The organism is Rhodobium orientis (assembly GCF_003258835.1).
Lineage (GTDB): Bacteria > Pseudomonadota > Alphaproteobacteria > Rhizobiales > Rhodobiaceae > Rhodobium > Rhodobium orientis.
Window position 1 is genome coordinate 1 of the sequence record NZ_NPEV01000024.1, and the last position, 56959, is coordinate 56959.

General features: G+C 61.6%; 51 protein-coding genes and 2 pseudogenes (1 of these 53 cut by a window edge). 13 read left to right on the top strand and 40 right to left on the bottom strand.

From position 1 onward, the window contains the following. From CH339_RS24695 to CH339_RS12030, 5 genes are all read left to right on the top strand, one after another. Positions 1 to 236 (top strand): hypothetical protein (locus CH339_RS24695; protein ID WP_170138505.1); only part of this gene is annotated, 236 nt, incomplete at its 5' end. Positions 237 to 238: 2 nt separating this feature from the next. Then, complete coding sequence (locus CH339_RS12015; RefSeq protein WP_111434602.1) at positions 239 to 2131, top strand: glycosyltransferase; 1893 nt, start codon at positions 239 to 241, stop codon at positions 2129 to 2131. After that, positions 2128 to 3600, top strand: coding sequence for a hypothetical protein (locus CH339_RS12020; RefSeq protein WP_111434603.1), 1473 nt, complete (start codon positions 2128 to 2130; stop codon positions 3598 to 3600). The genes CH339_RS12015 and CH339_RS12020 overlap by 4 nt, the downstream gene beginning before the upstream one ends. Continuing rightward, the gene (locus CH339_RS12025; protein ID WP_111434604.1) at positions 3597 to 4568 is read left to right on the top strand and encodes a response regulator; all 972 of its coding nucleotides are present in this window, start codon (positions 3597 to 3599) and stop codon (positions 4566 to 4568) included. Before CH339_RS12020 ends, CH339_RS12025 begins: the two co-directional genes overlap by 4 nt. Further along, complete coding sequence (locus CH339_RS12030; protein WP_146610163.1) at positions 4540 to 5364, top strand: DUF1499 domain-containing protein; 825 nt, start codon at positions 4540 to 4542, stop codon at positions 5362 to 5364. The genes CH339_RS12025 and CH339_RS12030 overlap by 29 nt, the downstream gene beginning before the upstream one ends. 82 nt (positions 5365 to 5446) lie before the next feature. Here the strand turns inward: CH339_RS12030 and CH339_RS12035 are convergent, their stop codons facing one another. The 4 genes from CH339_RS12035 to CH339_RS12050 form a co-directional block, all read right to left on the bottom strand. After that, positions 5447 to 7198 (bottom strand): ATP-binding protein, encoded by a 1752-nt coding sequence (locus tag CH339_RS12035; RefSeq protein WP_146610164.1) that lies wholly within the window; start codon positions 7196 to 7198, stop codon positions 5447 to 5449. Positions 7199 to 7348: 150 nt separating this feature from the next. Then, positions 7349 to 8635, bottom strand: coding sequence for an O-antigen ligase family protein (locus tag CH339_RS12040; RefSeq protein ID WP_111434607.1), 1287 nt, complete (start codon positions 8633 to 8635; stop codon positions 7349 to 7351). Then, entirely contained in the window at positions 8622 to 10295 is a 1674-nt protein-coding gene (locus CH339_RS12045) for a GumC family protein (RefSeq protein WP_146610165.1), read from the bottom strand. The genes CH339_RS12040 and CH339_RS12045 overlap by 14 nt, the downstream gene beginning before the upstream one ends. A 147-nt stretch (positions 10296 to 10442) precedes the next feature. Then, positions 10443 to 11057 carry a response regulator transcription factor gene (locus tag CH339_RS12050; RefSeq protein ID WP_111434660.1) on the bottom strand — a complete coding sequence of 205 codons (615 nt, stop codon included), beginning with the start codon at positions 11055 to 11057 and terminating at the stop codon, positions 10443 to 10445. Between the two features lie 393 nt (positions 11058 to 11450). Between CH339_RS12050 and CH339_RS12055 the strand changes: the two genes are divergently transcribed. Together CH339_RS12055 and CH339_RS12060 are read left to right on the top strand one after the other, a co-directional pair. Continuing rightward, entirely contained in the window at positions 11451 to 12797 is a 1347-nt protein-coding gene (locus CH339_RS12055) for a WecB/TagA/CpsF family glycosyltransferase (RefSeq protein ID WP_111434661.1), read from the top strand. A gap of 447 nt (positions 12798 to 13244) precedes the next feature. Further along, on the top strand, positions 13245 to 13595 hold the full coding sequence (locus CH339_RS12060; protein ID WP_111434609.1) for a VanZ family protein: 351 nt from the start codon (positions 13245 to 13247) through the stop codon (positions 13593 to 13595). Positions 13596 to 13864: 269 nt separating this feature from the next. On the opposite strand, the gene CH339_RS12065 is transcribed toward CH339_RS12060, so the two are convergent. The 4 genes from CH339_RS12065 to CH339_RS12080 are packed head-to-tail and all read right to left on the bottom strand — an operon-like array spanning position 13865 to position 18129. Beyond that, a complete protein-coding gene (locus tag CH339_RS12065) occupies positions 13865 to 14881 on the bottom strand; it encodes a glycosyltransferase family 4 protein (RefSeq protein WP_111434610.1) in 1017 nt (338 codons plus the stop codon). A 24-nt stretch (positions 14882 to 14905) separates the two neighbouring features. Continuing rightward, the gene (locus CH339_RS12070) at positions 14906 to 15898 is read right to left on the bottom strand and encodes a glycosyltransferase family 2 protein (RefSeq protein WP_111434611.1); all 993 of its coding nucleotides are present in this window, start codon (positions 15896 to 15898) and stop codon (positions 14906 to 14908) included. Positions 15899 to 15929: 31 nt separating this feature from the next. Further along, positions 15930 to 16874 (bottom strand): glycosyltransferase family 2 protein, encoded by a 945-nt coding sequence (locus CH339_RS12075; protein WP_111434612.1) that lies wholly within the window; start codon positions 16872 to 16874, stop codon positions 15930 to 15932. Between the two features lies 1 nt (position 16875). After that, positions 16876 to 18129, bottom strand: coding sequence for an oligosaccharide flippase family protein (locus CH339_RS12080; protein ID WP_207189630.1), 1254 nt, complete (start codon positions 18127 to 18129; stop codon positions 16876 to 16878). 262 nt (positions 18130 to 18391) lie between these two features. Between CH339_RS12080 and CH339_RS12085 the strand changes: the two genes are divergently transcribed. After that, positions 18392 to 19615 carry a polysaccharide biosynthesis/export family protein gene (locus CH339_RS12085; RefSeq protein ID WP_111434614.1) on the top strand — a complete coding sequence of 408 codons (1224 nt, stop codon included), beginning with the start codon at positions 18392 to 18394 and terminating at the stop codon, positions 19613 to 19615. A 186-nt stretch (positions 19616 to 19801) separates the two neighbouring features. On the opposite strand, the gene CH339_RS12090 is transcribed toward CH339_RS12085, so the two are convergent. The 3 genes from CH339_RS12090 to CH339_RS12100 all read right to left on the bottom strand — a co-directional run bounded on the left by CH339_RS12090 (position 19802) and on the right by CH339_RS12100 (position 23650). Continuing rightward, positions 19802 to 22351, bottom strand: coding sequence for a hybrid sensor histidine kinase/response regulator (locus CH339_RS12090; RefSeq protein WP_170138506.1), 2550 nt, complete (start codon positions 22349 to 22351; stop codon positions 19802 to 19804). An 85-nt stretch (positions 22352 to 22436) separates the two neighbouring features. Beyond that, complete coding sequence (locus CH339_RS12095) at positions 22437 to 22997, bottom strand: putative pterin-binding protein (protein ID WP_201241068.1); 561 nt, start codon at positions 22995 to 22997, stop codon at positions 22437 to 22439. A 293-nt stretch (positions 22998 to 23290) separates the two neighbouring features. Continuing rightward, the gene (locus CH339_RS12100; protein ID WP_245408142.1) at positions 23291 to 23650 is read right to left on the bottom strand and encodes a response regulator; all 360 of its coding nucleotides are present in this window, start codon (positions 23648 to 23650) and stop codon (positions 23291 to 23293) included. A 342-nt stretch (positions 23651 to 23992) separates the two neighbouring features. Between CH339_RS12100 and CH339_RS12105 the strand changes: the two genes are divergently transcribed. Beyond that, positions 23993 to 27889, top strand: coding sequence for a CHASE domain-containing protein (locus CH339_RS12105; protein WP_111434616.1), 3897 nt, complete (start codon positions 23993 to 23995; stop codon positions 27887 to 27889). Positions 27890 to 28064: 175 nt separating this feature from the next. Here the strand turns inward: CH339_RS12105 and CH339_RS25390 are convergent. After that, a pseudogene (locus CH339_RS25390) lies at positions 28065 to 28163 on the bottom strand (IS5/IS1182 family transposase); the annotation flags it as partial. A 450-nt stretch (positions 28164 to 28613) separates the two neighbouring features. Further along, positions 28614 to 28915, bottom strand: a pseudogene (locus tag CH339_RS12115) (integrase core domain-containing protein); the annotation flags it as partial. 570 nt (positions 28916 to 29485) lie between these two features. Between CH339_RS12115 and CH339_RS12120 the strand changes: the two are divergent. Continuing rightward, complete coding sequence (locus CH339_RS12120) at positions 29486 to 30472, top strand: LysR family transcriptional regulator (RefSeq protein WP_207189632.1); 987 nt, start codon at positions 29486 to 29488, stop codon at positions 30470 to 30472. On the opposite strand, the gene CH339_RS12125 is transcribed toward CH339_RS12120, so the two are convergent. From CH339_RS12125 to CH339_RS12245, 25 genes are all read right to left on the bottom strand, one after another. Then, a complete protein-coding gene (locus CH339_RS12125; RefSeq protein WP_111434619.1) occupies positions 30414 to 30647 on the bottom strand; it encodes a DUF2274 domain-containing protein in 234 nt (77 codons plus the stop codon). The two genes, CH339_RS12120 and CH339_RS12125, sit on opposite strands and share 59 nt — an antisense overlap. A gap of 3 nt (positions 30648 to 30650) precedes the next feature. Next, a complete protein-coding gene (locus CH339_RS12130) occupies positions 30651 to 31841 on the bottom strand; it encodes a TraB/TrbI/VirB10 family type IV secretion system protein (RefSeq protein WP_111434620.1) in 1191 nt (396 codons plus the stop codon). Continuing rightward, the gene (trbG, locus tag CH339_RS12135; RefSeq protein ID WP_111434621.1) at positions 31838 to 32974 is read right to left on the bottom strand and encodes a P-type conjugative transfer protein TrbG; all 1137 of its coding nucleotides are present in this window, start codon (positions 32972 to 32974) and stop codon (positions 31838 to 31840) included. The genes CH339_RS12130 and trbG overlap by 4 nt, the downstream gene beginning before the upstream one ends. Next, positions 32971 to 33654 carry a conjugal transfer protein TrbF gene (trbF, locus tag CH339_RS12140; RefSeq protein WP_111434622.1) on the bottom strand — a complete coding sequence of 228 codons (684 nt, stop codon included), beginning with the start codon at positions 33652 to 33654 and terminating at the stop codon, positions 32971 to 32973. Before trbF ends, trbG begins: the two co-directional genes overlap by 4 nt. Beyond that, on the bottom strand, positions 33654 to 34967 hold the full coding sequence (gene trbL, locus CH339_RS12145) for a P-type conjugative transfer protein TrbL (RefSeq protein WP_111434623.1): 1314 nt from the start codon (positions 34965 to 34967) through the stop codon (positions 33654 to 33656). The genes trbF and trbL overlap by 1 nt, the downstream gene beginning before the upstream one ends. A 4-nt stretch (positions 34968 to 34971) precedes the next feature. Then, positions 34972 to 35244, bottom strand: coding sequence for a putative entry exclusion protein TrbK-alt (gene trbK-alt / locus CH339_RS12150; protein WP_111434624.1), 273 nt, complete (start codon positions 35242 to 35244; stop codon positions 34972 to 34974). A 10-nt stretch (positions 35245 to 35254) separates the two neighbouring features. Further along, the gene (trbJ, locus tag CH339_RS12155) at positions 35255 to 36019 is read right to left on the bottom strand and encodes a P-type conjugative transfer protein TrbJ (protein WP_111434625.1); all 765 of its coding nucleotides are present in this window, start codon (positions 36017 to 36019) and stop codon (positions 35255 to 35257) included. Continuing rightward, positions 36016 to 38457 (bottom strand): conjugal transfer protein TrbE, encoded by a 2442-nt coding sequence (gene trbE / locus CH339_RS12160; protein ID WP_111434626.1) that lies wholly within the window; start codon positions 38455 to 38457, stop codon positions 36016 to 36018. The genes trbJ and trbE overlap by 4 nt, the downstream gene beginning before the upstream one ends. Positions 38458 to 38465: 8 nt before the next feature. Further along, positions 38466 to 38726: a VirB3 family type IV secretion system protein gene (locus CH339_RS12165; protein WP_111434627.1), complete on the bottom strand. Its 261-nt coding sequence runs from the start codon at positions 38724 to 38726 to the stop codon at positions 38466 to 38468. Then, positions 38726 to 39058, bottom strand: coding sequence for a TrbC/VirB2 family type IV secretion system protein (locus CH339_RS12170; protein ID WP_111434628.1), 333 nt, complete (start codon positions 39056 to 39058; stop codon positions 38726 to 38728). The genes CH339_RS12165 and CH339_RS12170 overlap by 1 nt, the downstream gene beginning before the upstream one ends. Next, positions 39055 to 39990: a P-type conjugative transfer ATPase TrbB gene (gene trbB / locus CH339_RS12175; protein ID WP_207189633.1), complete on the bottom strand. Its 936-nt coding sequence runs from the start codon at positions 39988 to 39990 to the stop codon at positions 39055 to 39057. The genes CH339_RS12170 and trbB overlap by 4 nt, the downstream gene beginning before the upstream one ends. A 223-nt stretch (positions 39991 to 40213) precedes the next feature. Beyond that, positions 40214 to 40654 (bottom strand): CopG family transcriptional regulator, encoded by a 441-nt coding sequence (locus CH339_RS12180; protein WP_111434630.1) that lies wholly within the window; start codon positions 40652 to 40654, stop codon positions 40214 to 40216. A 10-nt stretch (positions 40655 to 40664) separates the two neighbouring features. After that, positions 40665 to 42650 (bottom strand): conjugal transfer protein TraG, encoded by a 1986-nt coding sequence (locus tag CH339_RS12185; RefSeq protein WP_111434631.1) that lies wholly within the window; start codon positions 42648 to 42650, stop codon positions 40665 to 40667. Positions 42651 to 42849: 199 nt separating this feature from the next. Next, complete coding sequence (locus CH339_RS12190; RefSeq protein ID WP_111434632.1) at positions 42850 to 44610, bottom strand: relaxase/mobilization nuclease domain-containing protein; 1761 nt, start codon at positions 44608 to 44610, stop codon at positions 42850 to 42852. Positions 44611 to 44860: 250 nt separating this feature from the next. Beyond that, complete coding sequence (locus CH339_RS12195; RefSeq protein WP_111434633.1) at positions 44861 to 45646, bottom strand: lytic transglycosylase domain-containing protein; 786 nt, start codon at positions 45644 to 45646, stop codon at positions 44861 to 44863. Positions 45647 to 45650: 4 nt separating this feature from the next. Continuing rightward, complete coding sequence (locus tag CH339_RS12200; RefSeq protein ID WP_111434634.1) at positions 45651 to 45986, bottom strand: DUF736 domain-containing protein; 336 nt, start codon at positions 45984 to 45986, stop codon at positions 45651 to 45653. Continuing rightward, the gene (locus tag CH339_RS12205) at positions 45983 to 46588 is read right to left on the bottom strand and encodes a S26 family signal peptidase (RefSeq protein ID WP_111434635.1); all 606 of its coding nucleotides are present in this window, start codon (positions 46586 to 46588) and stop codon (positions 45983 to 45985) included. The genes CH339_RS12200 and CH339_RS12205 overlap by 4 nt, the downstream gene beginning before the upstream one ends. Next, positions 46585 to 47106 (bottom strand): DUF2840 domain-containing protein, encoded by a 522-nt coding sequence (locus tag CH339_RS12210; RefSeq protein WP_111434636.1) that lies wholly within the window; start codon positions 47104 to 47106, stop codon positions 46585 to 46587. The genes CH339_RS12205 and CH339_RS12210 overlap by 4 nt, the downstream gene beginning before the upstream one ends. Further along, a complete protein-coding gene (locus tag CH339_RS12215) occupies positions 47103 to 47348 on the bottom strand; it encodes a ribbon-helix-helix protein (RefSeq protein ID WP_111434637.1) in 246 nt (81 codons plus the stop codon). The genes CH339_RS12210 and CH339_RS12215 overlap by 4 nt, the downstream gene beginning before the upstream one ends. After that, a complete protein-coding gene (parA, locus tag CH339_RS12220) occupies positions 47345 to 47983 on the bottom strand; it encodes a ParA family partition ATPase (protein ID WP_111434638.1) in 639 nt (212 codons plus the stop codon). Before parA ends, CH339_RS12215 begins: the two co-directional genes overlap by 4 nt. Then, positions 47980 to 49092, bottom strand: a complete 1113-nt coding sequence (locus tag CH339_RS12225) for a replication initiator protein A (RefSeq protein WP_111434639.1) — start codon at positions 49090 to 49092, stop codon at positions 47980 to 47982. The genes parA and CH339_RS12225 overlap by 4 nt, the downstream gene beginning before the upstream one ends. A 9-nt stretch (positions 49093 to 49101) precedes the next feature. Further along, positions 49102 to 49377, bottom strand: coding sequence for a helix-turn-helix transcriptional regulator (locus CH339_RS12230; RefSeq protein WP_111434640.1), 276 nt, complete (start codon positions 49375 to 49377; stop codon positions 49102 to 49104). Between the two features lie 120 nt (positions 49378 to 49497). Then, entirely contained in the window at positions 49498 to 49797 is a 300-nt protein-coding gene (locus CH339_RS25395; protein ID WP_111434641.1) for a DUF2285 domain-containing protein, read from the bottom strand. A gap of 166 nt (positions 49798 to 49963) precedes the next feature. Then, positions 49964 to 50260, bottom strand: coding sequence for a transcriptional regulator domain-containing protein (locus CH339_RS12240; RefSeq protein WP_111434642.1), 297 nt, complete (start codon positions 50258 to 50260; stop codon positions 49964 to 49966). 121 nt (positions 50261 to 50381) lie between these two features. Further along, complete coding sequence (locus CH339_RS12245) at positions 50382 to 50645, bottom strand: DNA -binding domain-containing protein (RefSeq protein ID WP_111434643.1); 264 nt, start codon at positions 50643 to 50645, stop codon at positions 50382 to 50384. A 518-nt stretch (positions 50646 to 51163) separates the two neighbouring features. On the opposite strand from CH339_RS12245, the gene CH339_RS12250 reads away from it, so the two are divergent. Both CH339_RS12250 and CH339_RS12255 read left to right on the top strand, forming a co-directional pair. Then, a complete protein-coding gene (locus tag CH339_RS12250) occupies positions 51164 to 51382 on the top strand; it encodes a helix-turn-helix domain-containing protein (RefSeq protein ID WP_111434644.1) in 219 nt (72 codons plus the stop codon). A 685-nt stretch (positions 51383 to 52067) separates the two neighbouring features. After that, a complete protein-coding gene (locus tag CH339_RS12255) occupies positions 52068 to 54176 on the top strand; it encodes a putative bifunctional diguanylate cyclase/phosphodiesterase (RefSeq protein ID WP_111434645.1) in 2109 nt (702 codons plus the stop codon). 163 nt (positions 54177 to 54339) lie between these two features. Here CH339_RS12255 and CH339_RS12260 read toward each other — a convergent pair whose 3' ends face one another. Together CH339_RS12260 and CH339_RS12270 are read right to left on the bottom strand one after the other, a co-directional pair. Continuing rightward, entirely contained in the window at positions 54340 to 54660 is a 321-nt protein-coding gene (locus tag CH339_RS12260) for a DUF736 domain-containing protein (RefSeq protein WP_111434646.1), read from the bottom strand. Between the two features lie 579 nt (positions 54661 to 55239). Then, on the bottom strand, positions 55240 to 55680 hold the full coding sequence (locus CH339_RS12270; RefSeq protein WP_111434648.1) for a hypothetical protein: 441 nt from the start codon (positions 55678 to 55680) through the stop codon (positions 55240 to 55242). A gap of 266 nt (positions 55681 to 55946) precedes the next feature. Between CH339_RS12270 and CH339_RS12275 the strand changes: the two genes are divergently transcribed. Continuing rightward, positions 55947 to 56959: the 5' portion of a 5'-methylthioadenosine/S-adenosylhomocysteine nucleosidase family protein gene (locus tag CH339_RS12275; RefSeq protein WP_111434649.1), read on the top strand. 130 nt of this gene lie beyond the right edge of the window; 1013 of the gene's 1143 nt are visible here — the first part of the coding sequence; it begins with the start codon at positions 55947 to 55949; its stop codon lies off the right edge, out of view.

Below are 56959 nucleotides of genomic sequence, written 5' to 3' on the forward strand. Positions count from 1 at the left end.
CGCCCCAGGAACTGGGGCGCGGCGATGTTGCCTTCATCGATCACCGGGGCATCAATCTGGCATTTTCCACCAAGCGCGATCGGCTGATTGAGATTCGGTATCCCGACGACCGAAGCCTGATGCAATATCTTAAAAAGTACAGGCTCGGAATAATCGGTGGCGTCTGGCTGATCGGCAGCATCGGCTTCGTCCTTCTTCTGCGCGGCATCTATCGCGCCAGACGACCGAAAGGCTGACGATGGCGGCTTTGACCGAAAGCGATAGCTGGACGGGCGACCATCTGGTCGAGCAGGGCCTCATCAGCCTTTCCCAGTTCGACCAGGCCAGACGCCTGGCGGAGCAATGGAACGCCAGCCTCATCGATGTTCTGCTCGCCCGCAACTGGATCGACCCGGCCGAGTACTACCGCTCGCTGTCGGAGCGCTTCGACATCGAATTCGTCAGCATTCGCGAGGCGCTGCCCGATCCGGATCTCCTTAAGGAAGACGACGTCTCCGAATACATGCGCGAACTGGCGATGCCCTGGCGCAAGCGCGACGGACGCATCGTCGTCGCAACGGCCCGCCCGGGCCCGGAATGCATCCTGTTCAGCCGCCGGCGCTGGGGACGCGACGTCTCTTTCGTCGTCACCAGCAAGTTCGACATTCACTGGGCCGTCCAGAACGTCTTTTCCGATCAGTATTCGCAACGGGCCGTGTTCGAGCTGGCCGAGCGCGACCCGGTCATGTCTGCCCAGACCGTCTTCACGCCTGCTCAAGTCCTGATCGGCTGGGGGCTGATGTCGGCAGCGACCGTCGGGCTCGCCTTTGCGCCGGTAGCCACCCTGATCGCCATTAATCTTTTGATGTCGCTCTTTTACTTCGGTAATTTCCTGTTCAAAGCAATCCTGATCTGGGCTGGAGGCAGCCACCAAACCGGTCGCACACGGGAGGTCAATGCCGGTGTCCGAATGCTACGGGACGAAGACCTACCAATTTACACCGTGCTGGTGCCGATGTTCCGCGAACCCAATGTCCTCCCGATCATTACCAATGCGCTGAGGCAGCTGGACTATCCGACCTCGCGCCTCGACATCAAGATCGTGCTGGAGGAGGGCGACACCGAGACGATCGACGCGGCAATGGCGCTCGGTCTTGAGGGCATTTTCGAAATCATCCGGGTGTCGCCGTCGGAGCCGCAGACCAAGCCGAAGGCCTGCAACTATGCCCTCAGGTTCGCGCGCGGCGACTACGTCGTCATCTACGATGCCGAGGACAAGCCCGAGCCCGACCAGCTCAAGAAGGTCGTCGCCGCGTTCCGCCAGGCGCCGGACCACATCGCCTGCGTGCAATGCCGGCTGAACTATTTCAACCGCGACGAAAACTGGCTGACCCGCCTGTTCACGCTCGACTATTCGCTGTGGTTCGACCTCATGCTGCCGGGCCTGGAACGGCTCGGCGTGCCGATCCCGCTCGGCGGCACCTCCAATCACTTCCGGATCGAGGTGCTGCGCGAACTGCACGCCTGGGACCCCTTCAACGTCACCGAGGACGCCGATCTCGGCATCCGCATGACGCAGAAGGGCTACGGCGTCTGGCTCATCGAATCCACGACCTTCGAAGAGGCCAATGTCTCGCAGTCGAACTGGATTCGCCAACGCTCGCGCTGGATCAAGGGCTATATGCAAACCTTCTTAGTCCATACGCGGCGGCCGCTCCACCTGGTGCGCACCATCGGCCCCCTAGGCGTCTTGGGGTTTGTGTTCTTCATCGGGGGGACTATGCTGTCCGGTCTTTTGAACCCGATCTTCTGGGGCATGTTCGCCATCTGGGCGATCACCCGGACTACGGGTTTTGACGAATTGTTCCCGCCAGCGCTTCTGTACCTGGCCCTTTTCAACCTCCTCGCCGGCAATGCCCTCATTACATTTATCATGATGCTGGCGCCATTCAGGAGGCAATGGCTTGAACTCGTTCCGTTCAGCTTGACTGCGATCTGGTACTGGGTGCTGATGTCCGCCGCCGCCTGGAAGGCAGCGGTTCAACTCATCACGAAGCCGTTCTTCTGGGAAAAGACGGATCACGGCCTGTCGAAGCAGACCGCGGTGGAGGTCGCTCTCGCGACCGGTCAGACCGAGGAACGGGCGGCATGACCCTCCTGGCCCGATATGCAGCGGTTCTGGTCTTTGCCACCGCGACCGTCCTGGTGCTTGCCTTAGCGCTGTTCCTGCGCGCACACGGCTACACCGCCGCCGGCGAACTCGATCTGTGGGGCCGTACACTGCTCGTCAACGCCGGGGTGATGCCGTTCGAGGTTGCGGCAACGGCGTTTCCGCCACTGCCGCAGATTGCGGCGGTCGGTGCAAACTGGCTAGTGCCCGACCTAGGGCCGCCGGTGTTGTCCATAGTGGTGGCCATGCTCGCGGCCTGGCTCGTCACGTCTTGGTTTGTCATGCTTCGCAACGCGAAATTTGGAATTGTCGTCAGTCTCGCGGCGACAACGTTGCTCGCATTCAACCCGCTTTTTCTTCGCGCCGCGAGCGAGGGATCGGGGTTTGTGTTGCTAAATCTGGGTATTTGGCTACTGGCGCTCGGCCTCTTCAACCTCCGCCAATTCTACCGTGTCAACGATATGATGCTGGTCTCGGTGGCGCTTGTTGTTCTCTCGTTCTCTCACCCCTTCGGTGCCGTGGTCGCAGTCGTCAGCATTCCGTTCCTAGCGCTTTCCGTTCCACCAGATCTCTTGGAAAAATCACCTTCCGGCGTGTATCTCGTTCTTCTCTTCCCACTGGTGTTTGCAATCTTGAGTTTTATCTTTGTTAACTGGATACTCACGGGAGATGCGCTCCACTTTCTGGCACGTTCAGAAACGAGTACGGCGTTCATGAGTGATCGAAACGGTGTCGTGTTTCCATCAAATATGCTGATCGTGGCGGCTGTTGCGGCAACCGGATTCTTCGGTGTGGCTCCGATTGCGATCTTCATGGGCGTGCGGACCTGGACATTGCGGCCGCTGCTGCTGGCAATCGGCGGTCTCTTTGCTACGCTGGTGTCAGCCATCGTTTATGCCGCTCTCCTCGGTGTCGTGCCGCCCCTCGCCCTTGCGATAGGGCCAGCCGTCGTCATCGCGGCGGCTTGTGCAGTGCACTGGCCGCGAAGCCACGATGGTCAGCGGGCGATCATACTGTGGCTGGCGGTCGGCCTTTTCGGTGGAACCGCGATACTCATCGGCGATACATCCTTACAAACCCGGCAATGGCGCAGCGCAGCGTTTGGCCGGGAGACCGCGCCCATTGATCAAGAGCAAGTCTTGTTGGCCGGGATATTGGCTGGCCGGAAGGGCGTTCTTCTGGATGCCCAAGCGGCGCCAGCTCTGATCGCCATGCGCGGTAGCGCTGATGGGCTCTTAAGCCCTGACGCTTTTCCGTTCCGCATGTCTGCACTTCGGCGCGAGATGAATTGGCCAATCGTGGTAGTCAGGAGCAAGATGTCCCCGCACGGCAGCGACCGTGTCGGACGCGCTTTCCCCGAGCTGTTCGACGATGGGGCGCCCGGCTACCGAAAAATCTTCGACGGCTCCACCTGGCGCGCTTATCAGGCGATTGGGGGCAACCGTTCATGAGTGCATCTGCTTCCAGGATTCTGATTGTCGATGATTCAGAGGACTCGGCCGACATCACCGCAGCCTATCTCGAGAACAGCGGATTCCAGGACATCCGCTTCGCCCGCTCGGCAGCCGATGCCTACGCAATGTTAGGTCTGGAGTCGACTGCGCCCGACGCAGACGGTTGTACTTTCGACCTCGTGATCATGGACATCATGATGCCGGAGATCGACGGCATCGAAGCGTGCGCACGCATCCGCCTGAGTCCGACAGGGCGGGACCTACCCATCCTGATGCTGTCGGGTGTCCGCGATGCCGACGCACTCAATCAGGCATTCATTGCAGGAGCCAACGACTTCGTCGGCAAGCCGGTCAGCCAGATCGACCTGACGGCACGTGTTCGGACCCTGCTTCGCTTCAAGCGCGAGCAGGAGCGCCGCCAGCTTCGTGAGGCCGAACTTCAGAAAAGACATAAGGAACTGGAACGTGGAACCCTCGACGGCACGCTCGTCGACCCACTGACCAGACTTGCGACAGCCTCCGTCATAGACGTTACATTGCGGAGCTGTATGGAGACCGGTGTCAGCGCGTGCCTGGCGCTGATCCAGATTGACGAACTTGCCGCATTCCGGGCACGGCACGGCGACGAAGCCACGGATGAGCTGATTCGTAAGGTGGCCGGCGTAATCGCCCGCGTGCCTGCGCCGCTGACGGCGGTTCTGACCGCTTATGAACCCGGCGCCTTCATGATCGTGGAGCCGAACGCCCGCGACGTATCCACCATGCAAGATACATGTGAGCTCGCGCGCCGTCGTGTCGCAGATCTGGAGATTCGCCATGGCAATTCCATCCACAGCACCTTTGTCACCGCATCGTCTGCAGCGTCTTTGGGATTGGCCAATGCGCTCATCGACTTGCCGGCAAATCTCTTGTCCAGATTCCAGCGCGGATGGACCCGTGGCGACACCCATGTCGAGATCGCCTGACCGTCTCGCGTCGGCCACCGTCTTGGTGGGACTGCTGGCCAGCTTTCTGAGTCCCGCCTCCGATGCCCTTGCCGGCGCTTGGACCCTTGAGAAAGGAACCGGGCAGGTCATCGGCACCTTCCTTTATTCGAATAGTCCGCGCGGCTTCGACGATAAGGGTAAGGTCGTCAACATAGATGACTACACGAAGGCGGAATTCTCGCTGCTGATGGAGTACGGGCTGACCTCGGACTTGACGGTTATCCTGACGCCGAGTTTCCGCCATGCCTCCATTGGTGACATCAGCAGCAGCAGCCGACTTGGATATACTGACCTCGGTGCCCGATACCGGATATTCCAGAAGGATGGCACGGTGCTCTCTCTCCAGGGGCTGGCGCGCATTCCCGGGTCGCGCCGGGACGACATCCTCGCCAACGTCGGCAACACAGACACCGAGTACGACGTCCGCGGTCTTTTCGGCCATAGCTTCAAGATCTTCGAAAAGGACGCTTTTGTCGACGCCCAGGCTGGCTATCGCTACCGGACGAACGACCCGGCAAACGAATTGCGCCTTGACGGCACGCTCGGGGTTCGGCCGCATCCCGACTTGCTTTTACTCGCACAGACGTTCAACACGATCAGCGTCAGCGATCCGCAGGGAGTATTCAGCAAGACCCGGGAGCACAAACTCCAGCTTAGTGCGGTCTTTGACATCAACGAGAGCGTTTCGTTCCAGGTCGGCGGCCTCGGTACTGTCCACGGCAAGAACGCGCTGCGCGAGCGCGGCGTTTTTTCCGGAGTGTGGATCCGATTCTGAGAACCGTCGCCAATTCAACTAGCCATCGTTTCGACTGCGCATCGGGGGATCGGTGCCCGCCGGGAACCACAAAGACATTGCCTCAGAGCGAGGCGATCTCGTCGTCGCCGTCCGCGCCCACGTCGTAAGCGCCGGGATCTGGCAGGGATTTCGCTCTCGAAGAAGATGCCGTTTCCATCGGTAGTGCGGGCAGGTCGATGCAGAATGTCGTCCCTTCTTTTTCCACGCTTTCGAAGTCAATCTCTCCGTTGAGATGCTCTACGATCGCTTTGCTGATCGACAGCCCAAGACCGGTTCCGCCGACCTTCTGGGTGTCGGAAGCGTCAGCACGCTCGAACTTGTTGAAGATCCGGCTGCGGAACTCAGGCGGAATACCGGGCCCCTCGTCGCTAACGTAAATGCGCGCACGTCCGCTGCGTTGCGCGATCCGTATCGAGACCTTGCGTTCCGGCGGTGAGAATTTGACCGCGTTGGAAATCAAGTTGACAAGTACCTGGTTAAGGCGATCCGGATCGACCATTGCGGTCAGGTTCGGCGCGGTGTCTTCGACAACGATCTTTGTGTTTCGCTCGGCGCTGTAGCTTCGCGTGGCTTCCAAGGCGCCATCAATGACCGAACGAAGAGCGGTCGGACGAATGTCAAAGGGCATGGCGCCGGATTCGATCCGCTCTATGTCCAATATGTCGTTGATCAGTCGAACCAGCCGGTCGCTGTTTGCATGGGCCATGGAGACAAGGCGCTTGCCTTTGACGGTCAGTTCTCCCGCCCTGCCCATGTCCATAAGGCTAAGCGCGCCGTGGATGGAGGTCAAAGGCGTTCGCAGCTCATGGCTGACGGTGGCGATGAAGTCGTTCTTCATCTGCTCAGAGCGCTTCTGTTCAGTGATATCGTAGAGAAAGCCATCCCAGATGGCGGCGTCGTCTTCGCTCGGATGAAGTCGAGCTACGGCGCGGACCCAAAGGATGTCGCCGCGCGGATGCACGCATTTGGTCTCGAACGCCCACGGTTCGTGGCTTTGCGCGGAATCCGACATAAGCGTAAATAGGCGGGACATTTCCTCTTCCGAAATGAGCCGGGCCAAGGTCTCCGGTTCGTCCATAAAGCGTTCCGGATCGACGCCGAGGATCCGGTACGCGCCGTTCGACACATAATGGAAAAGAAGGGTGTTCTCGCCCATGAGCTCGACCTGGAAAAGCATACCTGGAGCGTCGTTTGCCGTCGCCTGGAGGCGCGCTTGCGCATCGGCATGCGCGGCGACTGCCCAGCGTCTCTGATATTCGCGTAGCACGAGATTGCCCATTAGTAGTACCGTGGCGAAGTTTACCGGGACGAACAATGATGCGGCGCGGAGATATATTTCCGTGGGTGCTGACGTTGTCAAATAAATGACTAACGTTGGGACGATGGCGACGCTCAATGCCTGACAGAACAGATAGAGCTGCGACGGGTCTAGGCCGCGGCGCTGCCGCCACCAGTACCAGATTGCGCTGGAGGACAGCGCAGCGGCCGCTATGCTCAAGGCGCCCGGTACTGCGCCGATGCCGCCGAAATGAAGCCGAAGCAGCACCATCGGAATGGCGGTCAGAACGGCACTGACCGGGCCGCCGAAGGCGGCGGACAGTGTCACCACGGCATTGCGCGGATCGGTACGCACGCCTGGAATCAATTCCACCGGTGTGGACATCACCACGAGACCGATGACCGCGAACATTCCGCCGAACGCCAGACTGTGGCGCCAGAAGGAACGCTCGAGACGCTCGCCGACAAACGCCAGGAACATGATGGCAACAATAATGACCGAAGCGCTTTCGACCATTGTAATGATGGCATTCATGCTTTCCTCCAAAGTATAGAGCACGCTGAAGGCTCAGATCCTAACGCGGCGTGGCACCTCCGTCGAACCGATCCCGCCGGAATTACAAATAATAACCCTTAATAAAGAATCGCATTCCGAGTCGGTTTTGGAGATAACGCGAGCAAATTTCTATTTTGAGGTCTTTGACGGGCTCGACAGCTTGTCCCGTTCCAGTTCGCGGGCGTGTATACCGAGCAGAAGCAGGGCCGGCCACAGGAGATAGACCTCGATCTCGATATTCTCGCCAAAGCTGAGAATGATGAAAACGAGCACGATACCGAGCGGAAGCCGTCCGCGCCCGCCTTTGACCGCATCCACTGCGACAATCCAGAACTGCCAGACCAGCGGCACCAGGAAGGCGGCGAACCCGACCACCCCTTTCACGAACAGGAGCCCGAACCAGGTGTGATGGCTGCCGATGGGCATGTGCTCCACGATGTGCGGGCCCGGCTCCACCGTGCCGTGGCCGAACCAGACGGCCTCGTTCTGCCAGCGGTCATAGGCAATGCGCTGCAGCGTCTCGCGCACCCGGGTACTGTCGGCCCGGGCGCCCTTGAAGGTGGCGATGCCGTCCTCCACGAGCTGCAGCAGCATCGTGCCGAGCGCCGCCATGGAGGTGGCGACCGCGGCTGCCGCCTGCCAGGCCATGCTTTTCGCCAAGAGCGGCATCATGCGCGGGCCGACGGTGCACACGACCACGGCGACGAGGCTCATGCGCGACTTGGAGAAGACCACCATGGCGAGCCCGGCTGCGATGCCGACGGCCATCCAGAAGCGGTTGCGGTCTTCCAGCGCAAACAGGATCATGACGACGCCGAGCAATCCCGCGAAGGGAGACCATGGCGCATAGAACTGCCAGCGCGGCGTCCAGCTCGACGGGTCTAGGGTGTAGAAATAGACCGAGAAATATTCCGGCCCCGGCCCGCCGACCACCTTCAGCGGCGAGACGAAGATTTTTTCCGGCAGCCCGGCAAAGGGCGCAACGAGCAGGATCGGCAGCAGAAGGAGGGTGCATAGCCCGACGATGCACTGGCTCCTGACGAGAACCTCGCGGCGGATCTTCAGAACGGCACCGGCGAACGGCACCAGGGCGACCATCGCCCATCCCTTGGCCCAGCCGATCGACGACTTGATCGTCTGGCCGGTGCCAAGACCCCAGTCGATATGGCCGGCCCAAAGGGCGACGAGCATGACCAGCATGCCGCCGATCCAGCCCCAGATGATCGGCGGCACGGTGCCGGTGGGCCTCAGGTCCGAGCGCACGCTGGGACCGAGATAAAGGGCGAGAAAGCCGAGGCCGGCCAGGCACCAGGAAATGACCGGCCCGACCACATAGAGCGCGCCGAAAGCGTAGAAGAACCACGTCAGCGTGATCGTCCAGAAGACGAGGCTTTCTGGCAGGTTACGCGGTGGCATTGTCCGGCTCGGCGCCGTCCTCGCCCCGTGTCAACAGCTTGTCGATCAGGGGACGACGTATCCAGGTCAGCGTGAGGCCCATCAGGAAGAACAGGGACGCGGCACCGGCGGCGCCGAGCGCGATCTTCTTCTTCGGCGAGGACGGCTCCCATTCGATTGTCGGCTGCTCGACGACCTGCACCATCGGATAGGACGCAAAGACGTCGTTGCGCGTGGTGTTCATGCGCGCCAGGGCGGACGCGAACACGGCCTCGGCGACCTTGTAGTCGCGGTTGAGGCTGTCTAGGCGCGAGACCGTCTCGATGAGGTTGCGCACGCGCTCGCGGGCGGCCTCGTGCTCCGTCTTCAGCGTTTGCTGGCGGGCCGCCAGGCCGTCGCGCTTGGTCACCAGGTTGACCAGTTGCGCCAAGAGGGCGGAGCGCTGGCCGTCGGAGGACGGGTCGACGTGCTCCCACATGGTATCGACGGAAAGCCCCGTCACGGTCCTGGCCCGTTCGTTCATGCGCAGCCGGGCGCCGAGCAGGTTGTTGCGGACCTTGACGACCTGCGGATGGTTCGGCCCGAACCGGCCGTCGAGGCTGGAAAGCTCGGCCGACGCCTTGGCGGCATTGGCCGAAATCGCACCGAATTCGATATCGGCATGGAGGCGCAGCATGGCCGAGGCGTGGTCGGCGTCGACCCTCAGCATCCTGGAAAGGGCCTCCACCTCCTGTTCGGCCTCGCGCAGTTCGGAGGTGGTGGTGACGATCTGCTGGCCGAGGTTTTCCACCATCGTCACCAGTTCCAGATGCTGCTGGGCACTCGCCAGGCCGGTCTCGGCCTGCAGCTTGCTGATCTTGACGCGAATGGCCTCGACCTCCTCCTGGTGCTCGCGCACGGTGTCGATCGTCGAGCCCTCCCGGCGTGCCATCTCGTCGCCGCGGAGCTTGTCAAGCTCGCCGAGGAAGGCGGCGAGGACAGCCTCGGTCTTCTTGGCGGCGCCTTGCGGCGAGGCGCCGGTCATGGTCACGCGGATGAGGCTGGTCTGGTCGAGAAGCTTGATGCGCGGCCGGCCGAGGTCGCGCACTTCCATGTCGAGAGATGTGGCCGCACGAACCAGCACACGGCGCGATTCCATCAGGCTCTTGTAGGTGACCGTCGGACTGATCGCCGAGCTGGAATAGGGTGAACTGGCGGAGGTCGAGGCCTGGCCGATCTCCGACAGGTTGACGGAGCTGGATGCCCCGGCGCCCGGCATGATCATCGCCGCCTCGGACTGGTAGCGGAGCGGAGCGGCCGACAGGTAGAGAATGACCGGAACCCAGATGGCGACCAGCCCGCCGAAAATGACGACGGCGTAACGCGGCATGCGCTGGAAGTCCCCTACGCGGCCGCCGCGCAGCAACCGGGCGGCGGAAAGGGCCGACACTGGTGTGCGGACTAGTCTCGGCAGGAAGCGGCGCAGGCTGAGCGTATGGCCGAGCAGTCTGGAGGCTTGGCTGCGCAGTCGGGGCGCATAGCCGCGAAGTCTTGCGGCGCCGGCGCCGATTTGCGCGCCGAGGCGTGCCTTCCACGGCCCCGCCGCCTCCGCCTCCACCGACGGCGCAGACGTTGCCGGCGCGGCGGCATCTTCGTTGCTGGGGTGGTATCGGCCGTTCGAAAACGTCGCGTGAACATTCATGACTCTGTTTCCCTGTCGCGACACTTGTTTATTGCAAGGCGGCCGCTGCCGGCGGTGTGCAAAGGGGCATCATCCGTCTCTTCCGGTATCGGACCTATCCTTTGGGACAGGTCGCCGGCATCGTCCGGGCAGGGCGCGCGGCGCGCGCTAGCACATGCCCGCATCCTTGGCGATCATCGCCGCCTGGGTCCGGTTGCGCGCGTCCAGCTTGCGGCACAACGTCTTGACGTGGAGCTTGACCGTTACTTCCTGCAGGTCGAGCTCGCGCGCGATCTCCTTGTTGGACGCGCCGCGCATCAGGCCTTTCAGCACCTCAGACTCCCGCTTGCTCAGCTTGGGGGCCAGCGGGTTGTCGTCGTCCCCGTCCTGCGCGCGCATGAAATCGATGGGAGCGTATTGCTCGCCGGCCGCCATGAAGCGAACCGCATGGATGAGGGATTTGGCGGCGAGCGTCTTCGGCAGGAAACCGGCGGCGCCGGCGGCTAGCGCCTCTTCGGCCACCGACCGGTTGGCGGTGCCGGAGATGATGCCGACCGGATTGCCCATATTGCGGTCCTTGGCGTGGGCGAGGCTTTCCAGCCCCTCCATGCCCGGCATGTTGTAGTCGAGGATAACGAGATCGTAGGGGCCCTCGGTGTCGATCTTGGCGATCGCCTCGCCGAAATCGCTGGCGGTGGACACCCGCACGTCGCCCTCGCGCTCCAGAAAGGCGCAGATCGTATCGCGCACGAGTTCGTGATCGTCGGCGATCAGAATGTGCATCAGCGTCACCCCTTGAAGGCGGCGGGTTCCAACGGGATCCGATGCGCGCCTTTGCTATCGCGCGTCTAACGCCGGCAATTTCCGCGGTTGCGAAAAACGCGACAAACGCACATTTGCTCTACTCCTGATGGATACTATCTCAGAGCGTCCAACGAAAGGTTAATCGGGGCGCCTGCGATCCGGCCGTGAGTCTCCTTGGAGTCTTGGCAGCGCCGGCAACAGCAAAGCGACGCCCGCGACGGCCATCCGAAAGGATAGGTTTTTACTCCTTCGGACGTTCGACTGCCCTTACGCCCAGTTCGCATATGCCACGGATGCTTCGACTGTCCCGCTGCGCGCGTTCTTTTGCGTCCGCCGTCGGTATTCTCCGATTAGCAAATTTTGGAGGCCAACATGAACGCTCTGCAAAAGATCCGTCTCTTCTCGCTCGACATCGTCAACGCGATCGCAGAAGACGCGCTGGAACAAATGCTGAAGCCGGGTGCGCGCCGCACCGCCGCCTTCGTCAACGCCCATTGCGTGAATGTTGCGGCCAAGACGCCGGTCTACACCTGGGCCCTCAAAAAGGCCGACTTCCTGCTGCCGGACGGCTCCGGTCTGCAGCTCGCCGCCAAGCTCCAGGGCCAGCGCTTCGTGGAGAACCTCAACGGCACCGACCTGTTCGTTCCGCTGTGCCGCAAGGCCGCTGCCCGCGGCCTGTCGATCTACTTCCTCGGTAGCGCCGACGGCGTCGCACACAAGGCGTCCGAAGCGGCTCGGCGGATCGCCCCCGCGCTGAAGGTTGCCGGCACCCACCACGGCTACTTCTCTTCCCGGGACGAGGATCGCATCATCGACGACATCAACGCGTCCGGCGCCGATATTGTCCTGGTCGCCCTCGGCGTGCCGCAGCAGGATGTCTGGATCGCCCGCAACCGGCACCGCATAAACGCGCGGCTGGTGATGGGCGTCGGCGCCCAGTTCGACTTCTGGTCCGGCCGCGTCAGCCGCGCCCCGCGCGCGCTCCGCACCGTCGGCATGGAGTGGATGTGGCGCCTGGCCATCGAACCGCGCCGCATGTTCACCCGCTATGTCGTCGGCAACCCACAATTCATGCTGCGGGCCTGGACGGAGGCACGGTCCAAGGGCGCCATGCCGGCGGTCGATGCGCGTGGCAAGCGTGCCCTCGACCTTCTGGGATCCTTCGCGGGTATCTTCTTCTTTGCCCCGCTGATGATGATGATCGCGCTCGCCATCAAGCTGGAATCGCGCGGCCCGGTGTTCTTCCGGCAGACGCGGATCGGCCGCGGCGGCCAGCCCTTCACGGTGCTGAAGTTCCGCTCCATGTACCGCGACGCTGAAGCCCGACGGGCCGCACTGCTGGCCCAGAGCGACCGCGCCGGCATCTGCTTCAAATCCAAGAACGACCCGCGCGTCACCCGGATCGGCCGCCTGTTGCGCCGGTTCTCCCTCGACGAACTGCCGCAGCTGTTCAACATCTGGCGCGGCGACATGGGCATCGTCGGCCCGCGGCCGGCCCTGCCGCAGGAAGTCGAGGCCTATCCGCCGGAGGCCCGCGAGCGCCTCATCGGCAAGCCGGGCCTGACCGGTCTGTGGCAGGTCTCCGGCCGTGCCGAGATCGGCTTTAACAAGATGATCCACATGGATAGCGCTTATGTGCGGTCCCGCTCCGTCTTTCTCGACATCGCGCTGATCACTCTAACCGTCCGGGCCGTCTTCACCGGACGGGGCGCCTACTGAGAAGAGGCGTCACTCCCAAGAAGACCGTCTTCCTGCATGCCCAACTTTCGCTAAATTCTGGCGGAAAGCCACGGTCGCTCCTGCGCCGTGGCTTTTTCTTTCTTTCACGGCCTGTCGTGATCTCTCCGGGCACGCAAACGCGGGCAAGGCGCACTGTCGTCGCCATATTCGTTTCCCGGATCAAGCTATGCTGGAATATTTCGTCTCATAGCCAAGCTATTACATAGTAGTTATCGGCCTAAATCTGCGTTTTTCGTCGCCGTGGCCGGAATCAATAAATTTTTTCCGGTGTTCTGCACAAAGTTTTAAGAGACAATATGGCAGGTGTGGCTCGGAGGCTGATCGTATTCGTGCCTCAGGCAAGCAGGCCCGGCGCCGTACTCCACCTGGCGCCGGGCTCTACGCAACCCGATACAGGGGGGCGTGTCCACTGGCAGGACTCGACAAATGCGCGACGCGATGCGGTTACCGGTTTTCCTTATGATCCTTGGTGCGGACGCCTGGGCGGTCATGCTCGCGTTCATTCCGGGCGTCAATCTTGGCCACAACGGCGATGTCGCTCTGCATGTCTTCGGCACCTTCCTCAACGCGGCCGGCTTTGCTTTCGTCTTTGGCAACCCACTCGCCGCCGCGCTGGCGACGCTTGCCTTTTCCGGCTGGATCGAACTGGTGCAGATGTGCATTCCCTGGCGCACCGCCTCGATGACGGATTTTTACGCCAACGTGATCGGCGCGCTCGCCGGGGCGACGATGATGGCGCTGCTCCAGGTCGGCAAACGGCATTTGCGCCCCTTGTGAAAGAAGATGCTGGACGGGAAAGTCGTACCGGTCTTGAATATCGCTCCACCGGCCTGAAAGTTTGGCCCGACATGACAACGCCCGCGGGATTTCCGCGGGCGTTGTCACGTCTTATGTGTCGACGGTATTGGGAATCGCCGGTGCTGGCGCTGGTTGGCGTGTCTTGCACGACTCCATGCGCGATTGGCCGGCGTCTAGCATCACACCACACCGGGGCCGGCCTTCGCGGGTGGCCACCGTATTCTGAAAAGGAAAAGGCCGGCGAGGCGTTACGCGGCGCCGGCTTCTGCGTCCCTGTCGTTGAATACCTCGTCGACAAGGCCCGCCCATGCCTTGGCAAAGCGTCGGCCGGCGCCGGCGGCGTGGGCGCGCGTCCGGCCGCAGGGCCTGCGCTGCGCGTCCACGTCCAGCGCTTCAAGGGCTGCTGTCCACCCCGCGGCTGAGTTCTCGCCGATGTCGTGCGCGCCGGCGGCGATGTGGCCGATGAGGCCGTCGTGGCGCGGGCAAAGAACGGGACGGTCGACGGCCATCGCCTCGACGGCAACGAGGCCGTAGGGCTCCCAGCGCGACGGCAGCGCGATGGCATCGCACGCCGCCATGGCGGCAGGCACGTCGGCAGTGTATCCCTTGAAGATGATGGCGGGATGGCCTTTCGCCCGGTTTTGCAGGTCGTCGACGTCCGGCCCGTCGCCGTAAAGGTGAAGTGCAAGATCGGCGCGCCGGACCTGGCGAAAGGCATCGATGAGAATGTCGAACCCCTTTTGCAGGTCGAACCGTCCAATCGCACCGATGACGAATTCCGGCGCGTCGCGGTGTCCTTCATGGGCAAGGAACGGGTCGAGATCGACACAGGGCTCGATCACCAGGAGGCTGCCCGGCGGGCAGAGGCCGCGGCGGTTCAGCCAGGCGCCTTGCATCTCGCTGACGGCAACGACTTTGTCGAACAGGGCGTAGGCCGTCTGCAGCAGTGCCGTGAATCGGTCGCGGTTCTCCACATGGAGCGCCACGAAGCGCTCCGAATAGCTGTGCTCCATATGCACGATTGGCGTATTGGGGTAGGCGGCGCGCAGCGCCGTCAGCATCGGTAGATTGGCCCAGCTGATCGACAGGTGCGAGACGATCAGATCGGCGCCGAGCGTCGGGGCGGAGAGCTGGCCACGCCGCACCGGGACGATGCGATGATCGGCGATCTTCGCCAGTTCCGGCGAGGATTCCATGTATTCAAGCATCCGGTTGATACCGCCGAAAGACGCATCATCGATGAGGTGGGAAATAGCGCGGATCATGAGCTTTCTCCGTTGGCGTAGAAGTCAGGCCGCCTTTCTGGAAAGAAGCCTCGACTCGATGCGGCCGTAGATGTTCTGGCCGAGAAGGCTCAGCAATTCTGCCGCAGCTAAAGTAACCACCGTCTTAACCGGCTCCTCGACCAGCGGCCGCGGCGACGTCCCGAGTGACCGGCGCATGAGACCGGCGGCGCGCTTGCTGTCGCGCGAGGAGACAGCACGCCGGGCCAGGTAGCGAAGCTGATAGGCTTCGGCGGTGGCGCCGTGCTTGCGCACCAGCATCGGCGAAATGGCGGCGATTTTGTCCTTCATTCGGCACCAGGTGGCAAACTGCGCCTCTACATTGGCGGACAGTGCGCCGGTGTGGATGCGGTAGAGCGTCAGGTCGCCGGGAATGCCCTCGATCAGCCAGTCCGCCGACAGGATGAACCGCAGCCAGCCCTCGATGTCGTCGGACTGGCGGAAGGTCTCGTCGAACCACCAGTCGCGCTCAGTCTCGCCGACGGGGCGAAAGGCGATGGCGTCGAGCGCTTCGCGGCGCATTACCGGCGTGCTGCCGTTGCCGATCGGGTTGCGCTTGAAGACGTCGGCGGCGGTGATGTCGCGCAGCTTCGGCTGCTGGCTGATGCCGAGCGGACGGCCGTGCTGGTCGATCAACGCTGAGCCGGAGAAGCTGATACCGACCTCCGGACGGGCATCCATGTGGGCGATATGGAGCTCCAGCTTCTCCGGCAGCCACAGGTCGTCGGCATCGCAGAAGGCGACATAACGGCCGCGGGCGTGGTGGATGCCGGTGTTGTGGGCGCCGGCAAGGCCCCGGTTCTGCTGGCGGATGAGCCGGATGCGCTCGTCGCCGAAATCCCTGATGACGTCGACCGTAGCATCCTTGGAGCCGTCGTCGACGACGATCAACTCGAGGTCGGTGAAGGTCTGGTTGAGGATCGAACGCAAGGTTTCGGCGATGGTGGCCTGGCAGTTGTATGCCGGAACGACGACGGTGGCGACGGGGGTGCGGTTCATGATCGTTACTCCTATCAAGCGATGTCGGGCACTACTGGAAGATCGCCGGCCGCCAGGCCGACTGCGGAATGTCGGCCAGGGCACAGGCGGCGGCCAGAACGAGGGCGCCGTGCCGCGGCGTGTCGAAGAAGGAGGCGGGGCTCGCCAGGACGCCGCGAAGGGCGAACTTCATCGCCGTGAACCGAGGCGCATCGGAGCGCAGGGCCTGGCGCGCGAGGTAGCGGAAATGCCGCGCCTTGGCGGAGCGGATGTCGCGCTCGGTGACCTCAAGGCCCATCTTGCGGACCGTCTCGTAGCGCGCCATCCAGGCGGTCGCCATGGCCTCGATGTTGGAGGACAGGCTGCCCGGCGTGTTGCGGTAGTAGACGAGTGTCTGGTCGATGCCTTCGATAACGCCGGACATCGCGACGAAACGGACGAGCCATTCCAGATCCTCGCCATACACGATCCCGTCGTCGAAGCCGCCGGTCGCCAGGAAGGCCTTGCGCTCGACCACGAGGTTAGAGGTCGTGCAGAACGGGTTCTCGGCAAGGACGTGCTTCAGGAGCAGGGGCTCTTTGCGCACATGGCTGTGGGTGCTGGCGTCGGCCGGCGTGTCGGCGAAGAAGGCGACGCGCCCGTAGAACGCCTGCGCGGCCTCGTTTTCCCGAAGCCGGGCGGCCGTGACCTCAAGCTTGTCGCTGGCCCACAGGTCGTCGGCGTCGAGGAAGGCCAGATACGTGCCCCTGGCGAGCTCCATGGCACCAAAGTTGCGGGCAAGGCTCGGGCCGCCATTGGCGATCGTGCAGAAGCTGATGCGGGGATCGCAGGCGGCGAAGCCAGCGACGACGTCTGCCGTGTTGTCGGTCGAACCGTCGTCGACGACGATCGCCTCCCAGTCGCCAAACGTCTGGTCGAGGACAGACTTCAGGGTCTCGACGATCGTCTTCTCGGCGTTCCAGCAGGGGATGATTACGGAAAACAGCGGAGTGGCCATGTCAGCACCTCTGGTCGGAAAGGGTGGGAGAAAACCCCCGGGTTGCCCGAAGGGCAGCGAGGAGGGCGGGAAGGGATGCGACGGTCTGGGAGACGGTCATCGCAGCGAGCACGGTCCAGGCGACGGCGGTCAGGCCGAAGGGGGCGGCGACGGCGGTCGACACGAGGATGGTCGCGCCGATCGCCAGCGAATAGGAGAACTCGGTGCCGGCGCGGCCGCCGGTGCGCAGCCATTGGGCCGAAGCCGACCACAGCACGGTCGGGATGGCGGCAAGGCACAGGATCGCGACCAGCGAGGCCATGTTCGCCCAATCGGCGCCGAAGATGATCGGCACATAGACCGGAGCCAGCAGCGACTGGGCAATGGCGACCGGCACGATGATGCCGAGGGCGAGGGCCAGGGCATGGCCGATGGCACGGTCGCGGTTGTCGCTGCGGCTGATGAAGGGGAACAGGACCGTCGACAGCGCCGAGCTGAAGGAATTGGTGATCCCCAGGCCGGCATTGACGGCAAAGAAGTAGATGCCGAGGGCATCGGCCCCGAGCACGCCACCGACAATCAGCTTGTCGCCCTGCAGGCGCACCGCCTTCAGGAACTCGATGCCGATGACGGCGCTGCCGAAACGCACGAAGGGCGCCAGCGGGGCCGGGGCAACCGCAGCCGGGCGCCAGGGCCGCAGCCTACGCATGGCGACGAGCCAGATCGGTGCCGTCAGCAGGCGCGGCAGCACGATCGACAGCGGATGCGGCCAGACGATGACGAGGGCGACCGTCAGGAAGTTGGCGGCGACGACCTGGGTGCCGGAAATGGTCGCGGTCTGCTTCAGCTTGCCTTCGCGCATGGCCAGGGCGCACTGGGTGAGGCCACCCGGCATGAACAGGTACTCGCCGGCGATGACGGCGATCAGCGCGAAACCGAGCCAGTCGTCGGAGACGCCGCTGACCGCCGCCGCAAGGGCGAGCTGCAGGGCGAAGAGGCCGAGGCACCAGACCCAGAAGATGCGGTGGGCGGTGACGCAGGTGGCATCCAACTCGTACGACCGGGCGGCGATGATCCGCTGTCCGACACCGTTCTCGGTCAGGCTCTTGAGGATGTCGGAGGTGGCGATCGCCCCAGCGGCAAGGCCGATGCTGACCGGATCCATGTAGCGGGCGAGCACGATGACGACGCCGAGGCGCGACAGCTTGGAAGCGACCTCGGAGGCACCGTAGGCCATCAGCCCGGCCGTCAGCGACGAGGCCATGAGGCGTCCCACCAGTGCTTTGATCCCGCGTGCCATGATGTCTGCTTGCTCGTGTTCGGTCCGGCTAAGGACAGTTGTTGAACTGGCATCTGTTGTACCCGACGTGAGTTAACGGATGTTGGGGGCGCTGGTGTAGAAAAGAACTCTGATGCAGGGGGAACCTATCCTTTTGCATAGTATTTCTACTTCGAAGGAAAGACTTCCAAGCGATTCACTAAAAATAGAAGATTGGTTGGCACAATTATCTTCATCAGTGAGTAACGGGTACCAATCCATGCAGCGCTCGTCGGACAAAAAGCGCAGGTGGCCCTGGCTCGGCGCCGGTATCGCGCTCGCCGTTGCCGGATGCAGCCAGCCGTCCCATGTGGGAAACCTCGAACTGGTCTCGGAGGGCCTCAGCTACCAGGCGCAGTACCGGTCGGACCCGGACGCGAGCCGCTCGGCCGACACCGCCTCGACCCGCGTAAACGCGGAAAAATGCACCCTCGGCACCCCGTCGCCCGACGCCGCACTCCCGCGCTCCGTGGCGCGCGACGAGGAGCGCCTGTCTCCCGGCGACCTGGTGGAGGTGAACGTCGCCGAAGACGAGACCTTCACCGGCTCCTACGAGGTGTCCCAGGACGGCATGCTGAAGCTGCCCTATCTGCGGCCGGTGCCGGCTGTCGGGCGCAGCGTCTCAAATGTGGAGGAAAGCCTGGTGCGCGCGCTGATGGCGAGCGAGTTCTACCGCGAGCGGCCGCGGGTCTCCGTTCGGCTGGCGGATGTCGCCTCTGCACGTGTCCACGTGGCAGGCGCTGTTTTCGAGCCGATGGCCGTGGCCGTCGGCGGCGCCACGGGCGATGCCATCGACAAGGCACGCCAGTCGGCAATCGGCGCTGCTGCCGGCGGCCGCCGGCTTTCCGGTGCATTGCAGGCGGCCGGCGGTGTGCGGCCGGACGCGGACCTCTCAAGAATCGTCATTCGCCGCGGCAGCAAGACCATGTCCGTTGACCTCAGGAGCGCGATCAAGGGCTACGCTTTCTCCGATCCCCTGCTCCTGGAAGGGGACCAGATAGAGGTCTCCAGCCGCGGCTGCTTCCAGGAGGAGCTGATGGTGCCGTCATCCGTGACGGCGCCCGGCGTCAAGGTCTTCATGTCGAACCTGTCGCAACCGGCCAACGCCAATGCCCTGTCGGCGATTGGCAAGGAGGCACGGGAATTGCGCTATGGCACGCGCTTCATTCAGGCGCTCGTCGGCATGAACTGCGTCGGCGGCGCAAAATGGACCAATGCGCATCGCACAGCGGTTCTGTTCTCACGCAACCCGATCACCGGCAAGTCCATCGTGATCGAGCGCAGCATCGAGGATCTGCTGCGCCGGGCCGACCGCGACGAGTACGACCCCTACCTCATGCCGGGCGACGCGCTGGCCTGCTACGACAGCACCGCGACCAACGTCATCGAACTGGCCAGGGGCTTTGGAACGGTCTCCACCTCCGCGGCGCTGCTGCTGAAATAAAGCGCCTGCCCAACGGGTCGGCAGGCTGTCCGGGCGAAAAGTGGCGCCAAGGCGACGACCCAAAGCACGTCGCGTGTTCCGGAAAAGTAACGTTTTCGCTGGGACATTGGCGGCCGCCGCCGCAACGCCTGGGGCCCGCGCCAAATCGGGGCAGGGGCCGGGCGCGGGATTCGGTCGCCGGGCCGCTCAGGCGGCGGCGCGATAGGGCTCCAGCGCCGCCATCGTCTGGCGCCCCAGCACATCGGCCGCCTCAATGAGGGCCGGCAAAGGCTCATCGTCCCGCTGGAAGCAGGCGTCCTCGATTTCCAGCAGCACCTGGCGGAGCCGGGTGGCGCCGAAGAGCGCCGCGGAGCCGGCGAGCCGATGGGCGAACTGGCACGTCTCCTTCAGGGTCTCGTCGTGCCGCGCCGCCTCGAAGCTCTCCTTGATCGCGACAAGTTCGGCGCAGAACTTGTCCAGATGCTGGACGAGCTTTTCCGGCGGCAGCAGCGCCTTCAGGTCGCCCACGATGTCCTCGTCGATCAAGGCCGTCCCGCGATCCGACGTCGCCTCTGTCGCGGGCTCGGCCTCCGCCGGCTTTTCCGCTGCCGGAGGCGGGCTCGCGGCCGGCCGCTCCCGCAGCAGTGGGGCGAGCACGGCGTTGAGTTGGCGCAGGCGCAGGGGCTTGATGAGGGCGTCCTGCATGCCGGCCAGGCGCAGTTTGTCCTGTTCCTCGGGAAACACATGGGCCGTGAGGCCGATGATCGGCGTGTCCCGGCACGGCCCGTCGCTGGAGCGGATCCGGCGCGTTGCCTCCAGGCCGTCCAGCAGCGGCATGCTAATATCCATCAGGATGATGTCGAAGGCCTCTTTATTCGCCAGGTCGACGCCGACCTCGCCGTTCTCCGCCTCCTTCACACGGCAGCCGGCCCTGGCCAGCATTTCCCCGGCGACGAAGCGGTTGGTCGCATTGTCTTCCACCACGAGGACCTTGAGGCCGGCCTTGCCCTCCAGGGCCTCGTCTGCCGCCGCCTCGCTCGGCACCGGCGCCGGGTGCTCGCCGCGCGCCAAGGGCAATGGCAGGCGGACCCAGAAACGGCTGCCGTGGCCGGGCGTGCTTTCCACGCCGATCTCGCCATCCATCGCCCGCGCCATGCGCCGGCAGATAGCCAGGCCGAGGCCGGTGCCGCGCGTGGTGCGCCGGAAGGAGGGATCAAGCGTGACGAAATCCTCGAAAACGCGGTCGATGTCGGCTGCGGCAATGCCGGCGCCCGTGTCCGAAACCGCCAGCTCGACGATCGCCTGCCCGTCATGGCGGAACAGCTCGTTGGCTTCCATCGTGATCATGCCGTCTCGGGTGAACTTCACGGCATTGGAGACGAGGTTAAGGAGGATTTGCCGGATCCGGCGGCGGTCGGCCGAGACGGTCAGGGAATCGAATCCAAGGGAGACGACGAGCTGGTTGCCGCGCGCCTCGGTCGCGACCGAATGCAAATCGACGATCTCGTAAAGGAGGCTACCGATTTCGAAACGGACTGGATGCGGCTCGAAACCGCCCGCTTCCAGGCTGGAAAGGTCCAGGACATCGTCGATCTGGTCGCGCAGGAGTTCGCCGGATGCGATCGCCGTCTCCACATACTGACGCTGTTTCTGGGACAGCCGCGTGCCGCGCATGAGATCGAGTACCCCGAGCACCCCGTTGAGGGGCGTGCGCATCTCGTGGCTCATGACGGCGAGGAATTGCGACTTGGCCTCGGCGGCCGACAGTGCCCGGTCGCGCGCCTCTGTCAGCTCCTGCTGCGTCCGGCGCCGGTCGGAGATATCGCGCAGATATGCGATGAAGGTCGGATTCTCGCTTTCGCTGGCAACCCCAAGAGAAAGCTCAACGGGGAAATCCTCGCCGTTCGCGCGCATCGCCTCAAGCTCGACGCGCCCCTGTCCGAGAACCTTTTTCTCGCCTGTCTTCAGGAATCTCTTCATGCCGGTGACATGGGCCGTGCGCAGGTGTTCCGGCACGATCAATCGGGAGATGTTCCGACCCATCGCGGCATTGCGCGAATAGCCGAAGGTCCGCTCGGCTGCCGGATTGAAGTCGAGGATCGTGCCTTCAGCGTCGGCGACGATGATGGCATCAAGCGAGACATCGATGGTGTTGGCGTAGCGCTGGCTGCTGCGCGAAAGCTCGCCCGATCGCGACATTGATACGCGATACTGGCGCCACAGGACGAGCAGCGTGCCCGCAAGCACGACGATGAGAAGCCCCGCCACGACTGCTGTCTGAATGAGCAGCAGGGTGAACATCTGTCGCCGATTGTCCGAGGTGCGTGCGAAAAGATCGACGCTTTCCAGCGACAGTCCGCGCACGAGGGGGCGCAGGCCCGTCACCTCCGCCAGCAGTTCCGCACGGTTCTCGCGCAGAGCCGGGTCGGGCCCATCGATGAGGGGAACAAGCCTGTCCAGCGTTCCCCGGATCGCGCCAAGAAGGCTGCTTGCGTGCTCGCTGGCACGCAGCTCCGCAAACATGGAACTGGACTCGATCGTCACCACGCGACTGTAGAAGATGTCGAAGCGCTTGCGGATGTCGTCGAGGCCGACCGGCTTCCCGCCGCCGTCGATGGCATGCAGCAAGGTCAGCAGTTCGACCTCAAGCTGGGCGGCGGTCCATTGTACGTTATCGCGGGGTGCGTTGCGCAGCTCCTTCAGTTCCTGCGAGATCTGCAAGCCCAGGAAAACGAGAAGCGCAGCGACCGCGCTCAAGCCGGTCGCTGCAAGTCCTTTTCGGAGTCTTCCGCTGCGTTTTGCAGTTCTGCTCACGCTTTTCGGCATGGGGTCATCACGAAATTCAGTCGATCACTTCAAGTCGATCAAGTTGCCATATGCTTCGTGAATATATCGTTTCGGATTGAAAGCGCGAATGCTGATCGAACGGATAGACGATCCACAGGGGACCCTTTCCGCGGCGGGACATCGACTTTCCGTTCATTGCATAGGCAACGATCGGGCCGGGAGAAACCGCATCGGAGACGGGTATCCGAACCGCGTAGTCGTTGATCGCGGTCGCCCGCAATGTACGCCCGTGGGCACCGAGCGTGGCGAGAAGATCCTTGAGGGGAACGCCGGTAAAGCTGTTCTCTCCGTCCGTCCAGACCGTGCTGGTATTGAACGTTGCGGCCGGCATGCCCTTCAGCATATCGAGGTCGAAATGCGCTTCGTCGCCGGCATTGGTTGCCGAGATCTTGCCGGAGACCTGCAAGATGACGGTGCCCGTCGGCTTCGCCTCAAGCGCGGTCGCCACGGCCGGACCGGAGGCGAAGCCGGCGGACAAAACACCAGAAAGTCCGCTAAGGACCGCGAGAACGGCCAGGGACCTTTTCAGCGAAGTCATCACCGTGTGGAGCGACATGTCCGTTTCCTCTGTGATCGTTGTTCCGTGGCGTCTTATTTATACGACGCGATCTTCGACCGCCACGAAGCATAAGGACAGAGAAGCTATACGGAAGGATAGTCCGGAACGGAGACTGTTGTTTGCCTTTAAGAAATTACGGCAAGGAATACGTGTTGCGGAGTATATCTGTTCGTGCGCGCAGCGAAACGGTGGTCTTCGCAGAAGGCCCCAAAGACTTCTCGTGTTGCGATGGTGGCCTGTCGGCGAATCCGGGGCGATCGGCAGCCGGGAGGAAACCCTCCCGGCAGGCATCAGCTAGCCCGCTTCTGGATGTGCTGCGTCACGAGATCCGCCAGGGCCTCCGGGTCGAAGGGCTTGGCGATAACGTCCGCAGCGCCGAGCTGCATGAACCGCTCGACCTCGTAATGCTGCGTCCGGGCGGTGATGAAGATCACGGGAATGTCTTTCGTCTCTTCAATTTCCTGCAAGGCGGCCAAGGTCTGCGGGCCGTCCATCTCAGGCATCATGACGTCGAGCAGAATTAGATCGGGCTGCCATTCTCGAGCGACCTTGAGCGCATCTTGCCCACATTCACACGACTGCACTTCCAGGTCTTCGTCGAGTTCAAGCGACATGACGGTGATCTCTCGAATATCGGGATCATCGTCCACGTAAAGTACCCGGGATTTGCTCACACTGTCCCCCCTGTCATTGCACACTGGTTTTTCTTACGTCGATGCGCGGTCACCGCGCGATCCTTTAGCAGATCCAAACCTCAACTAGATTGGTGCAAAGGTCAAAACACAAAAATAGTTCGGCGAAATGTCTCCAATAATGCTTAGTAAAATGTGAACAAACGCGTTCCGGAAGACGCTTGTCTCGTTTAGTCTATTTTTAAGAACAGTCAGAATAGGGTTTCCTACTTTTCAATTTCGTTGCAGGAGGTAATACAACGATGTATTGGGTTCGCGCGCCCTTTGCCGTCACAGCGGCCGAGCAATGTGTAGCGTGACATGACCGCTGCAAGGCCGAGTGCACCAAAAGTGCCGGCTAACGGCGCTCCGGAACGATCCCGGGGGCGAGGCATAGGTCATACTGCGCTGCCGACGCGTGTCGTCGACTTGTGGCGCGTTGTCGTCGTCGCCGGTCTTTACGCATTCTTTGGCTGGCTTGGCCTGCGCCTGGCGGTGCCTCCCGGCTACGCGACCTTGATTTGGCCGGCGTCCGGCATCGCCGTCTCCGCGCTTCTACTTTTTGGTCAGCGTTTGTGGCCCGGCGTTTTCGTCGGCTCCTTCGCGGTCAACGCCGTCGTTGGCGAGGCTCTCGGTGTCGACGGTCCCAACTGGACGGCGTTTGCGGTAGCCGTTTCGATTGCGGCGGGATCCACCCTGCAGTCGATCTTGGCCGTCCATCTCGTTCGTCGACGTTTCGGCCTGCCGCTTGTAATCGACACAATGCGCGCTATCGTCCTGTTTCTTCTGCTGGCAGCGTTGTTACCCTGCCTCATCGGCGCCAGTGTAGGCGTGGCAAGCCTCCTTGGCGCGGGCGTTACGCCGCTTTCGACTGCTGCCAACAACTGGATCACTTGGTGGATCGGTGATGTAGCCGGCATTCTGATCGTTTTGCCGCTGACATTGATCAGTCCATGGCGACCTTGGAGTGCCCGCTTTCGCGGAAAACCACTGGCCCGTGTCAGCCGTATGGGGCTTCTGGCGTTGCTCGTCCCCTTGGGATTGACGTTCTACGGGTGGAAGTTTACCAGCGAAGCTTCTTTCGAAAAGGGTCTTTCCTCCTTTGAGGTGCTGGCACGCGACAACGAACGCGCGCTTTTGAATCGGCTGGATGCCTACAACCAGTCGCTTGACGCGGGCGCAGGGGCCTTCAATGGCTCTTTCCAAGTGTCGGCCGCGGAATGGAGGGTGTTCGTCGACGAGTTCGACATCGACCGCAATCTACCGGGAATCAACGGCATCGGCTTCATCCAGCCGGTAAAGCCGGACGACCTCCAGTCATTACTGAAAGAGGTCGCTCGCAACGGCGTTTCGGATTTCACCGTCAAGCCGCGAAGGGTCACGGACCGGGACATGTTCGTGATCACATATATTGAGCCGCTCAAGGCGAACGAGGCGGCGCTCGGGCTCGATATTGCCTTTGAGGGAAACCGCCGCGCTGCCGCGATCCATGCGCGGGACACCGGCCGGCCGACGATCACGCACCGGATCTTCCTCGTACAAGACAAGACGAAAAGCGCTGGCTTCTTGCTGCTGAGACCGCTCTACGAACCATTCGCCGCCGTCGGCACGGTGGAGGAGCGCCGTGCGGCATTTCGCGGCTGGGTCTACGCCCCCTTCGTTGCCAACAACTTCATGCGCGAGCTGACGGCGAGCCAGGGCAAGAGGATCAATATCAGTGTCTATGACGGCCCCAAGGCCGACGCCGATATGCTGATCTACACGAGTTCCGACGACACATCGCATCAGCCGGCCTATCGCATCAGTAAGGTGCTGTCCGTAAGGGAACAACAATGGACCGTGGTGTGGGAGAGCACGCCGGCCTTTGCGGCCTCCATCTCCTCCAAGGAGTCGGCGATCGTGCTGGCGGCAGGGTTGTCGCTGACTCTTCTGTTCGGCGTTCTCTTGATGTCCCACGCGCGCCGCGAGGACGAGATCCAGCAGACGGTTGAGCGCAAGACGCGCGAAATTGCCGCGCGCGAGCGGCAGAACCGCTCGATCGTCGACACCGCGCTCGCCGGCGTCGTGGTGCTCGACGAAAACGGCACCATCCGCTCGGCCAACCCGGCAACGGAATTGATCTTCGGTTATGACGCGACCGAGCTCGCCGGCCGGCCGATTGCGACACTGATGCCTGGTTTCCAAGATGGAGCGGACATTCCAGAGGACGCGAAAAACGCGGCAGCCGAGTTGATGGAAACCAGGACCAGGAGCGGCGACGAACTCTTTTTAACGGTGCAGAGAAACGAATGGCGCACCGAGGCCGGAAATCTGCGCTATACGCTGATTATCAGCGACGTCACGCTGCAGCACCGCATTACCAAGGAACTGGAGGTCAGCGAACAACGCCTGAAGCAGGCGCTGGAAGGCGCGCGTATCGGCGTCTTCGACATCGATCTGACGACCGGTCGTTCGTTTGTTTCCGTCACCTGGAAACAGATGCTGGGGTTTTCCGAGGACGACGAGATCGAGCCGCAGCAGCAATGGGAATCCCGCCTTCATCCTGATGATCGGGCCCGGGTCAAGCAGGCTGACCAGGACTGCATCGACGGCAGAAGCGAAAGTTCGTGGTCGGAATACCGGCTTCGCCACGCGGACGGACACTGGATCTGGCTGCGCTCCGAAGCCATCGTCATCGAACGCGACCCAACCGGCCGGGCAATGCGCATGATCGGTACCCAGACCGATGTCTCAGCACTGAAGACGGCGGAGCTGGCGCTACGCGATAGCGAGGAACGTTTCCGCCTGGCACTTGAGAATGCGCCCGTCGGCATGGCGCTGATCAGCGACAAGGGAAAATGGCTGCAGGTCAACGAGGCGCTCTGTTCGCTCTTGGGGTATGAGCCAGCGGAGTTCGAGCGTCTGGATTTCGCAACGGTGACACATCCGGAAGAACTGTCGGCGAACGGCGATTTGTCTGAGTTCCTGGAGCGCGCGGCCGCCGAAAAACAGGTAGAACGTCGCTTCGTCGCCAAGAACGGCAGGCCGATATGGTGCCTGTTCGGCCTGTCCCGGGTTGAGGACCAGCAGGCCAAGCACGGCTACTTCGTCGCTCAGTTCCAGGATATCGACGCGCGCAAGGAGGCCGAACGGGCCAAGAGGGAGTTCATCGCCACCGTCAGCCACGAACTGAGGACACCTCTGACATCCATTCGGGGGTCGTTGGGGCTGGTGCTCGGTCCTGCAGGTAAGGATCTGACGCCGAAGATCGCACACCTTCTCACGATCGCTTTGAAGAACTGCGAACGGTTGATCGAACTCGTCAACGACATTCTCGACATCGAGAAGATCGCTTCCGGCGAGATGAAGTTCGATCGCCGTATCGAAAACCTGAACGAACTGGTACGTCAGGCGGTAGAGACAAACCAGCCTTATTTCGAAAAGTTCGGTGTGACAACTGTTGTCGAGGCGGATGGCACCTATGCTGTCGACGTCGATGCAAGACGATTGCAGCAGGTGTTCTCTAACCTTTTGTCCAACGCCGCTAAATTCTCGCCTTCCGGCGGAACCGTGGACATTTTCATCGTCAGGCGGGGTGGCGCGGTCGAGGTATCTGTTGCCGATGAGGGGGCCGGCATCCCGCCGGAGTTCCAGGACAAAATCTTCAACCGCTTCAGCCAGGCAAATTCCTCCGCCACACGGAATAAGGGCGGCACCGGCCTTGGCCTGCACATCTCGCAGCAGATCGTCGAGCATCTGGACGGCAAGATCTCGTATCGTAACATACCGGGATCCGGCGCCGAGTTTACCGTCGCATTGCCACTTTGCGAGAACGGGTCGGACAGCAACGAGCCCGAGGACCAGAAGCAAAGCGTTGCGCAGAAGGACACTGCGGACCTACCCAGAGTATTACATGTGGAGGGCGATGCGGACTTCTTCGCCATGATGTCGTCCCTCCTCAGGGGGCGCGTCAAGCTGATGCGCGCGCCCACGCTCGCCGCTGCCCGTAAGCAGCTTTCCGAGCAGTCTTTCGATCTCCTCATCTTGGATGAAACCTTGCCGGATGGCCCGGGCCAAGAGTTGTTGGACGATGCTTTGAGCCAGCGGGCGGATTTGCGAGTGATGATGCTCGTCAACCAGGACCAGTTACAGGTCGACGTGCGCGCCCAGAACGTCGTTAAATCCCGGCTGAAAGAGGAAGAACTTGCACGAATGATTTGTGACGTGGCAGCTAGGTGATCGGCCATTTATGGGGGCATTCTCGAATGTAAGAATCCTCACTTTTGCGCCAGCGGCCTGATAGCGGCAGCGAATGATGGTGCTGTCGATCGTCTGAGCTTGATATGGCATTGATCCACTCTCTCCAGAGGCGCCAGGATCAACTCTTAGAACCTGCCATCATTCGGCGTCGGAACTAGCGATAAACCGAGGACCATTTGCCGAATTCCTCGGGCGGGTCACGCCGTTGGGCGCTGGAGCGCGCAATCCAGAAGATCCCGTCCAGCACTCTCTTGTGATCCTCGGTAAAAGACCACCGCGACCGCGGATGGCGACAAGGACAGGTTTAAAAAACGCTCATTCCGTATCTACCATTAGCAAACGTGCCAAGATGGCCTCCGCAAAAGGAAGCTTAAATCACATCACAATTTGGAACTCCAGCTTTTAAATAGTTCCAAGAACTTCCACTAATATGTATTCGATTACAGAATAATAGTACTATGGAATGATAAAGAATATATAAAAAAATTTTTAAAGCATATGATGTCTTCAGGGTATAGTTCTAATATTCTGTATATAGTGCAATGTTCACGTTTTATTCGCTATATGCTCTTCCTTTATTCGAAGTTATATCGGTTTAACTTATATAAATTATCAACTAAAATTTCTGTTAGAATTGCACTGCAGTTCAATTTTGGCACGCAGTAATTATGATCAGCCCCACCGGAGTGGTCCATGTTGATTATTAGTGCATGACCGACCTTCGTCCATCAGGACGATGGTTCCCGGTGCCGGTGGGCGGTAGCCCAAAACTCTAAGCGGTCGTTTCGTCTTGAAATGCTTCCTCCATTGTTCGATCAGGATCTGCGCTTCGCTCAGGCTGTAGAAGATCTCGCTGTCAAGCAGCTCATCGCGGAACTGGGCATTGAAGCTTTCGCAATAGCCGTTCTTCCCAGGTGAGGCTGGCTCGATGTAAGCCGTCGTGGCGCCGACTGCCTTGATCCATGTCCGCACAGCATGAGCAACGAACTCCGGGCTAATATCGGAATGGACGAAGCTATCGCATTCGGTGGGGACGAATTGGTCATGGAGATTGCCGATGCGCGCGACCAAGGAATCGATCGTTCGAACCAATCCGGTCTACAACATCAGGAACCTCGTGACCGGCAACTGGCCTTAAGCCGGGACTTTTGAGTCATATGGTGACGTCGTCAACAGTTGCTGCCATGCCTGGAACACACTTATCCATCACAATAGAAAGATTATTTCCATCGGATTGGGCGAGTGGGTCCTTGGGTTTTGACAAATACGAACGTGCGATGTCCGGGTGTAGCTGCACAATTGAACATCTTGTCCGGTTATCGTGACTCGGATGCAGGCCATCCGTCTCATGTCGCGCAATCCCCCTCCTTTTTCACGAACCAATCGGCAAAGTGAAAGAGTTCAAAAGTCCGTGGGTGGTCCGGTCAAAAACGGAAGGTTCGAGGTTCAGAGGTAATTCGGCCTCGGGATTGAAGGCGACATGAGAAAGACTGAGCCGTTTCTCGCTTTCAATCTCGCGGCACAAAAGGACGGATGGCGTCATGGAATTGTGTGCAATGCTGTTGAGTAGCGATTATGCCCCAGCTTTCAGAAATCCGTTACTTCGTAGCTGCGGCTGAGAATGGCAGCCTGCGCCAGGCAGCTGAAGTGATCGGGGTCGGGCAATCCACTGTCAGCCGCAGAATTATGCGCTTGGAGGACAAGCTCGGCGTTTCTCTGCTTGAGCGGAGCAATACGGGCGTCCGGCTCACCAATGCCGGCCAAAGTTACTTGCAAGATGTGCAACTCGCGCTTCAATATTTGGAGCAGGCGCGGCGTGCGGCTCATGCCGCAGGTCGCGCCGAAGTCGGGAACGTTAGAATCGGTGTTCTGACTTCGCTCGCCGGCGGTTGCCTCAGGAAACTGATAATCGCTTATCAGCGGGAGTATCCGAACGTTCAAATCGATATTCATGATGGTGGTCGGGACGAAAATATCGCGGCTCTGCGAGGGCGTGAGCTTGATATCGTTTTCGTTCCAGGTGATTGCGAACCGCGCAACTTCGAGTGTGTCGAACTTTGGCGTGAGCCTCTCCATATTGCCTTGCCGAAAGGACACAGGCTGGCCGAGCGCTGGACGCTAGAATGGTCAGACGTCAGCGGTGAAAAGTTCATAACCAGCAGGAAGGCGCCCGGTCCAGAATTTCATGATTGCCTGGTGCGGCGTCTTGCGGGTCTTTCCATTCATGTCAACATTGAGACTCGTGGCGTTGGTTTTGAGACCCTGATGAACCTCGTTGGTCTCGGTCAGGGCCTGGCGTTGACGACAGCTGCATGGTCGAACGTCAATCTTCCAGAGGTCGTCTTGCGACCTTTGGCAGGCAAGGGCAACATCCTTTCGTTCAATGCGATCTGGCTTGGGGAGAACGACAATCCCGCCCTTCGATGCTTGGTCAGCACGGCTCATGTACTTGTCGGACGAGTGCGGCGCGGCAACTCCGACTGGTTGCCGCCGCAGTTCGATGTCAGGGCGTCCGCGGATGAGATTTGCGCAGGCGTGCAAAGGCACGATCGGTCGCCATGAAGCGTTGCAGCATCGGCGCTATTAGCCGGGCTGGGTCGGGTGCTGGCTTGCCAGACCCTTGGGTCATGACTTCAGCATAGGCAACGAGGTCGCGATGAACCTCCGCGGGCAGTTCGGCGGTGATTTTGACCGGTTTGTCATCGGGAATAGCGGAGAGCTTCAGCTTGGTTGTCATGGCTCAGCCTTGGTAAGGTTCAAGAACCAAATCGTGGGTGACGATCACTCGTACGGGAAAGCCGGGCCGTATCGTCAAAGTGGGGGCGACCTGTAACTGACGCTGGATGATCTGCTGCCCAGCATCGTTTGTCGTATCCTGCGCGCCGTTACGGATAGCCTGCACTAGCCGATCATCATCGTCCATTGTGAGTTCCGCGCCGACTGCGAGCAGGGTCGAGAGCCCTGCCGCTTTTGCCAAATCCCACCAATGATGATCGACACCGTCCTCCAGGCCAGCGAAACCTTCAGTATCGGTGCCGGGCTGCCGTTCGAGCACTATGGATCTGCCATTCGGGAAGATCAGGCGGTTCCACACGAGGAGAACGCGGCGTTGGCCGAAGCCGACATCGTTGGAGTATTCGCCGATGATGCGCGTGCCTTGGGGGATGAGGAGGATTTGCCCGGACGGGCTGTCGTAGATGTGCTGAGTAACCTGAGCAGTGATCTGGCCGGGAAGATCGGATCGGATGCCGGTAATGAGAGCGGCGGGAATTACCGACCCTGCTTGAAGGACATAAGGTGAGGCCGTTGGCATGACACGATCGGGTGCAACGGTACGGCGGTCGGCCGGTGCATTGAGGAACGAAAGCTGGCGATCCTGAGTGGTGGTTGCGCTCGCCTGTCGCGTAAGGCCAAGCCCGAGGGAACCCGGCGCCGCGGGGTCTGGGGGTCGATTCGGGGTGGTCGGGCTGGTCGTCCCAGTCTGGAAGAAGACGCGGCTGGTTCGAGCCGCTTCTGCCTCGGCGAGTCGACGTTGTTGCTCGGGATCGGTCGCCGGCGGCGCGACAACAGGAGGCGTGACGGGCTGGCCTCTTTCCTTCGCATTGAGGATCGGCCGACCGAGATCGCCTGGCAAAGGCGGACCAAGGATCGGCCCGGCATAATCTCTTGGCAAGTCCTCGAGCCCTTCCGCAGTGCGGCGATTGTCAGTCGTGTAGAGTTCTTCGCCGGCGGTTTGGGAGCCCGGCGGCCGGAGCGCATAGATCAGCGCCCCACCAATGCCCAATGAGACGATCAGGCCGACTGCCGCCAATGTCCGCCGCGACAACCGGGTGACTTGTGGCGGCTTCGCACGCAGGCGCATTGCCGCGGCTGCGTCGGTGGGCGCACTCGTGAATTTCGGTTCCGGTTTCGCATGCTTGTCATCGTTCATGACCCTTGCCCTCCGCTTTGCCCCCCGGCCCTTTGGGTGTTGTCACCCCTTGGGACGGGCGGACGGGCCTTTCGATCCGCTTGAAGGCGGATTGGTTTCTTACTATTCGTCACTTGCGAAGGTTCACTGGAACTTCGCATCCATGAGAGTGGACCGCTTCTCACTCCATCGTTTCTGACGATCCTGACCACCTGTTGTGAGCGGCCGCTGCCGAGCCGCAACTCGGCGGCGCCGAAAATGCGATCGACGATCAGGAAGCTATGGTGGATACGGCTATTGACGATTTGCGCTTCGCCATCGGAGCCGATCACGAAGAGCGGCGGCATCTCGCCCTGAACGATGCCGCGCGGGAACTGGATGTAGACGCGGCGTCCATCGTCGAAGACCGAAACCGGCCGCCAGGGCGGTGTGTCGCCGGTTAGTCCGTACCGGTAGCGGCGCGCACTCATCACCGGTATCGCCGGCCGTGCGGGCGTGGTTTGGCGCTGCGAGGCGGGCGGTGCGGGATAGGCCCAGGCGACGGCGGGCATGTAAGGTTCCTCGTCGGCACGCAGCTCGATCATGTAGACACGTCGATCCGTACTGATGACGAGGTTGGTTGTGATGTCGGGCCGCGTCGGCTTGACGAGGACATGAACACGGCGCGTTTGGCCGTCGCCGCTTTCGGTATCGCCAATGATCCAGCGAGCGGTATCTCCGGCCGCGATCGGTCCGGCACCGGTCAGGCGTTCTCCAGGTTCGAGAGCGATATTGGTGACCTGTCCCGGCGCGGCATACACTTGGTAAAGCGCGCCCTCGCTCCAAGGGTAGATCTGAATGGCATTGAAATAGCCCTCGCGCCTCGGTTCGACTCGGGCCGCGGCGTTGGCGTTCTCGACGCGATCGGTAGATGTGGTCGCGATCTCCCCACCATGGGCAGGTGTCCATGCTGGCGGAACGTGAAGCGGTTTTGCGCTTTCGTCGGTGATTGGAGCCGGCACGGAGGGCAGGGGCGGGACGTCGCTGTCGTAAGTGATTTCCGGTGGTTTGTAGGTGGTGCAGGCGGAAAGCGCGGAAACGGAAATCAGGAGAACAGCGAAGGAGGCTTTGCACGAAACCGTCTCTCCAGCTTTACGGAAAAGCGGCATGGTCATTGTCCGAGCTCCTTCGACCAGTGAACCGCGTTGACGTAAATGCCGAGAGGGTTCTTGCGCAGGCGTTCGGCGTTGCGGGGCGGCTGGATGACGATCGTCAGGATCGCGGTCCAGCGCTCGGTCGCGGAGAGCTGCCCGTTCTCGTAGTAGCGCTCGCTCCAGGCGATGCGGAAGCTGTTTGGGGATGCGCGGATGACGCTGGAGACCTCGACGGCGACCTGTTGCTCGCCGACTTTGGTGAAGGGGTCGTTGGCGCGGGCATAGTCGTTCAGCGCCAGCGCGCCGCGGTCGGTGGTGAAGTCGTAGGCGCGCAGCCAGTTCTGGCGCATGATGATCGGATCGGCGGGAATGGCCCGGACATTCTCGATGAAGCGGGCGAGGTGGAAGGCGATTTGAGGGTCGGCCGGTTCATAGTCGGCCGCGGCCGGTGCCACTGCCTGCGCCTCCCCGAGCGCATCGACCTGCACCACCCACGGCACCACGGTACCGCGGGTCGACTGCCAGACCAGCGCGGAGGCAAAGCCGGTCGTCAGAATCAGGCAACCGAAGGCCATCAGCCGCCAATTCTTCGCCTGAACGCGCGCCGAGCCGATACGCTCGTCCCAGACTTGGGCAGCCTTCTGATAGGGGGTCTCGGGTTCGGGTGTCTTGCCGTAATGGGTTGCGGGCCGTTTGAACATCAGCGGTCTCCTTCGGAGAGATCGATGGAGGAGCCGCCGCCGTGGGCGTCTCCGGAACGGATGGAATGAGCAGTTGCCGAGGCACCGTGGCTGACGCGCTGGGCGCGTTTCATGCGACGCGCCCAGTCGGGCATGTCCGCGCGTGCGCTGGCGGGAGCCGGGGCAGTGGCCCCGGTGACAGCACCCCCAGTGGACTCGATGGCCGCGCGCCCACCCTCAGCGTAGCTCTGCCTCACGCCGGACGAGGCGCGGCGAAGCGGCGACGTCATGGCTTCACCGGCCGCTCTCGCGACACCGCCGAGACCGGCGGCGACGCCGGAAGCGCCCGATTGTCCGGAGGAGGCGAGCGAATAGGAGGTTGTCGCACCTCCCGCCAGCAAGGCGCTTCCACGAGCTGCGCCAGACCCGGCGGCGAGCGCGGCGGATCCCCCCCTTGCGGCAAGGGCACCACCGGCAACCATCATGCCGCCTGCGGCGAGACTTGTGCCGACCGCGGAGCCTGCGCCAAGTTGCGGGCCGCCAGAGACGATGCCGCTTGCGATGCCCGGTCCGAAGATGCCGAGGCCAAGAAGCGAAAGGGCCGCGAGAACGATAGCCATGGCCTCGTCGATGGTCGGCTGGTCGCCGCCGAAACCGCCGGTGAACTCAGAGAAGAGGGTCGAGCCGATGCCGATGATTACGGCGAGCACCAGAACCTTGATGCCGGACGAGATCACGTGGCCGAGCACGCGCTCGGCCATGAAGGCGGATTTGCCGAAGAGGCCGAAGGGAATGAGCACGAAGCCCGCCAGCGTCGTCAGCTTGAACTCGATCAAGGTGACGAAGAGCTGGATGGCGAGGATGAAGAAGGCGAGGAGCACCAGCGCCCAGGCAAAGAGCAGGCAGGCGATTTGGATAAAATTCTCGAAGAAGGCCCAGTAGCCCATCAGATCGGAGATGGATTCCAGCAACGGTCGGCTGGCTTCGAGGCCGGTTTGGGCAACTTTGCCCGGACGCAAGAGATCGGTTGCGGAAAACCTGGTGCCGCTGGCCTTCAGGCCGAGGCCCGCGAAGCTCTCAAAGACAATGCGGGCGAGATAGTTCCAGTTTGAGATGATATAGGCGAAGGCGCCGACGAAGAGCGTCTTCTTGATCAGCCGGGCTATGATGTCGTCGTCGGCACCCCAGGACCAGAACAATGCTGCCAGCGTCACGTCGATGACGATCAGCGTGGCTGCTATGAACGCCACCTCGCCGCCGAGCAGGCCAAAGCCGGAATCGATATAGGAGGTGAAGACCTGCAGGAAATGGTCGATGACGCCAGTATCGCCCATGGTGTTATGGCCTTTCTGCCTCGATGCCGAGGAAGCGCTGCCGGTTCTCGGACCACGCGGCGAGACAATCCCGATCGCGGGTTGCCGCTTCGCCGAGCCTTTGGCAGCGCCGCAGCTCCCGTCGCACCAGATCGACATCAGAAGCCCAGGTCGGCGCGGGGGCGGACACAGCATCCGATAGCGGTTCCGGTTCCTGGGTCAGTTCGAGCACGGTCGCCGTGATGGCGACCGCGACGAAGGCGATCGCGGCGATGCGCGCGAGGGTCTTGCCGTCCATTTTCCGCGCCTCATTTGCCGCCGTAGAACATTTGGGCGTTGCCCGGCTGGTAGCCCGATCCCGGTTCAAGGAAGCGGCGGCGTTGCTCGCGTCCCTGTTCGGCGGCGGCGGCCCGCTCCGCATCGGCAAGAGCCTGCGCCCTTCCGTTGGCGGTGACGACGGCGGTGAGATCGGCGAGCTGCTGTCCCTGTAGGGCGAGGAGCTGATTGCCGGCCTGGGCTGCCTGTATCGCTCCGGTCGCGCCCTGGCTGCGGCCGATCAACTCGTTCATCTGAGTACGGTTGGTTTCGATATTGCCGATCACGCCGGCCTGCACGCGCATCGCGTCTTGCAGTCCGGCGACGGTGTTCCGCCAACGCTCGCGCGCGCTTGCGATCAGGTCCTGGTCGGTGGCCGAGAGTGAGGCGTCGCCATATGTCGTTTTAAAGGCCTGATCGATCTGCTGGACGTCAAAGGCGATGCGTTGGGCTTCGCCCAAAAGCTGCTGCGTGCGCTGGACGGATCTCTGAAGCTGTTGCAGTGCCGAATAGGGCAGGCTCGTCAGGTTACGTGCCTGGTTGATCAGCATCTGCGCTTCGTTCTGAAGTGAGGTGATCTGGTTGTTGACCTGTTCGAGCGCTCTGGCGGCCGTCAAGATGTTCTCGGCGTGGTTCCACGGATCGTAGACGGCGCGCCAAGCGAATGCCGATGATGCTATTGGGTCCGGCAAGAGTACAACGGGACAAGCGAGGAGGGCGGCGCCAAAACCTGCAAGTCTGAAACGACGGAACGTCATGACGCATTCTCCAGATTGTCGAGGTTTTGGATAAGATCGACCGCCCAACCAAGCCCGCGCTCGCGCAGCCAAGTCGCGGCAAAATGCTCGCGTCCGTGTTCCGCGACGAGTTTTTCGAGAACCGCGTGATCGGCCTTCGACGAACTTGCACAGAACGCGAGTGCAACCTCGCCAAGAGCGAGTTCGAACAGGCGATTCCCATGACGTGATTGGCAGTAATAGTCACGCTTTGGCGTCGCCCGGGCGAGGATCTCGATCTGCCGGTCGTTCAGCCCAAAGCGCCGGTAGATTGCAGTGATCTGCGGCTCGATGGCACGTTCGTTCGGCAGCAATATCCTGGTCTGGCAGCTCTCTATGATCGCGGGTGCGATTGCAGAATTGTCGATGTCGGATAGGGACTGCGTCGCAAAGACCACGGAAGCGTTTTTCTTGCGAAGCGTCTTCAGCCATTCGCGCAACTGGGCAGCGAAGCCCTCGTCGTCGAGCGCGAGCCATCCCTCATCGATAATTAACAGGGTCGGTCGGCCGTCGAGTTGTGCCTCTGTGCGATGAAAGAGATAAGCGAGAACGGCAGGCGCCGCGCTGGTTCCGATCAAGTCCTCAGTCTCGAAAGCTTGTACCGGAGCACTGCCGATCTGTTCGCTCTCCGCGTCTAGCAGGCGGCCATAGGGACCGCCGACGCAATAGGGCTGTAGGGCGCGCTTCAGGTCTTGAGACTGCAGTAGGACCGAGAGGCCCGTGATCGTGCGTTCTTCTAGGGGGGCGGAGGCGAGTGAAGTGAGTGCTGCCCATATATGCTCGCGGGCCTGGGGATCGATCGTGACGCCCTCGCGGCGCAGAATATTGACGATCCAGTCACCGGCCCAGGCCCGCTCAGGGACGTCCTGGATGCGGGTCAGCGGCTGGAGGGAGACGCTTTCGTCAATGCCTCCGGTCAGTCCGCCGCCGAGGTCGTGCCAGTCACCGCCCATGGCGAGTGTGGCGGCACGGATCGAGCCTCCAAAATCGAAAGCGAAAATCTGGGCATTGCGGTAGCGGCGAAACTGCAGCGCCATCAGTGCCAGCAGAACCGATTTGCCGGCGCCGGTGGGGCCGACCACCATGGTGTGCCCGACATCGCCAACGTGAAGGGAAAACCGGAATGGGGTCGAGCCCTCGGTCTTTCCGAAGAATAGAGGAGGTGCTGCCAGGTGTTCGTCCCGATCCGGTCCTGCCCAAACGGCGGAGAGCGGGAGCATGTGGGCCAGATTGAGTGTGGAGATCGGCGGTTGCCGGACATTTGCATAGACATGGCCGGGGAGGCTGCCGAGCCAGGCGTCGACGGCATTGACGGTTTCCGGCATCGCTGTGAAGTCGCGGCCCTGGATGACTTTCTCGGCCAGCCGCAGCTTTTCATCGGCGATGCGCGGATCCTCGTCCCAGACGGTCAGCGTCGCGGTCACATAGGCTTGGCCAGCGATGTCCGCACCGAGCTCCTGCAGGGCCTCGTCAGCGTCCGCTGCCTTGTTGGCGGCATCGGTATCGACAAGTACGGAGGCCTCGTTGGTCATTACCTCCTTGAGGATGGTGGCGATCGATTTCCGCTTGGCGAACCATTGCCGGCGGATGCGGGTGAGGAGGCGGGTCGCGTCGACCTTGTCGAGTAGGATGGCGCGGGTCGACCAGCGATAGGGGAAGGCGAGCCGATTGAGTTCGTCGAGGATGCCGGGCGTTGTCGCGCTCGGGAAGCCGACGACGGTCAGAACGCGCAGATGGGTGCTTCCCAGCATCGGCTCGAGGCCGCCCGCAAGCGGCTGATCGATCAGCAGTGCGTCGAGATAGATCGGGGTCTCGGGTACGCGGACGCGGTGCCGGTTGCTCGATACCGTCGCATGAAGATAGGTCAGGGTTTCGGCGTCATCGAGCCAGGCGCATTCGGGCATGAAACCGTCGAGCAGCGCCAGAACGCGCGCGGTTCGATCGACGAAGCCGTGAAGCTGTTCGCGAGCATTGGCCTCGCCACCCCGTTCCCGCCCCTCGTACAGGAACCGTTCCGAGCGTGACGCATCCTCCGCTGGCGGCAGATAGAGAAAGGTGAGGTAGTAGCGAGATTCGTAGTGCCCCCCTTCCTCTTCGAACATTGCCTTGCGTTCCGCATCGACGAGCGCCGACGCCGGATCGGGAAAGGTACTTTCAGGATAGTCACGTGTGGGCGCCCGCATCGACTCGACGAAGATCGCCCAGCCCGAACCGAGCCGGCGAAAGGCATTGTTGAGCCGGCCGGCAACCGCAACCAGTTCGGCCTGAACGGCGCTGTCTAGATCGGGGCCACGGAAACGAGCGGTGCGCTGGAAGGAGCCATCCTTGTTGAGGACGACGCCGTCTTCAACCAGCGCTGCCCAGGGAAGGAAGTCGGCTAGGCGGGAAGAGGTGCGGCGGTATTCGGTGAGATTCATCATGGGGGTCGTCACACGCTCAGATGGGAAGGGATGCGCAGGTGCCGGCGTCCGACATCGGCGAAGAGCGGATCGCGCCGCGCCGCCCAGACGGCGGTGGCATGACCGATGCCCCACAAGATCAACCCGACCAGCCAGAGGCGCAGGCCGAGGCCTAGGGCGGCGGCGAGCGTGCCGTTCAGAATCGCGATCGCGCGCGGCGCCCCGCCAAGCAGGATCGGTTCGGTCAGGGCGCGGTGGACGGGGACGACGAAGCCGGGAACGTCGGTCATCAGATGAGTACCCCGCCGCCGAAGGAGAAGAAGGACAGGAAGAAGCTCGATGCGGCGAAGGCGATAGACAGGCCGAAGACGATCTGGATAAGGCGCCGGAAGCCGCCGGATGTATCGCCGAAGGCGAGCGTCAGGCCTGTGATGATAATGATGATGACGGCAATGATCTTGGCGACCGGTCCCTCGATGGATTCGAGGATGGACTGGAGCGGTGCCTCCCAGGGCATGGACGAACCGGCCGCGCGAGCGGCAGGCGCCATCGTCATTGTGACGACAAACGTGGCGGCAGCGCCTGCGATTTCGCGACGAAGGTGAGAGACGGGACGGATCATGCGGTGGTCCCTTCCGAGGTTTGGATGGCTGGGGTGAGGCGATAGTCGCCGTCGGGGGTGAGCCCCGTGACGGCGGAGAGTTCTGTGAGCCGGCGCTCCGAGCCACGGCCCGAAAGCACGGCGACGAGATCGATGGTCTCGGCGATCAGTGCGCGGGGAACCCTCACCACGACTTCCTGAATGAGTTGTTCGAGGCGGCGGAGCGCGCCGATCGCGGTCCCGGCATGGATGGTGCCGATTCCGCCCGGGTGTCCGGTGCCCCAGGCCTTCAAAAGGTCGAGTGCTTCCGGCCCACGTACCTCACCGATGGGAATGCGGTCGGGGCGAAGGCGTAGAGATGAGCGAACGAGATCGGACAACGTGACGACGCCATCCTTCGTGCGCATGGCGACGAGATTGGGGGCTGAACATTGCAGCTCCCGCGTGTCCTCGATGATGACGACGCGATCAGCACTCCTTGCCACCTCGGCAAGCAAGGCATTGGTCAGTGTCGTCTTTCCGGTCGAGGTGCCACCGGCGACGAGGATGTTCTTTCGGCCAGTAACCGCGGTGCGGAGGGCGGCCGCCTGGTCCGATCGCATGATGCCGTCGGCGACATAGTCGTTGAGGGAGAAGACGGCGATGGCCTGCTTGCGGATCGCGAAGGTCGGCGCGGCGACGACCGGCGGCAGCAAACCCTCGAAGCGCTCGCCGGTTTCCGGGAGTTCCGCCGAGACGCGGGGGCTTCCGCCGTGAACCTCGGTACCGACATGGTGGGCGACGAGCCGGATGATCCGTTCGCCGTCGGCGGAAGCGACCAACTCACCGGTGTCGGAAAGACCTTCGGACAGCCGGTCGATCCAAAGCCGTCCGTCCGGGTTGAGCATCACTTCGACGATGCCGGGCTCTTCGAGGAAACGCGCAATGGCCGGACCGAGCGCGGTGCGCAGCATGCGCGCCCCGCGCGAGGATGTTTCCGATCTTTGGAAGGTCACCGAAATCTCGTCCCCGATAGTGGCTGGGATCGCGACAACGATCCCGGTTCGGGGATTAGTAAGAAATGCAGGAAATGGCCTCGCGCAACACCGTCAAGGGCGTAGTAGGGGTGTGGCGGGTAAAGACAGGGGAACGGCGAGAAAGCGACAAGCACCCGTCCTATTGCGGGCGCTGCGAAATCTATTCCCGTGTGTCGTTAGTCGGAACTGGTGGTTCGGGTGGAGCGATGTCGTCCGGAATCTCTTTCAGGAAGCTCTGCCCCTTCTGCAAACGCCGGCCGAGCGTCTCGACAAACCCCTCGAAGCGCTCTCGACCCTTGATCTGAGCCGACGATTGAGCGTCCTGGGGGAGCGGCGGCGTGATCGTGAGCCAGAACCGGATGAAGAGAGCCAGTGTCTCGGCGCTGATCCCGACGTCGCGTTCCAGGCGCTGAACTTGTCGCGTGAGACGGTCGAGCCTGCGCGTGAAAGCAGCCTCCATCCGATCGGCCCCGTCGGGAGACAGGAACGAGGCAACGGCCGCTTCGACGATGGCAGAACGGGACAGGTCCTTGCGATCCGCGAGATCGGCGATCTGTTTCAGCATCTCAGGCGGGAAATAGACATTCATCCGGCTGCGCATGTCATTGCCCTCACAACTCTATTCCGTCTTTTGGGTCCAGTGTCGCCTGCCGTGCGATCTGGCGGCCCTGCTGACGAAATGCCCGCGCCTGTTTCGCGGGCTCATCGGCATCGTCTTCAAGCAGGTCAAACTCCCTCGACGGTTTCGGCCCTTTGGGCGGCGGTACGATGTCTTCATGTTCAGGCAGGTCTGGCTGCCGCCGGATTCCACCATCTGCTGCGTCTTCGGAACTGGCGTCCTTATCGCGATCGGATTTGGTGATCGGCGTAGCGATACGACCGGCCCAAGCATCGCTCTTCTGGGGCGGCGTACTCTTGGTTGGATCCGGAGGCGCGGCGATCCGCTCGGTAAATCTTGTGTCTTCGTAGTAGCGGGCCTTCTTGGCCCGAATTGAGGGCAAGCCCGCCACCATGACGATCTCGTCCGAGGCGGGAAGCTGCATGACTTCGCCAGGCGTGAGCAGAGGTCTCGCCGTCTCCTGCCGCGACACCATGAGGTGACCGAGCCAGGGCGCGAGCCTGTGCCCGGCATAGTTCTTCATCGCGCGCATTTCGGTCGCAGTGCCGAGCGCGTCGGAAACCCGTTTGGCGGTACGTTCGTCATTGGTCGCGAAGCTCACCCGAACATGGCAATTGTCCAGGATCGCGTTGTTTGGCCCGTAGGCCTTTTCGATCTGGTTGAGAGACTGGGCGATCAAGAATGCCTTGAGCCCGTAACCAGCCATGAAAGCGAGGGCGCTTTCGAAGAAGTCCAGCCGACCGAGTGCCGGGAATTCGTCGAGCATGAGCAACACGCGCTGGCGCTGGTTGGTCGCCTGCAGGTCCTCGGTCAGGCGCCGACCGATCTGGTTCAGCATCAATCGAATGAGGGGTTTGGTGCGCGAAATGTCGGAGGGCGGAACGACGAGATAGAGGGTGGTCGGCTGTTCTCCGTCGATCAGATCGGCGATGCGCCAGTCGCATTGGCGGGTCACCTTTGCGATGACAGGGTCGCGGTAGAGCCCGAGGAACGACATGGCGGTTGAGAGAACGCCGGAGCGTTCGTTGTCGGCCTTGTTCAGAAGTTCCCGTGCCGCGGATGCGACCACCGGATGAGGGCCGGCCTCGACCAGATGCGGCGTCGTCATCATCGCCTTGAGCGTAGCCTCGATCGGCCGCTTCGGATCGGAGAGGAACGCGGCGACGCCCGCGAGGGTCTTGTCCGGTTCGGCATAGAGGACGTGAATGATGGTGCCGACCAGAAGCGAATGGCTGGTCTTTTCCCAGTGATTGCGCCGTTCGAGCGATCCCTCGGGATCGACGAGAATGTCGGCGACGTTCTGCACGTCACGCACCTCCCAGTCGCCGCGGCGGACTTCGAGCAGAGGATTGTAGGCGGACGATTTGGGATCGGTTGGATCGAAGAGCAGCACGCGGCCGTGCCTGGACCGAAAGCCGGCGGTCAGATACCAGTTCTCGCCTTTGATGTCGTGAACGATGGCAGAGCCGGGCCAGGTGAGGAGCGAAGGAACCACCAGGCCAACGCCCTTGCCGGACCGTGTTGGCGCGAAACAAAGAACATGCTCGGGCCCGTCATGGCGCAGGTAATGCTCTTCGAATTTGCCGAGTACGACACCGTCCGATCCGAGCAATCCGCTCTTGGCGACTTCCTTGGGCTCCGCCCAGCGTGCCGAGCCGTAGGTGATGACGTCTTTGGCTTCCCGCGCGCGCCAAACGGACATCGTGATGGCGACGCCAATCGACAAGAATCCGCCTGAAGCCGCTATGACGGCGCCTTCGACGAAGATCGGAGGCGCATATGCCTCATACGAAAACCACCACCAGAAGAAGGCTGGTGGATAGTAGAAGGGCAAACCCGCCAGACTGAACCAAGGTGTTCCAAGCTGCGGCTGGAAACCAAGCCGCCAAGCAACCCATTCCGTCGCGCCCCATGTGGTGGTGAGGACGATCAGGAAGACAACGGCAATTTGGCCCCAGAGGATCTTGGTCGCGGACATGGTGCTGGATGATCAACGCGCAACACGGGCCAGTCACAAGAACCGAATAGAGGACGTCGCGTGAATGGCGGCAATTGCGTGTAGATCGGAAAGAACTCGTTTGGCGGGATCAACGGTATTCCGGACAACCATCTCGCACCTATGGGGAGAACCGATATCTACATGTCGCCGCTTTGGGTCGGTGGACCATTGGCGTAACCTACAAACTCAGCCCACGCTTTCGGCCGAAGCTCCAATCAATGCCGCTGCTGCCACGCACCAACCCGGAGACCTCTTGCCCCAGCTTCTTCTCAAGCGACGGCGACCACGGCACCAGCTGGAAGCCGAACCCACTGTCGATCATGGCGAAGCGGCCGGAGGATAGCGTCAGCCTTTGGCGGTAGCAGCCAGTGACATGCTCGCCGGTCGCGGATTCCACATAAGGCAATCCGGTGTCATCGGCGAGCTTTTCCGCCGCCGCGTCTAGCTCTCGACGACGCAACGTGTTGATTAGGTCGCGCTGCAGAATAATGCGCTGCCCTTGCCGGCGCGCAAGACCTTCGCCGGCGAGGTGGTCCGCGCGCGCTTTCATCGCTGCGCCAACCTCGCCCCCGAACCCGCCCGTTGAGAGCGGTATGGGATCTCGTTCGACCAGCCGGTGATCGAGCCAGGTCGCGCCCGGTGCAACGATTTGACCTTTGAGATCGAGATCCGAGCGGAGCGCCAGGACAAGGGTGGGGCGGCGACCTTCTGCCTCACCGAAGCGCCGCACCTCGACGATGCCGCCAAGTGGCGGTGCATGCTCAAAGGCTTCGATACCACGGAAGCGGATATGATGGGCGCGCCCGTCGGTGCCATCGATCACGGCATAGGCCTCGCCGGTCAACTCGTCATGCAGCCCACGATCAACGAGCCGGCCGATGATTGGGGTAGCTGCTTCTCCGGTCTCGATCGCGAAATCAGCGATGCCGCGGTCCTGGCCGCGTTCGGCAAAGGCGCGATGCATGGTCTTGATGATATCGTCGCGCATGTCGAGATCGCGTAGCTTGCGTTCAGCTTCAAGACCGACCATCCATTCGCCCGGACCAGCCGGCGAAGCGAGGCCCATGTTCTCCAGATGCTGCAGGCGGCCGATCATCAACCGGCGGGGTTCGCTGTTGCGCATGTCACCGGCATCCGGGCGGAGATCGATATGCCCGGTATCGTCGGCGGCGAAACGGATTTCGCGATCGAGGCTCGTCCAACGCTCGGCGGTGATTTCCTTTTCGAGCGTTGCGCGGATTTCGTGCTCCGGCTTCGGGCCCAGTTCCAGCGAGACCAGTTCTTCGCCGCGCGAGCGCAGGCCACGGCTGATGTAGTCCCGAGAGATGACGAGGTCGGCGCCGGTCTGGTCGACGCCGCGAACCAGAAGATGGACATGCGGATTGTCGGTGTTCCAGTGATCGACGGCGATCCAGTCGAGCCTGGTGCCGAGATCCGTTTCCATCTGCCCCGCGAGATCACGGGTGAAGACCTTTAGGTCTTGCATGTCGGCGGCTTCCTCGGGCGAGACGATAAATCGGAAATGATGCCGGTCGTCCTCACATCGCTCGGCGAAAGCGCGGTCGTCGGCACTGTCGCTCGCCGCGTCGAACATGATGCCGCGTTCGCCATCGCGGGTGACGCCTTCGCGCTTCAGATAGGCGACATGAGCGGCAAGTGGCGCGGAACGAAAGGCTCGGCCTCTGTGGCGGACAACGCGGGCCTTTACGACAACGCGCCTGGATGGGCTGAAGAGACGGGCGCGGGCGAAGCGTGTGCGGCCCCGGCCGAAGCTTGATCGGCCATAGCCGGAACCACGGCCACCGGTTCCGGTCGCCGAGACATGCCCGGACTTCTTGGCGGCACGGATCACCTGGTTGATAAAGCTCTTCTGGCGGGGAACCCGTTTGTCGCGAATACGGCCGGGGCGAATACGGAAGTCGCGGTCATCGCTGCTCATCGCGCGCCTTCCTCATCCCGGAATCTGGCTGCAGTGCCGAAAATAGCATTGAAATCACACGACAATTCATCGGCGGCGGCACGCGGCCCGACCGACCGGCACGCCGGAATCCAGGTCATTTCAATGACTTGCGATTCGAGCGGCGTGCCCCTTTTATCTCGCCGTCCTTCGGTCGTGCTCTCTCGCTCAACACGCATTTCCGTCAGGGCTTTGCGGGAGCACGCCCATCTTCGCCATGATGCACTCGCGGTCATCGGCGCTCGCTCGGCTGCGATGGCGTGACGAACAGCCCGCTATCCCGAGGAGTGAGATCCATGTCGGTGCCGTCGGCCTGTGTCTGTGTGACGGTCGCAGGCTCCACCGACGATCCCGCCGGAACAGCGGCGGCACTGCCGTCGGCTTTCGCGGCGAAGAGCGGAGAATGTTTCCAATAGCTGCGGTTGATGTGCACGGGGATTGCCGCGAGGGAAGCGGCAGAGATATCGACATAGGGCGCGAGAACCGCAGCATAGTTGCGCGTTTCGGCCGGCAGTGCTCGCCCGTCGACGAGATACTCGTCGTAGCGGCCTGGTCCGGCATTGTAGGCGGCGAGGAAACCCGGAGATCCGTATTGGTCATGGAGTTCACGCAGATAGGCCGTGCCCGCGAGGATGTTCTTGCGCGGATCGAAAGGGTCGTTCCCCAGGCGATATCGGGTGCTCAACTCGATCCAGGTGTTGGGCATGATCTGCATCAGCCCTATCGCACCCTTGGAGGAAACTGCGCGCTCGATCCCGTCGCTTTCGGCCGTCATTACGGCGCGGAGCAAACGTTCGGGAAGCCCGAAGCGACGTGACGCCTCGGCGACATACGCGCTGTAGGGATCGACGGCGGATCGCGTTTCGGTCGTGGTGGTCTGCGCGATCGCGCTGCTCGGGAAGACGGGCGGCGAGACACAGAAGGTCAGCAGGCCGGAAAGGAGAAGGAGGTTGGGACAGGCGGAGGGGGGCCTGCCAGTTGTAAGCCCTGCCTCGTGGAAATGATGTATGCGGGACATCGTTTCAGTCCTTGTCGCCGCTCTTCGGGGGACGGTTCCACCGCAGCGTCCAGGTGTCGCTCTCGGCTTCGAGCTGAAACAGATTGGCGCGGATCGGACGGTCGAACGTCGGGTCGTCAAGCTGCAAAGAGAGGTAGTCGCCGGCCTTTTCACCGCTGCGCTTCCAGGCTGCTCCAACCTCAATGCCGGAGCCGTCACCGTGGTGAACGCGGTAGTCCGGTGCGTTTTCGGCATCCGAGCTTTCGGTCGGTACGAGTGTCAGCTCGCGGTCGAGTGTGAGCGTATGGATGTATCCGGTGTAGCCGGATTTGGTGCGGGTGAATTGTCCTATCTGTGTCATGGGTTAGGTCCTTTCATCGTCTTTGGGGTGGATTTGCGATTGCGGGAATGCGGTGCTCGTCGAACAGGTGCGCGCCATTCGAGGTGGTCGTCTCCGGCCTCGTCGGTGAAAAGCGGGGTTGCGCGGCCGATAATTGCGTCGCGCGGCAGCGGCCCGACATACCGGCTGTCGAGGCTGTCGGGATGCTGCCAATTGAGGAGAAAGACTTCGCCGTCGGCGATGCGCCGGCAGCCCTGCCAGACAGGCAGGGCGCGGCCAACCAGATCCTGTTTCTTCGCCTCCGCCGTCGCGATCCCATCGACGGTCACCGCGCGACCGTTCCGGCAAACCCGCTGACCGGGTAGTGCGACGATCCGCTTCAGGAGTGGCACTCCGAGCGGCAGATATCCGCGCTGCTCAAGCATGTGAGCGAGGGGCGCTGGTGGTACGATGGCGACGAGGTCCGGGACCTCGAGATGTTCGTCCGGCTGGATGAGATAGAGACCGACCGGCGCGCTGGCCGAAGCATTCCAGAGCAACCATGGGGTCACGGGAACAAGGGCCGAGACGCCGATTGCCGTCGCGCTGAGGCCGGTGACCATGACGTAACCGAACCGGGTCATGGTTCCGCTCTCTGTCGCAGTCGCCAAGCATGATGCTGGGTGCGCGTATAGCTGCGCGGTTCCTGCACCACGGTCAGGCGATTGTGGACGTGGCGCCAATAGTTCGGCGCGACGTCGACAGGATCGATGTCGAGCGCCTCGATGGCGTCGACGGCTTGCAGCACGCGCTCGACCTTGGGCCAGCCGGAGACCTTGAGCAGGATGTCGCCGCCGGGGCGGACGAAGGGAAGCGTCTGATAGGGTGTGCCCGGTGCAACGGCACGGACGATGTCGATGCGGGAGATGATCGTGCCATAGTCGTTGGCGGCCCACCGAGCGAAGGCGAAAATGTTGCCGGGCGCGAAGCTGACGATGCGGTGCTTGTGGTTGAGAATTTGCTCGTCGGTGATGTGGCCGAACCGGATCCAGTGTTCGATCCGCTTCTCGATCCAGGTAAGTTCGACGCGTGTCACGACGCCCGCGGGTCGTCTTGCTGGTGCCGGGTTGCCGCCGATGCGCGGCGCGACGTTGCCCGTCATGGCTGGTCTCCTTCGGGTTCGGGGAATTCGCGGGCAAGCAAATCGCGCAGCATGTCGGCGACTGTGACGCCGCGCTCAAAGGCGGCGATCTTGATGCGCCCGCGCAACTCCGGCGTGATGTCGATGGTCAGGCGTGCGGTGTAGCCGGGGCGTTCGGCCGTGGCGCGGCCCGGCGACTTGATCCAGTGCTCGGGGTCGCTCGGACGCGCCGCAAATCCGCGCTTGGCGGGACGGTACGTCATCGGGTTAGCCTCCCGATCTCGGTCGCGAGGGCGCTGATCTCTTTTGCTGCCATGCTCTCGTGATTTATCTCGAAGGCGAGCCGGCCGAACTGGGCGGCGGTTGCGAAGACGACGCGCTGGCCGATGTACGACCGCAGGACGGGTGGATCCTGGTCCGCCAGCGCCTCGGAGGTTTCGCGGGCGATGATGGTCCGCGCCGCCGAGCGGTTGAGAACGAAGCGCACGACGAGTTGCGGCCGGAATATCCGCGCTTCCTCGATCAGCCGCAGGATCTCGGCAGAGGCCCAGCCGTCGAAAGGCGATGGCTGCACGGGGATAAGAACGATGTCGGCGGCGAGCAGGGCCGAGCGCATCAGTCCAGCCACGCGGGGCGGCCCGTCGATAACGACATGGTCCGCGTTGCGGGCAAGTTCGGGCGCCTCACGATGCAGCGTGTCGCGCGCCAGGCCGATGATGCCGAAGAGCCGTGGCAGGCCCTCCCTCGCGCGCTGTTCCGACCAGTCGAGTGCGGAGCCCTGGGGGTCGGCATCGACAAGCGTGACCCGGTCTCCGCGTCGCGCCCATTCGCCCGCAAGGTGAAGGGCCAGGGTGGTTTTTCCGACGCCTCCTTTCTGATTGAGGAGGGCCACGATCATGATGCACCTCCGGCGTTTCGCGGATTTGGGACATCGGTGATGGGGTCCGGGCTAGCGTCTCCTTCGGGGTTTTCCCCAGAATGCCGACCTCTAAAGAAGTTAGAATCCTTGTTAGACTCTAAGTTAGGGGCGCGATTATCTGTTTGCTCATGGTGGTTTAAGCCCGGTTCGGGTTCCCGATGGCACGACGGTGCGGTTCCCGATGGCACGATAGAGCGGGTTCCCGATAGCACGACGGCGTCCACAGCTTGTCTACGGGGTGCCGGTTCGAAGGCGAGCAGGGTGCGGCGGGCCTCGAACTCGAGGAACAGGCTGTAACCTGGAAGCGCCTGCCGTTTGACGATGGCCCGCAGCTCGAAAGCGAACCGTTTGAACGGCGATAGGCTGCCGGATTTGAGATAGAGATGTCGGAAGTCGAAATGCCAGCCGTTGGTCTGTTTGCCGCCGTGCTTGCGAACGATCCGGTAGAGCCAGCGTTCGAGCCCGCCCGTCAGCCCGAAATAAGCCCGGTCGATGGTGAGAATGAGGGCATCGTCGAGAACGGCCTTGTAGAACCAGTCCGGGACGATGAGTTCGATCCCCTCGGGATTGCCGCGTGCATCGCTGCGCTCCGTCCACTCATTGATCCAGGAGAAGCGATGCATGCGCCGCGCGGTTCGGTCTGCGGCGCCGGAATGCGCCCGTGGATTGCGTGGCGGCTGACGTATTGTCGTCGCCACCGTCGTCGATTGCAGCCGGTCGAGGGCCGCCTTGAGACGCCGATAGTCGCGCGCGCCGGTGCCGCGGCCGACGAAGGTGAGGATCTGGTAGGGCGTTGCGATCATCAGGCGCGAGGTGCGGATTCCGTTGTCACGGGCCTCGACGATCTGGCTTGCCGCCCAGATCAGGATGTCGGCGTCCCAGATGGTCGCCATGCCGTGTTCGGGCACGGCCTCCACCCGGATCGCCACCGGGCCGGCCCGATAGTCGATCGGCGTCGTGCGAGGAGATTTGGCAAGACTGAAGAAGGGATAGGCCATGAGGTCCTGCGCATCGCGGGGCGCGAGATTGCTGGGGAGGGCGCGAAACAGTTCGAGCTGCTGCCTCTCCGATGTGCGAGATCGCGCCATGGTGGGAGATCAGCGGCGGTTGGTGTCGTGCGAAGTGTCGTCGTGCCGCTTGGCGGGCAGGACCGTGCCGGTGCCAGGATCGGAGGTTGATATCTTAGCGCCGCGGTTCGCCCAGGCCTGCAGGTCCTCGACGGAATAGACGACGCGACCGCCGAGCTTGCGATAGGCGGGACCGGTGCCGTAGGTGCGGTGCTTCTCGAGCGTCCGGCCGGACAGGCCGAGGAAGCGCGCGGCTTCGGGGGTTCTGAGATAGCGTGGCGGCAAGCCGGTGGGCGTTGCGGACATGGTCGTGCCTCCGTAGTCCTTCGAGTGACCGCCGGATATCGGCGGTTCGATGGGAGCACGGTGGCGGAGAAGGCGCGGCGAGAGGGAGTGCGAAGACGCGACGGCGTTTTCGCACCCTCATCAAGTCATCGGGTGGCGGCGGAACAGTAGGGAGCGATAGGCGCCCTCGACGTACCTCATGCCCTCTCGAAAACGCCGCATGACGGCGTCGCGTTCGGGCATGGATTTCCACGCCGTGGTGCTGACGTGATCGGCGTGAAGAGCGATCTCGGCGATCTCCTGGAAGGTCGCGCCGGACCGGCGTCCGTCGATCACCCGCAGCATTTGGCGGAGATTGCGTCTGCGATAGGAACTGACGCGCTGGTCGGGCTCCGTTCGTCGGAGGCGCAGAGCGCAGGCGAACCGCCGGATCGTATCCATACGATCGTCAAGAAAACGATCGAGAAGGGCGGTTGCCGCCACAGGTCCTTGCGGCAGGGGATCGCCGAGATAAAGGGCCGGAAAGTTCTGGCCTGCAATGTCGAGGCCGAGATAGTGCCCTTCGGGCGCGCGGTGGGTACGCGTATCCGGTAGGGTGACTGAAGGGCTATCGGATGAAAAGTCCCGCGGTGATGGCGTCAGGAGCAGTAGACCAGGGTCGGCATCTGGGGCGAAGAAGATATCCGCGTCGGTGGCGCGCCGGATCGGGGACGCTGGGAAATCGCACCCCCCACCACTGGGTCACGCGATCGTTGGCGGTGTCGCGCTTCTGCTTAGGGATTTCCTCGAAATCGTCTTGATACTTGCGGTTTCGACGTAGGAACTCCCACGCCAATCCGGCCGGATCGAGCCGGTCGACATAGTCAAAGTCCTTGCCGTGTCGCCAGTCCGCGTCCTCCGCCATGGATACGCCTCCGCTCGAAGCTGACAGGTATCCCCCAGGCGATATTGATCGCGTTCTGATTGTGGTCTCGGAAGCCACGATTCGGGCAAGGCGTGATGCCGATGCCGCATCATGGGGGCGATTATTGCGGATTTCCGCGAAGGAGATGGCGATAACCGTGTTCGGTCATCCAGCGCGCTCGTGCAAGGTGTGACCTGTGGATGAGCAATGCGCGGTCCGGTTCTTGCTCCGGATCGATCCCGAAGATGATTCCGACGGCCTCTTTCCAATCTGCACCTTCGGCGTCCGCGTCGAGTAGCCGGAGATAGGTCTTGAAATTTGCGCGATCGTAATCGGTGATCCGATCGTCCGCCGGGGGTTCGTCGAGGTAGTCCGGCTTGGCCATCCACTGTCCCCTCGCGGTGGGTTATGAAATCCCGCCCTTTTCGTTACCATAATTTGAACACATTGAGATGTCGTCCGGCAATCGTGTCCAAGAAAAACCCGCGCGTTCTTAGGATCGCAACGACAATGAATCCCTCGACCCTGCTTATGAGGGGCTCGACGAGGTGTCTTGGCACGTTTTTTACAATCACTACCCTTTCGCTTCTCTCAGAGTTGAAGGCACGGTGCCATTGTCCCAAAGGACCTTCCGTACGTGGGTGGGTGTGATGTCTTCCACTTCTAAGCCACTTTCGGATCCGAGGCGTTTGCGGGTGGTTCTTGATGAACGAGTCCTATCTGCAGGCGTCTTCTACGCCCGGCGGAGTAAGGTGCGTGGCTCGTGGGTCAGAGCATTCAAGCCATTGACGGGGCTTATCTATTCGAAACATCCAGACGTTAGGAATTCCCTTACTGTCAAACAACAAATTTACATACTATAGTTGATAAACTCAAAGTATGTAAATCGCGATCTTCCTGCGCATGGATATGCGCAAACTGGTCGGCCGAAACTTCGCCCGCCTGCGTCGGGAAAAGGGCCTGACCCAGGAAGAGCTTGAAGCGCGTTCCGGATTTAGCCAGCAATATATCAGCAGTTTGGAACGCGGACGGAGGAATCCCACCGTGATCACACTTTATGAATTGTCTCAGGCGCTCGGTGTTAGCCACGTCGAACTGGTCAGGCCAGACGATGAGGCGTAAGCGAAACCCTCGTTAAATTATTCTTCGTGTCATGGTCGGCGCGAGAGCACCACAGGCATACTAGGAACCGGCGGGCCTCCAATGACGCCGAGCAAGTCGAAATAGCATCTCGTCCAGCGGGCGAATTGCTGCCGCAAGGAGCTTCTGGCTAACAGCGAAGCCTCCGCTATCGTATTGCGGGTCCATATGCGCATTTGCCCCGCGCAAATGAGGCTCGAAGTGACGAGTTCCCGCCTTGCCAAGACGACGGTCAAAGCCGGCGAGCGGTGTTCGTAGTCCTCAGGGGCATCCATATCGACGACGCAGAGATCGACGGGCGTGACCACAGTGCGAGCTGAGACATGAGCACGGTTTAGCGAATTTGGGACATGCCGAACCCTTTTTCGCATTAATGATTAGCGCTTCTCAAAACCAATCTTCAGACCGATTTGTAAACTACGGCTGTTTCAGTCGCTGTTCTCTGGTCACGTTTCTTGAATATTGTAAGCCTGCCATTTATTCACGGAATCTTTACCTTGGTGTAAAAGCGTAGAAATTCTTTGTTGGTAAGACGTTAACTTGGATGTTGGACAGTATCAACTTTGCAGGCTCTGCGGATTGAACGATAGGAAAGAACTTGCCAGCCCCTTACCCAATACCGGCAGATGAGGAGAATCGCCTCAAGATATTGGCAGAGTATCATCTCATGGATACACCGCCAGAAGAGGACTTCGATCGACTCGCGCGCCTGGCGTCGCGCTTGTTCCATGTGCCGATCGTTCTTGTTTCTTTGCTTGAGCGCGACCGGCAGTTTTTTAAGACGCATGTGGGTATCGACGTGTGCGAGACCAGTAGGGAGGTTTCGTTCTGCGCCCATGCCATCGTTGGCGACGATATCTTTCTCGTTCCGGATGCGACTAAGGATCCTCGGTTTTCGTCGAATCCGTTGGTCATAGGGCCCCCCTTTATCCGCTTTTATGCAGGTCAACCTCTAGCGTCACCCACAGGAGAGAAGCTCGGCACCGTCTGCCTGATCGACACGCAGCCGAGAGGTATCTTCACAGCTGAAGATCGAAAGAATCTGACCGATCTTGCTGCACTGGTCATGGACCGCATGGAGATCCGGAGGTTGGAGTATGTCAGATCGGCAAGCCAGGCTCGTTTTGAGAATATCGCTGCCACCTCTCCCGACGCGATTATCTGCTCCGACTCCGAAGGCCTGATTACCTTCTGGAACAAATCTGCCGAGCGGCTTTTCGGCTATTCGGCAAAAGAAGTGCTCGGCCGAAGTTCTGGGGTCATCGTGCCAGCCAGTTGGCGGCGAATCTATGAATCGGAACGCGACCACCTCCGCAAAGGTGAACAGATGGAGTTGGCAAATCAGACCATTGAACTGTCTGGATTGAGAAAGGACGGCAGCGAGTTTCCAGCGGAATTCTCGCTCTCTACCTGGAAAGAGGGCAATACGACAAGTGTCGGCGCCATCGTCCGTGACATAACGGAACGCCGGCAGAACGAGGAGCGGCTGTTCCGCTTGGCCGCGATCGATGCGTTGACGGATCTGCCTAACCGAGCTGCATGGCGCGCACAATTGGAGCAAACGATGGCCGCGGAACAGCCGGCCACTGTCTTACTTATTGACCTTGATGGGTTCAAGGAAGTGAACGACACGCTAGGACACTCTGCGGGAGACTCGGTGCTGAGGGATGTGGCATCGCGGCTAACGAGCGTTTGCGAAATGGCGACCATGGCGGCACGCCTAGGGGGTGACGAGTTTGTGGCCCTGATGCCTGGCAATGACCTGTGGCAGGCAACGGCGATCGCCGACGAACTGGTCCGGTCGCTTTCGCAGCCATACGAGTTTGTCGGTCAGAACTGCGATGTCGGCGTTAGCGTGGGCGTGGCGCTCGGACCTCAGCATGGTAAGCATCCAGAAGAACTGCTTAGTGCAGCCGATCTGGCGCTTTACCGGGCCAAGGCGACGGGCAAAGGACGCTATGAGCTTTTTGAACCGAAACTACGAGAGCGCGCGGTGGCGCGACGCGAGTTCGAGCGCGAACTGCGTCTGGCGTTCGAAAATGGCGAGTTCGAGTTGTTCTATCAACCGCAGATATCGACCGGCGACCGACGCCTCACCGGCGCGGAGGCCTTGATACGCTGGAATCATCCCGAACGTGGATTGCTGACGCCAGTGTCCTTCATTACGGTATTAAGTCAGAAACCATCGGCCGCCGCCATCGGCGACTGGATATTGCGCACCGCCTGTCGCCAGGCGTCAGATTGGCGGAAGGTCATCCCGGATTTCAGGATCGGCGTCAACCTGTTCGAAGCGCAATTCCGCTCTGGCCGCTTGTTAACGGCCGTGCGCGAGACGATGGAGGAAAACGATCTGCCGGCCGAGGCGATCGAACTTGAGATCGTTGAAAACATCCTGTTGCACGACGACTCGGGCCCCTTAAAGGTTCTGCAAGAACTACGGAAACTAGGTGTTGGCCTCGCATTCGACGATTACGGTACGGGCTTTGCTTCGCTTAGCCTATTGAAGCGCTATCCCGTGTCGCGTCTCAAGATCGACCGGTCCTTCGTCCGCGATGTGAACTCCGATCCGGAGGACGCCGCGGTGGTCAATGCCATACTTTATCTCGGCCGTAGCTTTGGATTGGACGTAATTGCGGAGGGGGTCGAGACAGAAGCGCAACTCGATTTTCTAAGAAAAAATAGGTGCCAGGAAGCCCAAGGATATCTTTTTGGGAAGCCCGTTCCAGCGCGTGAGTTCGAGAACAAGTTCATTCTTGAAACTATTACGGCATTTTAGGAAGGCCACCGAAGGAACAGTCTAGAATGACCGTTTTTGGTCAGCCAGGCATTGGAGTTCTCATTTCCTGCCGAGGAAATTGCAGAAGGCCGTCGATTTGAACCGACTACGCTGTGGCCAACGGCCCCGCCTGTGCTCGCCAGGCGGGGCACGAGGCTTTGGATCACTCGCCGTTGCGGCGGGTGGGGCGGGACCAGATGAGGCTGTAACCGCCGTCCTCATCGTCGAAGAGGTTGGCGTAGATCGGAGCGGTGAAGCTCGGATCGTCGAGCTTGAGGCCGAGATAGTCGCGGCCCTCGTTCGACTGCTTGGACCAGGCGGCCCCGATTTCGGCGCGACCGACCAGGACGCGGTGGCTGGGGGCGTTCTCGCTGGACTGGTTGGTTTCGGGCACGATGCGAACGTTCTTGGCTTGCACGTTGAGGGTGACGATTTCGCCGGTGAATTCGTTGCCGGACTTCTTGAAGGTGCCGATGGTTGCCATGATAGTTCTCCTTGATCACTGGTTTCGAGCCCGCACCATGCGGCCTCGATGGCGATCGGAGAGGCCGGAGGCGATCGACGGCGCATCGCTTGCGACCGCAGCGTCAGCGGAGGATGGCGATCCGGCGGGTTTGTTGCCTGGCGAGGAATGGCGGCGCAGCGGCCAGGGGAAGAAACTTGGCGGGCGCCATTGCGCAATAGGCGATCGAGGCGCAGCCGGTCTTCGGCCAGATCAGCCCATTGAAGAGGCCGTTTGTAGCGGTCGTTTCACAGGGAACAGTCAAGGAGATTATGGCAACGCGGCGCGTTCGAAGCACGTTTCAGCGAAAGAACCGTAATCGTCGACTGGAATGCCAGCCAGTTCGGTCAGCGTTTCTCGGGGCATCCACAGTCGGCAACCCAGCCATTGCTCGTCTTTGCCTGGCTAAGCCGTTCGGGGCAGCCTCGTCTTAACGACGGCGAGGGCTGTTCATCATCCCGGCCGCTCGTGCGATCCATGGAACGTGCTCGTCATGGCCTATCTGAGACCCGAACGGACAGGAGGTTTGGGCATCTGCACGTGCTCCGCCTTAGCGGGCGGTTACGCGCTTATCGCGCTTTGCCCCACCCGATCCGGCGCGGCCGCCGATGTGATACGAACGAAAGCCGTGATCCCGACTGCGATCGCGCCGAAAACAGAAAACGCAATCTGCCACGTGTCCGACGGCAAAAGATGTCTCACAATGCCATGGGTGGCAAAATAGCCGGCAATCGCAGAGGGCGCGACGAAAGCGAGCGCAACGGCCATCTTCATCCACATGGGGCGGACAACCATGATGAGAAATTGCCCGACGCCAAATACGAGGCCAGCGCAGGCTAAGCCGGCGGCGAGACTTCCCGGAAGGCCGGCTCCGGCGCCATAGGCCCATGTTCCGGCTGCCATGCCGGCGAAAGCAGGCAGCGCGAATGTGGCGAGGGCGAACAGCAACCAGCAGAGGGCGCCGATCGCGGCAAGTGCAACGATGATCGATAGGATAAGCATGGTGGTGTCTCCGTGAGATGAGATCCGAACAGTCGCACCACCACCACCACCACGGCACAACTGGATGCTAGCAGGATTTTGAACTAGTGGCGATTCAGAATGATTGCTTTGAACTTGCGCCGCAGTGCATGGACAACGTAGCGCGAATAGCGTGTCTCACTTGCCCAGCACACGGTCCCAAAACGGCCAGCGGGCTGATTTTATGAGTAGGCTTACGTCATGGGCCAGAGTAAATTTCCGACGGCAAGCCGACATCTGAGCGAAGCATGAATGATGAATTGCAGTGCCCACTTTGCGGTGGCGCCGGACATACAAAAGATTTTCACATAGGGCGCGGTCAATTCTCAGGTCGTTGTCCCTTCTGCTACGTCTCATTGCGTTTTTCGAAGCAAAAGGGCGATGCATTACAAGTTGAGGTTTCGGGTACGAACGCGGATGATGTGGAAAGAGTGCTCTCGTCTGCACTTCAAAAAGCGCATACCGACATAGAGAAAGCGTCCGAAGCCATGAATGAGCCAAGCGATCAAAAAGCTGATGTGGCTATACTCGTTGCCTTGGATAAAGAACTTGATTCCGTATTGAAGGCTGACGGGAAATGGAGTCCTCAGCAATATCCGGACGATATCCGCACCTACTATCTCACCACCACTCCGACAGGGGTATCCGTTGTCGCGGCGCGATCATCTGGCATGGGGCAGTTAGGTGCAGCCTTGTTGGCCCGGGACGTCATTTCACGCTTCCATCCTAAGAAGGTAATACTGGTCGGAATCGCTGCGGGAATTGGCGACGATGTAAGTCTTGGCGACATAGTGATCTCGGACCAAGTAGTCGATTATGAACTTGGCAAAGTTACCGACCATGGGGTGATGCCGAGGTGGTCAGTCCATCGGAGTGACGCGTTGCTGAGGGAGAGACTGGTAGACTATCGAGACGATACTTGGCTCAGCAAAATCGCCGAGCCTCGGCCCGAAGGAAGCCCCGAGAGTCGTCCGGCTGTTCACACTGGTGTCGTTCTTTCCGGCAACAAGGTCATTGCGGATTCCAAAACTGCTGGATCGCTTTCGGCGATCTGGACTCGTGCGATAGCGCTTGAAATGGAGGCCGCAGGAATCGCTGCCGCGCTCCATCAATCGGCTAAACCCATTGCGTTTGTGATGGTAAAAGGAATTTGCGATCATGCAAATTCCTCCAAGAACGATAGCTGGCAAAAATACGCCGCAGATGTCGCCGCAGTATTCACAATTTCCTTTGTCTACGACCAACTAACATCGGATACTGC

What these genes read in the sequence shown, in the direction of transcription:
- CH339_RS12015 (WP_111434602.1), top strand. Translation starts at nt 239, where the DNA reads ATGGCGGCTTTGACCGAAAGCGATAGCTGGACGGGCGACCATCTGGTC.
- CH339_RS12020 (WP_111434603.1), top strand. Translation starts at nt 2,128, where the DNA reads ATGACCCTCCTGGCCCGATATGCAGCGGTTCTGGTCTTTGCCACCGCG.
- CH339_RS12025 (WP_111434604.1), top strand. Translation starts at nt 3,597, where the DNA reads ATGAGTGCATCTGCTTCCAGGATTCTGATTGTCGATGATTCAGAGGAC.
- CH339_RS12035 (WP_146610164.1), bottom strand. Translation starts at nt 7,198, where the DNA reads ATGAATGCCATCATTACAATGGTCGAAAGCGCTTCGGTCATTATTGTT.
- CH339_RS12040 (WP_111434607.1), bottom strand. Translation starts at nt 8,635, where the DNA reads ATGCCACCGCGTAACCTGCCAGAAAGCCTCGTCTTCTGGACGATCACG.
- CH339_RS12045 (WP_146610165.1), bottom strand. Translation starts at nt 10,295, where the DNA reads ATGAATGTTCACGCGACGTTTTCGAACGGCCGATACCACCCCAGCAAC.
- CH339_RS12050 (WP_111434660.1), bottom strand. Translation starts at nt 11,057, where the DNA reads ATGCACATTCTGATCGCCGACGATCACGAACTCGTGCGCGATACGATC.
- CH339_RS12055 (WP_111434661.1), top strand. Translation starts at nt 11,451, where the DNA reads ATGAACGCTCTGCAAAAGATCCGTCTCTTCTCGCTCGACATCGTCAAC.
- CH339_RS12060 (WP_111434609.1), top strand. Translation starts at nt 13,245, where the DNA reads ATGCGCGACGCGATGCGGTTACCGGTTTTCCTTATGATCCTTGGTGCG.
- CH339_RS12065 (WP_111434610.1), bottom strand. Translation starts at nt 14,881, where the DNA reads ATGATCCGCGCTATTTCCCACCTCATCGATGATGCGTCTTTCGGCGGT.
- CH339_RS12070 (WP_111434611.1), bottom strand. Translation starts at nt 15,898, where the DNA reads ATGAACCGCACCCCCGTCGCCACCGTCGTCGTTCCGGCATACAACTGC.
- CH339_RS12075 (WP_111434612.1), bottom strand. Translation starts at nt 16,874, where the DNA reads ATGGCCACTCCGCTGTTTTCCGTAATCATCCCCTGCTGGAACGCCGAG.
- CH339_RS12085 (WP_111434614.1), top strand. Translation starts at nt 18,392, where the DNA reads ATGCAGCGCTCGTCGGACAAAAAGCGCAGGTGGCCCTGGCTCGGCGCC.
- CH339_RS12095 (WP_201241068.1), bottom strand. Translation starts at nt 22,997, where the DNA reads ATGTCGCTCCACACGGTGATGACTTCGCTGAAAAGGTCCCTGGCCGTT.
- CH339_RS12105 (WP_111434616.1), top strand. Translation starts at nt 23,993, where the DNA reads ATGACCGCTGCAAGGCCGAGTGCACCAAAAGTGCCGGCTAACGGCGCT.
- CH339_RS12120 (WP_207189632.1), top strand. Translation starts at nt 29,486, where the DNA reads ATGCCCCAGCTTTCAGAAATCCGTTACTTCGTAGCTGCGGCTGAGAAT.
- CH339_RS12125 (WP_111434619.1), bottom strand. Translation starts at nt 30,647, where the DNA reads ATGACAACCAAGCTGAAGCTCTCCGCTATTCCCGATGACAAACCGGTC.
- CH339_RS12130 (WP_111434620.1), bottom strand. Translation starts at nt 31,841, where the DNA reads ATGAACGATGACAAGCATGCGAAACCGGAACCGAAATTCACGAGTGCG.
- trbG (WP_111434621.1), bottom strand. Translation starts at nt 32,974, where the DNA reads ATGACCATGCCGCTTTTCCGTAAAGCTGGAGAGACGGTTTCGTGCAAA.
- trbF (WP_111434622.1), bottom strand. Translation starts at nt 33,654, where the DNA reads ATGTTCAAACGGCCCGCAACCCATTACGGCAAGACACCCGAACCCGAG.
- trbL (WP_111434623.1), bottom strand. Translation starts at nt 34,967, where the DNA reads ATGGGCGATACTGGCGTCATCGACCATTTCCTGCAGGTCTTCACCTCC.
- trbK-alt (WP_111434624.1), bottom strand. Translation starts at nt 35,244, where the DNA reads ATGGACGGCAAGACCCTCGCGCGCATCGCCGCGATCGCCTTCGTCGCG.
- trbJ (WP_111434625.1), bottom strand. Translation starts at nt 36,019, where the DNA reads ATGACGTTCCGTCGTTTCAGACTTGCAGGTTTTGGCGCCGCCCTCCTC.
- trbE (WP_111434626.1), bottom strand. Translation starts at nt 38,457, where the DNA reads ATGATGAATCTCACCGAATACCGCCGCACCTCTTCCCGCCTAGCCGAC.
- CH339_RS12165 (WP_111434627.1), bottom strand. Translation starts at nt 38,726, where the DNA reads ATGACCGACGTTCCCGGCTTCGTCGTCCCCGTCCACCGCGCCCTGACC.
- CH339_RS12170 (WP_111434628.1), bottom strand. Translation starts at nt 39,058, where the DNA reads ATGATCCGTCCCGTCTCTCACCTTCGTCGCGAAATCGCAGGCGCTGCC.
- trbB (WP_207189633.1), bottom strand. Translation starts at nt 39,990, where the DNA reads ATGCTGCGCACCGCGCTCGGTCCGGCCATTGCGCGTTTCCTCGAAGAG.
- CH339_RS12180 (WP_111434630.1), bottom strand. Translation starts at nt 40,654, where the DNA reads ATGCGCAGCCGGATGAATGTCTATTTCCCGCCTGAGATGCTGAAACAG.
- CH339_RS12185 (WP_111434631.1), bottom strand. Translation starts at nt 42,650, where the DNA reads ATGTCCGCGACCAAGATCCTCTGGGGCCAAATTGCCGTTGTCTTCCTG.
- CH339_RS12190 (WP_111434632.1), bottom strand. Translation starts at nt 44,610, where the DNA reads ATGAGCAGCGATGACCGCGACTTCCGTATTCGCCCCGGCCGTATTCGC.
- CH339_RS12195 (WP_111434633.1), bottom strand. Translation starts at nt 45,646, where the DNA reads ATGTCCCGCATACATCATTTCCACGAGGCAGGGCTTACAACTGGCAGG.
- CH339_RS12200 (WP_111434634.1), bottom strand. Translation starts at nt 45,986, where the DNA reads ATGACACAGATAGGACAATTCACCCGCACCAAATCCGGCTACACCGGA.
- CH339_RS12205 (WP_111434635.1), bottom strand. Translation starts at nt 46,588, where the DNA reads ATGACCCGGTTCGGTTACGTCATGGTCACCGGCCTCAGCGCGACGGCA.
- CH339_RS12210 (WP_111434636.1), bottom strand. Translation starts at nt 47,106, where the DNA reads ATGACGGGCAACGTCGCGCCGCGCATCGGCGGCAACCCGGCACCAGCA.
- CH339_RS12215 (WP_111434637.1), bottom strand. Translation starts at nt 47,348, where the DNA reads ATGACGTACCGTCCCGCCAAGCGCGGATTTGCGGCGCGTCCGAGCGAC.
- parA (WP_111434638.1), bottom strand. Translation starts at nt 47,983, where the DNA reads ATGATCGTGGCCCTCCTCAATCAGAAAGGAGGCGTCGGAAAAACCACC.
- CH339_RS12225 (WP_111434639.1), bottom strand. Translation starts at nt 49,092, where the DNA reads ATGGCGCGATCTCGCACATCGGAGAGGCAGCAGCTCGAACTGTTTCGC.
- CH339_RS12230 (WP_111434640.1), bottom strand. Translation starts at nt 49,377, where the DNA reads ATGTCCGCAACGCCCACCGGCTTGCCGCCACGCTATCTCAGAACCCCC.
- CH339_RS25395 (WP_111434641.1), bottom strand. Translation starts at nt 49,797, where the DNA reads ATGGATACGATCCGGCGGTTCGCCTGCGCTCTGCGCCTCCGACGAACG.
- CH339_RS12240 (WP_111434642.1), bottom strand. Translation starts at nt 50,260, where the DNA reads ATGGCGGAGGACGCGGACTGGCGACACGGCAAGGACTTTGACTATGTC.
- CH339_RS12245 (WP_111434643.1), bottom strand. Translation starts at nt 50,645, where the DNA reads ATGGCCAAGCCGGACTACCTCGACGAACCCCCGGCGGACGATCGGATC.
- CH339_RS12250 (WP_111434644.1), top strand. Translation starts at nt 51,164, where the DNA reads ATGGATATGCGCAAACTGGTCGGCCGAAACTTCGCCCGCCTGCGTCGG.
- CH339_RS12255 (WP_111434645.1), top strand. Translation starts at nt 52,068, where the DNA reads ATGGATACACCGCCAGAAGAGGACTTCGATCGACTCGCGCGCCTGGCG.
- CH339_RS12260 (WP_111434646.1), bottom strand. Translation starts at nt 54,660, where the DNA reads ATGGCAACCATCGGCACCTTCAAGAAGTCCGGCAACGAATTCACCGGC.
- CH339_RS12270 (WP_111434648.1), bottom strand. Translation starts at nt 55,680, where the DNA reads ATGCTTATCCTATCGATCATCGTTGCACTTGCCGCGATCGGCGCCCTC.